Below are 55,010 nucleotides of genomic sequence, written 5' to 3'. Positions count from 1 at the left end.
GGCTCAAGGCCGGCGGTGTTGACCAGGTATTTCTGCATATAGGTCGAGAACACGTAAAAGCTCAGCGACCCGCCGGCGGTCAGCCCGACTACGACCAGCAGCCCACGCCAATGGGCAAGAAGCGCGCCGATCCGTCCGGCCTCCGGGTGCCTTTCCCCGACAGTTTCGTGCATCTGCGCCCGCAGCAGCAGAACGCCCATCGCCGCGATTGCGCCGCCCCCGAACGCAAGTCGCCAGCCGAATTGGCGCATCTCCGCTTCGGTCAGAAGTGATTGCAGCAGCAGGATCACCAGCAATGCGGCGAACTGCCCGCCGATCAGGGTCACATACTGGACGGAGGCGAGCAGCCCACGACGTCCCGGCGTCGTCACCTCGCTCAGATACGTCGCGACCGCGCCATATTCGCCGCCCGTCGAGAAACCTTGCAGCAGGCGTGCGGCGAGCAGCAACACCGGTGCGCCAGCGCCGATGGCCGCGTGGGTGGGGAGAAACGCAATCGCAAGCGAGCCCATCGCCATCATCGTGATCGACTGTGTCATCGCGCGCCGACGCCCATGCGCATCCGCCAGCCAACCGAAATACCAGCCGCCCAGCGGCCGCATCAGGAACCCGACGGCGTAGATGGCGGAAGTCGCCAGCAGCTGGGCAGTGCGATCGCCGGCCGGAAAGAAGGAGGCCGAGAAGTACAGGGCGGTGAAGGCATAGACGTAGAAGTCGTACCACTCGACCAGATTGCCCAGCGCGCCGGCCATGATGGCGCGCGTGCGAACGGCCCCGGTCACAGATAGGCCCACCGCCTCAGCCGGCACAGGCTGGACCGTATGCTGTAAGCGTCGGGCGCGGGAACTGGCAGCGCATATCATGCTTGTGCGGGCCGCGGTTGCGGCACGCAACCCTTCCTCCCGTGGCAATCACGGCTATAGGACTGCGCGATGTCCGCCGCCCAGGAGCTTCGCCGCCGCACCGCCAATTGCCATGAGGCCGTTGATGCGGCCTTTGGCGGTTATGACCTGTCCGACCGGGATCGCTATGGCGCCCTGCTGGCAGCGCACGCCCGCGCATTGTTGCCGGCGGAAGAGGCCTTGTTGCGCTGGCCCGGCCTGCCGCGCTGGCGCAGCCGAGCGCAAGCGTTGCGATCCGACCTGGCATCATTGAATCAGGCCCGGCCCGCCGAACTGGGCTTCACGCTCGCCAGTGAGGAAGCGGCATTTGGCGCGCTGTACGTGCTGGAAGGATCCCGCCTGGGCAATACGATGCTCAGCCGCCAGATCGGGGCGGGACTGCCCGCCGCCTATATGGGCGCGCGACATGAGAGCGGCGAGTGGCGGTCGCTGCTGCTCGCTTTTGACACCGCGGGCGAGCAAGGCGATGCCGAGTGGCTGTCCCGCGCCGTGGACGGGGCGGAGCAGACCTTCGCACTTTATCTGCGGGCGCAGCGGGAGGGCTGACCACCCCGCCCGCTCAGCGTGGCGCGTCCTCGATCGGCGCCGTCAGCACCACCCGCAGACCCGGCTCGTTATCGAGCTGATCGAGCTCGCCGCTCAGCCGGCCGACCATGGCCGTCATCATGCGGCTGCCAAAGCCGACCCGGTTGCCGGTCACGCCCGATCCGCGGTCCGACACCACCAGCCGAATTCGCCGGCCATATTGTTCAAGCTTCACCCCGACCGGCCCGGAGCGCCCGCCATAAGCGTATTTCGTCGCGTTGATGACCAGTTCGGTCAGGATCAGCCCGATGTTGATGGCGCGATCCGTCGGCATCAGCACCGGGGTCAGGTCCAGCGCTATCTGGCCCGCCCAATCCGCGCCGAGCGAGGTCTTCAGGTCGCCGATCAGTTCGTCGAGGTAGCGGGACAGGTCCACCGTCTCGACCTGTTCGTCCCGGTACAGACGGCGATGAACCAGTGCCACCGCGGACAATCGCGCCTGCGCTTCGGTCAGGTGCTCGGTGACTTTGGGATCACCCGACGCCTTTGCCTCGAGCGACAGAAACGCCGACACGAGTTGAAGGCTGTTCTGAACGCGATGGTTCACCTCCTTCATCAGCACGTCCTTTTGCTGAAGAAGGGCGTCCTTGTCGGCCAGCGCGCGCTGTAGTTCGCGGTTGAGCTTGCGGGTCGCGCGGCCCTGGGCGGCTTCTGCGAAGGCGCGACGAAGGCGGTGCCCGGCTTCCACTTCCTCCAGCGACCAGTCGCGCGCGCAGCCGCGCACCTCTGTTGACCAGCTCTCGAACGAGGCGCGCGGCGTCAGCGCAAGCGCGCCGTCCGAGGAACCGGCTACCGCCTTGTGCGGGTTGCCTGCCCAGCGCACTTCCTCGATCCGCTCGGCGCGGAACCACAGCAGCGTGGCCTTGTCCTCCGGCAGGCAGACCGCGAGCACCCCGCTGGCCTCCGCGCGATAAGCCGCAGCCTCGTCCAGGACACTGGACAGTTCCCGCGTCGCGAACACCTCTGCGCCACGCTGGCGGGCAAAGCGCGCTATTTCAATGATCTCGAGGTCGTCGGGCCTTTTGCCATGCCCGGTCACACGGCGGCCGGTGACAACGGCAAAGCCGTCGGCGTCCAGGATGGCCCGCAATTCCGGCATGACCTCCGCGACCAAGTCCCACACAGCGCCATCGCTGTTCAGGCGCGGCACCACCTGGTCCTCCGCGGTGCGCAGCCGCAGCCGCTCACGATAGGCGTGCGCTTCTTCCTTGGCCCGGATCTGGCGGGCAAGGCCGCTGGCCAGCACGTTGGCTGCCTCGCGCTCCTCTCGGGCAAGCAGCCGCTCGCTGTTGTGATGACACGCGACCAGGCCCCACAAAACCCCGTCCTGGACGATGGAGATCGACGCGGATGCCCCCACGCCCATGTTCTTGAGATACTGGAGGTGGATGGGCGATACGCTGCGGATGCCGACATCGGACAGGTCGATCGTGGCGAACTCGGCCGGGCGGATCGGCGCCGGATGGTAGCGGGTTTCGCAGATCGAGCGGGTGCGATTGCGCAGATACAGCGCCCGCGCCTGGCGGGGAATGTCGCTGGCAGGGAAGTGGTGATGGAGGAAGGTGCCGAGGGACGGGTGCCGGTCCTCAGCCACGACCCGGCCCGCGCCATCGTCCAGGAAGCGGTAGATCATCACCCGGTCGAAGCCGGTAAGCTGGCGGAAGATCGACGCTGCCTGAGCGTACAAGGCGGGCAGGTCCGAAGCGCGCTCGAACTGGGTCGCAGCATTGTTGAGCCAGGCAAGCGCTGCCCCGGGACGCGCAACCGATTGCCGTTCGGGCTCCAATTCCGCCAGCAGGTGCTCGCCCGCGCGGTGAATCGATACGGACCAGGTCTTGGTCAGGCCCGTGATCGATGCCGCTGCCAGCGTGCCCCCCGGTCCCACCGTGACATCGGCCAATACCGCCGCGACATCCTGTTGCAGCAATTCACCGAGCGGGCGGCCGAGCCAATCGGGCGCAAGCTCTTCTTCCAGCCGACCCGCGCCTGCGATCACTTCCAGCGTTCGTCGGTGGGCGACCAGCAACAGGCCATGCGGCTGAATGGCGCCGGGGATATGGATCGGTTCGCGGTCACAATCCGTCAGATCAACGGCGGACCCGCTCAACGCACTCGCGCTTTCGTCTTTCACCGCGAGACATTAGGCGAACGATGCCCGAACGTCCATGGGCGCGGATCATGCGCCGATGTGATTGCGTCGGGGGAGCGGGGCTGACATGGTTCGATCCGACCGGAGCGCCCGTCATAGATCAGATCGCCGCCCTTCCTTACCGAATCAGCCGCAATGGCCAGGCAGAGGTCATGCTGATCACGTCGCGTGAGCGCCGGCGCTGGGTGATTCCGAAAGGTAATCCCATGGCGGGACTCGCCGGTCACGAGGCGGCCGCGTGCGAGGCATGGGAAGAGGCAGGGGTGCGCGGATTTGCCTGTCCTGCACCGCTGGGCGCGTTCAACTACATGAAACGGCGCCGTTCGGGCGCGACCAGTGAGCTTACGGTGACGGTGTATCCCCTGGCCGTCACCCGCCAACTTCCCGACTGGCCGGAGCGGCAGGAGCGGCAAACGCGTTGGTTCCCCTTGCCCGAAGCGGCGAGCGCAGTTGAAGAGCCGCAATTGCAGCGACTGATCGCGACGTTTAGGGAGCAGCCGGCCCCGGGGCTCGCCGGCAACATCCTGCCCGCGATCCGGAGCACCACGAGGGAGCGTTTTCCGATGCTGGGCTGGTTCCAGTCGCTGATGCCCAAGCAGGGCAAGTTCTTTGAGCAATTCGATGCTCACGCCGCGACCCTGGTCGCGGGGGCCGACGCTCTTGCTCGCCTGCTTCACCGCGAGGGAGACATCGCCGACGAGATCGCGGAGATCCATCGCCGCGAGCACGAAGCGGACGACATCATCCGCGACGTGCTGCAGGACGTGCGGCGCGTCTTCGTCACCCCGTTCGACCGCAGTGCCATCACCGACCTGATCGGGGTGATGGACGATGCGATCGACCAGATGAACGGCACCGCCACCTCCATTCAGCTGTTCGGGGTGACGGAATTCCCGCCGCAGATGCGTGACATGAGCGGGATCATCGTGGAAGCGGCCCGGATCACGGCGGAAGCGACACCGCTGTTGCGGGACCTTGCCGCCAATTCGGAGCGGCTGCACGAGCTCACCGCGCGCATGATCCGGATAGAGGGGCAGGCGGACGACATTCACGACGAGGGGATCCGCTTGCTGTACAAGCAGGCGTGCGATGCCAACGATCCGATGAAGTTCGTGATCGGACGCGAAATCTACAGCCACCTCGAAAAGGTGGTCGACCGGTTCGAGGATGTCGCCAACGAGATCCAGGGTCTCGTGATCGACCACGCCTGACCGGAGCGGTCCCATGATATCCTTTCCGTTGCTGGTCGCGCTCATCGGCGTGGCGCTCTTGTTCGACTTCCTGAACGGGCTCCACGACGCCGCGAACTCGATCGCCACCGTGGTCTCCACCCGCGTCCTGAAGCCGCATCATGCGGTGATCTGGGCGGCGTTCTTCAACTTCATCGCCTTTGCGGTGTTCGGGCTTCACGTAGCGCAGACCGTGGGCAAGGGTATTGTCGACGCCAACATCATCGACGCGACCGTGATTTTCGGCGCGCTGATGGGCGCGATTATCTGGAACGTCATCACCTGGGTGCTGGGTATTCCCTCCTCGTCCAGCCACGCGCTGATCGGCGGCTTGCTGGGCGCGGGGCTCGCCAAGGCGGGGCCGGGCGCGATCCTGTGGAGCGGCATCCTCAAGACGGTGCTCGGCATCTTCACCTCGCCCGCCGTCGGCATGCTGCTGGCTCTGATGCTGGTGTTGTTTGTGGCATGGACCAGCCTGAAGCTCACCCCGCTCGGCGTCGACAAGCGCTATCGCAAGCTCCAGCTCGTCTCCGCCGCGCTCTACAGCCTCGGCCATGGCGGCAACGACGCGCAGAAGACGATGGGGATCATCGCGGTGCTGCTCTACAGCCAGGGCATGCTCGGCAGCAGCGGCGAATTTCATGTGCCGCTGTGGGTGGTGCTGTCGTGCCAGGCGGCCATGGCGCTCGGCACCGCCTCGGGCGGCTGGCGGATCGTCCACACGATGGGGTCCAAGATCACGCGGCTGACGCCGGCGCAGGGCTTTTGCGCGGAAACCGGGGGTGCGATCACCCTGTTCATGGCGACGCACCTGGGCGTGCCCGTTTCCTCCACCCACACCATTACCGGCGCGATCGTTGGTGTCGGCGCCGCGCGGCGGGTGTCGGCCGTGCGTTGGAACGTGGCGAGCAACATCGTCGTTGCATGGTTCCTGACGCTGCCTGCCGCCGGGGTGATCGCGGCCGCGACTTATTGGCTGACGCTGCTGGTATCGCGCGCCTTCTGACCGCAGCTAGCGCGGCAAGGCTGCGGCAATCTCGCCCGCGATGTCGGCTGGCGCGCGCGGCTGATCATTGATCGTCGTGGCCACCACCTGCCAACGCGACGGTTCCGCGCTGGCCAGGCGGCGATAGTTGGCGCGCACGCGATCCTGCAGCCCGTCGTCTGCCTCATATTCGTCGAACGTCCGGTCGGTGTAGCTGCGCTGGTGCTTCTGGGCGATGAAGCGGCGGGAGACCGCAGCGGGGGTGTCCAGGAACACTGACCGGTCGGGCAGGCGCAGGCCGAAACTGCCCGTTTCCAGCTCGGCGATCCAGTTCATCAGCTCGGGAGCGGTGTCGCTCTCCACCTGAGCGCCCTGATAGGCCATGTTCGACGCGAGGTAGCGATCGAACACCAACACGTCATTCTCGGCCGCCAGCGCCTGCAACCGGTCGCGAGACTCGAACCGGTCGAGCGCGTACAGAACGGCTGCGGCCTGCGGTGTCACGGCCCGCCCCATGCGCCCGGCCAGGAACTCGCCGATCGCGAACCCGCCGACAGTGTCGGCATAGCGCGGGAAAGACACCAGTGCGGCGCGGCGACCACCGGCGACAAGATGCTGCACCAGGGCAGCAGAAGCGGTGCCCTTGCCCGCGCCGTCCGCGCCCTCGATCGCCAGGTAAAATGCCATGGCGCGGCTTAACCCAGGGCGCGCCAGCGTCAACGGCCGCCTACGGCCATCGCCCGGCGGACGCCGCCGATCGCGCCCGACCAGAGCAGCGCGTCCAGCCCCGCATAGCCGAGGCCAAGGTGATCGGGCCGCGCCGCAAGCACGTCCGGCACGGTCAGCGTTCCCGCCCGCAGCCCCGCCCGGCCGATGCGTGCCCAGCGCGCCGCCGTCTCCCAACGGATCAGCCGCAGGTCGTCGGCATTGAGCGAATGGCTGCCGACGAAGTGGCGCTGCAATGCGCCGATGGCGGACCCGAGCCGAATCAGCGTCGCGCGATCGGGCACCGGCTCACCTCCCATCACATGGGTGGAGATGAATTCACTTACTGGCCCCGCCTCATCGCCAAGCACCGATGCGTGTGCCGCCGCGAGCACCCGTGCCGCATTGCTGCGCATGATGGTCGTGAACCGGCGCGACACCCCGCCCGGATGCTGGCGATATGTCACCAACGGCTCGTCAAGCCGCGCCAGCCGTCCCAGTGAAAGGAGCCGGTGGTAGAAGTCAAAATCCTCCGCGTAGACCATTTCTGGGCGCGTAAACGGGGTCAGGGCACGGGCGGCGTCGCCCCGGATCATCGTGCTCGACCAGACCAGCGGGTTCTCGATCGCGGTCAGCCACTCGATTAGCGCGGGGGTGGTCACCGCGGGGTAGCTGGATGGGCTGACAACGCCCTCGCAAAAATAGTCCGCCTGGGTGCCGACCAGCACGACGTCGGAATGCTTCTCGAGGAATGCGACCTGCCGTGCGAAGCGATGGGGGCTGCACAGGTCGTCATGGTCCAGCCCGACGATGTAGCGGCCCCGCGCTTCCGCCACGGCGCGATTGCGGGCGAGCACCGGGCCGCCATTCTGCTCCATGACCATCAGCCGAACCCGACGGTCCGGCCATGCGGACACCAGGTCCCGCGTGCCGTCGGTGGAGCAATCGTCGACGACCAGCACCTCAAAGTCGCTCAGCGTTTGAACCATGACGCTGTTCAGCGTTTCACCGATCAGCGCCGCACCGTTCCAGGTCGGCATAACGACGCTGATGAGCGGCGCGGTCATGCCGCAGCCCGTTCACGCTGGCCGAGCACCTGGTCGACGATCATCAATCCGACATCATTCTGCCACAGCCACAGGCCGTTCGCCTGGCCGACGAAGCTCTTTTCACCTCCAAGCGCCCCCCAGGGGACGAATCCTGCGGCAAGGCCGATGCCGAACAGGCCGGGGACGGCGGCATCGTCGGAACCGACGACGCGGCAATGACGGTCAACCATCGCCCGGCCGGCACCAGCCGCAAGCGGGATCGGTGCACCGTTCTGCGCAAAGACGGGAAGCGCAAAGGGCCGGTAGCCGAGCGCAGCGATGACCAGGTCCGCCTCACGCAGGACCTGGCGCGCCGCCGCGTCGTCGTCGCCCGTGATCCGGTGCAGGGCAACGCGGGGATCGGGCGCAAGGCCGCCGACGCCCAGCATTCGCAACACCAGTTCGCGCGCTTCCAGCCGGAATCCGGCCAGCCGGTACACGAAACCCGACACAGGGCAGATGTCGTCCGGTCCGAAGTCGTGGAAGCCCTCGGCATGGGCCGCTTCGACGGATGGGTAGAAGGGGCGCAGCGGCCGGCGATGGAGCAGGGTGATGCCGCCCGCGCCAAGCGGCAGGGCGGGCCGCCCACGCAGCAGCAGGGCAACCGTGGTGAGCGCACTGGTCGAGCCGCCGATCACCGCAATCCGCGGCGCCCGCCGGGATGAGAGCAGGTCCGCGACCTTGTCGAACCCGCCGACGGTCAGCACGTCGTCCGATTGGAGCAGGCGATCGCCCGCAAGCTGGACCAGCGGCACGCCAGCGACGCTCTGGCCCGAAAGGCGGTCGAGCGGCTGATGTCCTCCGGTCGCGATCACGACGTTGCGCGCTAGTCGATCGATTTCCTGCCCATCGGACAGCCGACGCAGCCGCACCCGCCACAGCCCGCCGCCGGCGGCGGTGGCGTGCAGGGCCTCGTGCCCGGTCAGCACCTCCCCACCATGGGCGCGGGTCAGGTCGGCCAGGCGCTGGCCCGTGACGCGCAGCAACGGCCCGGCCTCGACAAGAGGAACGCCCAGCGCATCCTGGTAAGCGGCGACGGCTCGCCCGACCGGATGATCGACCAGCGCCGCGAGTTCCGGGTGAGCATTGTTCTTGACCGCGGTCAGAAAGGTCTGCGCCGTGGAATCTGAGGTGATCGCATACCGCCCCAGCCGCCCGCCGCCGACCGCCGCATCGCGTTCCACCACGACCAGCCCCTTGGCGAAGCCGGGCAGCAGGTTCCGCTTGGTCGCGGCAGTCAGAAGCGCGGTTCCGGCCGGGCCGCCGCCGATCACGATCGTGGTAGCAATGGATGTTGAGGCGCCGGACGCCGCGATGCGGGGCGTGGACCGGCTCAGCTTCTCTACGACGGCAACCAGCGCGCCCGCCGCGCGGCGGGCGTCGTCGGGGGTCATCGCGTCCGTGACCGGCAGCGAAACCAGGGCGGCGGAGATACGGTCGGCGACCGGGGTCGGCTCGATCAGCGCCGTGGCCTGAAACTCGGGCTGCTGGCCGAGGTGCGGGCTGAAGTAGCACCCGGTCCCGATCCCCTCGACTGCCAGCGCTGCCGCGACGGCCTCGCGCTGCGGCGCCAGTTCCGCGGGCAGCAGCACCGGCATGAACTGGCTCGCGCGGCGCATCCCTAGCGGGCGTTGCACGCCGAACCCCGGAAGCGCATCGCGATAGGCCGCCTCCACCGCCGCACGACGCGCAAGCACGTCGTCGATCTCGGTCAGCTTGGCCCGCGCCATCAGGGCGAGCACCTCCGGCAGCTTGGCGTTGATGCCGGGCAACGACGCGCTGCGACCCTCAACAAAGCCGAAATTGGCCATGGCGCGCAGCCGCGCGATGCAGTCTGCGTCGGCACTGTGGATCAGCCCGCCCTCCGCTACCGCAAAGGTCTTGGTCGCGTGCATGGAGAACACGGTGGCAAACGGGGCGCCCGTGCCAAAACCCCGGCCCCGTTCGTCCAGCGTGCCGAGCGACGCGGCTGCATCGACCACTACGCCGACGCGATAGCGCTGCGCGATCCAGGCATAACGGTCGAGGTCGATCGCGTTGCCGAACGTAGCGTAAGGAACGGCCACGCCGATGCGCTCGCCATGGCGGGCAAGCAGTTGCTCTTCGGCGGCGGCACTGGCCGACCAGTCGTCCGGATCGACGTCGCAAATCAGCGGGGTCAGCCCAGCCCAGCTTGCCGCCTGCGCCGTCGCGGCAAAGGTCAGCGCGGGCATCAGCGCCAGCGTGCCCGGGCGCGGGTGGCCGCCCGCCGCATCCCGGATCGCGATCATCAGTCCCAACGTCGCGTTGGCAACTGCCAGGCATGCGCCGGTGCCGCCGAACAGCCGCTCGGTCACCTCCGCTTCGAACGCGCGGACTTCCGGCCCGTTGTTGCTGAATACGCCGGATGCCTCCACCCGTCGCAGCGCCTCGCCAAGCTCGCTCAGCCGCGGCGGTTGGGGCGCGATCAGGGGAAGGGGGGGCATGGCAGCTCGCGTTAGGTTCGCGGCTGCTATGCCCCCCGCCTCCCTAAGAAGCGGTTGACGTTACTTGCCGTCCAGCCGCGCCTTCACCCCGAAATAGAAGAAACGGCCAAGGGGAGAGATCGGCACGTTGGTGCCGAATGCTGCCGGGTCCGGCTTCTGGTCGGTCAGGTTGGTGACGCCCCCATAGAAGCCAAAACCGCTCTCCGCCTGAAACGCGACCTGCACGTCATGCTGCCACAGTGCGTCGAAGCGCTGATATCGGCCCGCGGCAACGTCCGGGTTGGCGGCCGTGGTGTTCCGGTCATAGGCGCGGGTCGCGTTGAACCAGCGCAGGTTATAGTTCACGGACACCGCGCCCAGCGTCCAGCTTGGCGAAAAGGTGGCGTTCCAGCGCGGGCTGCCGAATTGGTCGAGCCGGTTGGTGACAGGCGCGCCGGGGATGCCGGTGAACTCCAGCTTGTCGAGATAGCCCCCGACCAGGCGCAGGTCGAACGTGCCGACGCTGGTCGTGCGGATCAGGTAATCAATGTTGAAGTCCAGCCCCGCGGTGCGGAAATTCGCGACATTTTGCGGCCCGACGGTGTAGCCGTTAATGCGGCCGGTCCCCTGCGCGCGGGTGAAGGATGCGCAGAACGGGTTGTCGAGCGTTTGCTGGTCGACACACAGATTGGCGAGGTCAGACGGGGTAACCGTGTTGATCGCGCCGTTCAGGCGGATGTTGTACCAGTCGAACGAGGCAGTCAGGCCCGAAAGGAAGCGCGGGCGCAACACCAGCCCTGCCGTCCAGGTGCGCGCGACTTCGGGCCGCAGGTTGCGATTGCCCGACGCGACGCCATCCACAAAGTCGCCCGTCTGCAAACTTTCAGCAACCACCGCGCCCACTGCGGCGAGCGATGCCTGGCAGTTGGCGGCACGGTACTGGGTGCCATTGTTGATCTCCCGCGGCGTGCAGGGATCGGTGAAGAAATTGGAGCTGCTGGTGGTCGGCTGGAACAACTCGCCAATGTTGGGCGCGCGCACCGCCTGGCCGTAGCTGCCGCGGAAGGTGATGTCGCGAACCGGCGCATAGACGCCGTTGAACTGCCAGGTGCGCGCTTCGCCGACCGTGGAATAGTCCGAATACCGGCCTGCGGCACCGACGGAAAGCAGGTCCGCAAACGGCTGGTCCTTCAGGATCGGGACGTTCAGCTCGCCAAATGCTTCCCACACATCGAACGCGCCGCGGCTGGGTGCGACCAGCGCAGGTTCGTCACCGGGGAAGAACACGGCATCGACCAGGCGCTGGCTCGGGTCGAAACGGCTGCTCTCGCGACGATATTCGCCACCGAACGAGAACTGGACCGGGCCGCCCGGCAGGGTGAAGAACTGGCCGAAGTCACCACTGACCGATGCGCTGGCGACATGCTGCTCGATCAGCGAATTGCTGGTGTCGTTGACCTGGAAATAGCTAAGCTGTTCGGCCGTCGCCGGCCCCGCGCCGAACGGGTTCAGCGGCACGCAGCCATTGCCCGGACTGGTCAGGGTGGAGCGGCAGACGATCGCGTTGTTCGCCGGGTTCGTCACCGCGTCGAGCGCGTCCAGATATTGCTGGTTTAACCGATCGCCCAGCCGGGTGATCCGCACGCTGGTACGACCATATTGGTAATAGGCGTCGTAGGTCGCGTGATCGGAAATGCGGCCCGCGACGTCGACCACCCCGCGATAGGTGCGGCGCTTGTCGTGCTCACCCAGCCGGCCAAAATCGATGTTTGCCCGGTTGAAGAACAGGTTCTCCGCCCCCGCCGTCGCCGCAGCCTGACGGATGGTGGTCGGAATGAACGGGTTCTGGAGCGAGATGGGCAGGTAATAGGTTTCAGGATACTGGCCGAACGTCTCCGTCGCGGCCTGCGCATATTTGGCGTCGATCGACAGCTTGAACGCGTCAGAAAAGTCGTAGTGCGCGAGCAGATCGACTGCGTGCCGGTCGATGTCTGGTGACAGGTCGCCCTGATAGAAGCCGGGCACATCCGTGCTGACCCCGCCCGTGAAGTAATAGGCCGCCGGCGTGCCGCGGTCATACGGTCGTCCCAGGCCGTCATAGCTTGGGTTGGCTTCGCCACCCACGAACACCGCGCCGAGCGGCGAAATGTCGGTGTAGTGCAGGTTCCCGACCAGGATGTTGTCAGGCACGTTGGGGTTGTCCGGTCGGTCCGCGTCATTGGGGATGAGGTACGCGCGGTTGCCCTGGCGAAGGAACTTGCGGTTTTCATACGGCAGCCGCTCCTCGGCGCTGTACTCATAGGCCAGCGTGATGTTGCCGCGTCCGTCACCGAAATTGCGACCGGCCAGCACGGACGCGAAGCGGTTGGCGCCGTCGCCATATTGCGAAACGCCCATCTGCGCGCGGGCGCTGAGTCCCTCAAAGTCGCGCTTCAGGACAAAATTGACGACGCCTGTCACGCCATCCGCGCCATACACTGCCGATACGGCGCCAGTCAGCACGTCCGCACGGGCGATCAGGTCGGTCGGGATCGCGTTGATGTCGACCGCAGCCGTGCTAGGCTCGGCCGCGACATGCCGGCGCCCGTCGACCAGCACCAGCGTGCGATTGGTGCCAAGGTTGCGCAGGTTGAGCTGGTTCAACCCCGCCTGGCCGTACTGCCCTGTGGACACCGCGTCGCCACCGCCGCTGCGCGTGCTGTCGCGCGAGCCGACCAGCGCCGGCACCCGCTGCAGGAACGCGGTGACGTTGGTGTTGCCCGATTGCTGGATATTGGCAGCGTTGAACGACACGATCGGGTTGGGGGCCGCGAAGTCGGGACGGGCGATGCGAGAGCCGGTGACCACGACATCGGCCTGCGGATCACCCTCGGCCGGTGCAACTGCCTCCGCGGTTGCATCCTGCCCGGCGATGGCGCTGCCCTGGGCCTGGGTGGCGGTGGGCACGTCGGCAGCGGGGGTAGCCGGCGTCGTTTGCGCGTGGGCGGGCAAGGCAAGCGTGAGCGCGGCGATGCTCGCCAGCAGGGCGGCACGGGTGGTGATGATCGACATCGGGATTCCCTTGTTCTCGCAGGCCAGGGCTTTCCCCGTTTCTGCTATCTTGTTGTAACTCAGATCCCTGCAGCGCGCCTCCCCACGGCGATGATGCATGTTAAAGAATCGAGCGGGAAAATGCCCGGGATCACTGGCGTTGCCGCCCATGCAGTGGCAGCCCAAAGCTGTCGTGGCATTTCCTGCTTCCAGATCCCGTTCCATGTGGACCCGCCGCCGGGTAATGGCCGCTGCTGGCATTGGGACGGCGGCTTGGGCGACCGGGGCCTGCACCCGACGGGCCGACCCTGACGCCCTGTCATTCTGGGCGATGGGTTATGAGGGCGATTATTCGCCTCACTTGACGACCGCCTTCACGAGGATGACGGGCATCCGCGTCGAGACACAAACGCTGTCCTGGACCGAGGCGCATGAAAAGCTGCTGACAGCCTTTGCGGGCAATTCGTTACCAGACGTGTTCATGCTTCCGGCGCATTGGGTTGGCGAGTTCGCGATGGTCGGCGCGCTCGCCCGGATGCCCGACGCCACGTTGCTGGACGACATGCTGCCCGGCGCGCTCAACCTCACGCGGGCGGGGGGCAGCGGTTACGCCGTGCCATGGGTGATCGGTACGCAGGTCCAATATTACCGCCGCGACCTGATCGAGCAGGCGGGCTACCCGGAGCCGCCCGCCGATTGGGCGGAGTGGCGGCAGATGGGGTTGGCGTTGAAGCGGCGATACCCCGATGCGTTCACCATTCTGCTGTACCTGAACTGGCCCGAAGCCTTGCTGACCTTCGCCGCGCAACTGGGCGCCGGGCTGCTGCGCGACCGCAACACGCGCGGGGACTTTGCCAGTCCCGAGTTTCGCGAGGCACTGCGCTTCTACAAGTCGCTGTTCGACGATGGCCTGGCGCCGCGCGTGCTGGCGACGCAGATCCAGGACCCGGTCGGTGCCTTTGCACAGGGGTATTTCGCCATCTACCCCGAAGGCCCATCGCTGCTGCTCGACATGCGTCGCCGGGCCGCCGAGATCCCGCCCGACAAATGGCGCACCGCCACGATGCCCACCCCCCATGGCCCGGCGGCGGCGCCCGGTGCCTGCCACACGCTGGTTGTCGCAAAGACCAGCCGCCGCCCGCGCGAGGCGTGGTCGCTGGTGCGGCACATGACCTCTGTCCCGTCTGGGCTGCGGTTCCAGCGGCTGATCGGCGATCTGCCGGCGCGGGCGAGTGCCTGGCGTGATCCGCAGCTGGCAAACCCGACCCTGAAGCCCTTTGCGGAGCAGATCGCGCACCTTTCCCCGACCCCGGCTCTGGTCGAATTCGAGCAGATCCGCGCCGAGGTTCAGCTTATCGCCGAGCGGGTCGTGCGCGGCCTGGTCGATGTGAACACGGCAACGACCGAGATGAACAGGCGGGTCGACCTGATGCTCGCCAAGCGGCGCGCGCTGGTTGAAGCGGGGCGGATCGCATGACGATCCGAGCACATGCGGGTGCGCGGACGGCATGGGTGTTCGTGCTGCCGGTGCTGGCCGCGATTGTGCTGATGCTGATCCTGCCGACGCTGCTCGCACTCGCCCTCAGCGTCACCGACTATAGCGTGTACGCGCTGGCGGACTGGTCCAATCTGCGCTTCGTCGGGGTGGACAACTTCGTTCAGCTGTTCTCCACGCCGCTGTTCTGGCGCGCGCTGGGCAACACTGCCGTTTTCGCGATCCTGGGCGTGCCCATGGCGATCGGGGCATCCTTGGGCGCCGCCCTGCTGCTCAACAGTGCGTCGGTGCACTGGAAGCCGTTGTGGCGGGTGCTCCTGTTCGCGCCCTACGTCACCAGCGTGGTGGCGACTGCGGTGGTGTGGCGGTTCCTGCTCAACACCCGCTTCGGCCTGCTCAACTACGCCCTGAGCGTGGTCGGCATCGCTCCCGTCGATTGGCTGGGCAACCCGCGCCTGTCCATTCCCGCCATCCTCCTGTTCGTGACCTGGAAGGTATTCGGCTACAACATGGTGGTGTTCACCGCCGCCCTGTCGGCGGTGCCGCAGGATCTGGACGAGGCGGCACGGCTGGACGGGGCAGGGCGCTGGACCCGCTTCCGACACGTCACCCTGCCCGCGATCGGGCCGACCGTCCTGCTCGCCGCGGTGATGAGCGTCGCGGGGTTCCTGCAGATCTTCACGGAACCATATGTGATGACACTGGGCGGCCCGGCGCAGAGCACGACCACCGTGCTCTACTTCATGTTCGACCAGGGCCTGAAATGGTGGAACCTGGGTCAGGCCGGCGCGGTCGCGTTTGTCCTGTTCCTGCTGATCCTGGCGCTGACGTTCGTGCAGGCCCGAATGGGGAGGCGATACGAATGGCTGTGAGGCGAGCCCGAGCGGTCTTGTCGACGCTGGCCGTCGCGGTGCTGACCCTGCTGGTGATCACGCCGTTGCTGTGGATGGTCACCGTGTCCTTCATGCCGCGCGGCGAGTCCGGGCAGTTCCCGCCGCCCTTGTGGCCGAGCCGGTGGAGCTGGGAGAATTACCATGAACTCCTCGCCCGCCGGCTGATCGATGGTGCTTGGTTCGATTACCGCATCGTGCCCGCGATCTGGAACAGCCTAGGGGTCGCGGCGGTATCGACTTTGCTCGGGCTGCTGATGACGGTGCCGGCCGGATATGCCTTTGCGAAGCTGCGCTTTCGCGGGCGTGAGCGGTTACTTCAGATGCTGCTGGCTGCCCTGGTGGTGCCAGGTCAGGTCGCGATGCTGCCCTTGTTCCTGATCTTCAAGGAGTTGGGGCTGGTTAACAGCTATGCGGGCGTGATCCTGCCCAGTCTCGCCGGTATCTTTGCGGTGCTGTTTGTTCGGCAGGCGACGATGTCGATCCCGGACGAGATGCTGGACGCCGCCAGGCTGGACGGGGCGAGCGAGGCGCGAATCTTCGTGTCGATCGTGCTGCCGCTGCTGGCGCCGGTGACGGTGACGCTGGCCTTGTTCATGTTCCTGGGATCGTGGAACGACTTCCTGTGGCCGCTGATCGTCCTCGCCGACCAGCACCTGTTCACCCTGCCGGTCGCGGTCGCTTCCATCGCGCGGGAACACAGCGCGGATGGTGAACTGATGATGGCGGCATCGGTGGTCACGACGCTGCCGGTTCTGCTGCTCTTCCTGGCCCTGCAGCGTTTCTACATCGGCGGGCTGCTGGGCGGCAGCGTCAAGGGATAGGCCGTGCCGTCCGCCGCGAACAGGTGCAGGTCGGACGCAGCGGCGGTGAAGAACAGCGCGTCGCCCAGCGTCACCTGCCGGTCGCCCGGCAACTGCGCCACCAGCGTGTCCGCGCCGCCCCGTTCTCCCAGGTGCGCGAAGGACAGCGGCCCCAGCCGCTCGAACAGCTCCACTCGCCCGCCGAACGGGCCGTTTTCGTCGACCCGCAGATGCTCCGGCCGGATGCCAAGCGTCGCGGTCCGGCCAATTGCGTCAGCCCGCACGCGCGCGGGAACCCGGATTGACCCGTCGCCGGGCACCGACACCGTCGCACCCTGCTCATCCGCCGCCGCGATCGTGACCGGCAACAGGTTCATCGCGGGCGAGCCGATGGCGGCGGCCACCGCGAGGCTCGCGGGCCGGGCATAGAGGTCGAGGGGGGCGCCGACCTGTTCGACCCGGCCGGCGTTCATCACCACGATACGGTTGGCAAGCGTCATCGCTTCCAGCTGGTCGTGGGTGACGTAGATCATGGTCGCCCCGAGCCGCTGGTGAAGCCGGGCGAATTCGTGCCGCATCCGAACCCGCAGCCCGGTGTCGAGATTGGACAAGGGTTCGTCGAGCAGCAGCACTTTGGGGTCGCGCACGATGGCGCGGCCGATCGACACGCGTTGACGCTGCCCACCCGACAGCGCGCGTGGTCGGCGCGCCAGCAACTCCGTAAGGTCGAGCGCGTCGGCAACAGCCGCGACGCGACGGTCGCGCTCGGCCCGCGGCACCCGCGCTACCTTGAGCGGAAAGGCGATGTTCTCCGCGACGGTCAGGTGCGGGTAAAGAGCATAGGATTGGAACACCATGGCGACGCCGCGGTCGGCGGGCGCCGCATCGGTGACATCCCGCCCGCCGATTGAAAGCCGCCCTTGGCTCGGCTGCTCCAGGCCGGAAACGAGCCGCAGCAGCGTCGACTTGCCGCATCCCGACGGGCCGACGATGACCACGAACTCGCCGTCTTCGATGTGGAGATCGGTGGGATGGAGCACGGTGGCCGCGCCAAAGCGCTTGCCCAGTCCGGCGATCTCGACACTTGCCATGCCTGCGACCATGCGAGGCGACCGCGCGGGGAACAAGCCCCGTGGAAGCCGGACGGCAGCGCAGCGATACGTAGGTTGTTTGTGGTGCCCAGGGACGGGATCGAACCGCCGACACTGCGATTTTCAGTCGCATGCTCTACCAACTGAGCTACCTGGGCCCGGAGCCGCTTTCGCGTTCGGAAGCGCGCGTCTAGTCGGGGTTCTCGTCCGTGTCTAGCCCGTCGTGCATCGGTTCGCGTCCGGGCAGGCGATAGCTTTCGGAAAGCCAGGCGAGAAGATCGCGATCCTTGCACCCGCGCGAGCAGAAGGGGCGAAACTCGGCAGCAGTGGGCTTGCCGCAGGTGGGGCAGGTCTGGGCGGTCATGAACGGGTCTCGTCAGGGGTGCGAAAGGCGCTGCCCTGCCAGATGGTGAGCGACGGGTCCGGCTGCCAGCGCACGGGCGCGCCTGCCCTGGCGGACAGGGCTGCGTCGTGTTCCGCACGTGCGGCCGCGGCCACGGCCGCCGCTGCGCGGATCACGAGGGTGCCTGGCGGCGGTTCGCGTTCGGCGCGGCGGTAGAGCGACAGGGTTTCGGCGAGCGCCTGGTCGCCGGCGATCAGTTCCATCAGGGAGGCGCGCGGGCGGTGAACGATGGCCTGCATGAAGCCAAAGCCGTTCACTGCCGTCCGCTCGAACGGCACGCACATGGCGGCATCGAAAGCGTCGGCGGCGGCCTGGCGGGCGGCGCGGTTGTCGGTGGTGGGCAGGTCGATGCCGATCGAACCGCCCAGGCGCAGGCGACCGATCGCTCCCGCCGCAGCACGCGCGCCCGCGACGGCGAGCGGGGCGGGGTCGAGCGTGCCGTCGACGTCGATCACGGTCATGCCCTCCGTCCTCTCGATCAGCAGCGTGCCGCCGGGGAAGGTCACGACGCCGGTACGCGCTTCTTCCATCAGTTCGGACCAGCCCGCGACTTCGAGCAGGTCGGGACCGAAGGCGTGCAGCGGGCGCACGGGCGTGCCGTCGGCGGCAAGTCGATCGTGGAGGCTAGGGCCGGTGCCGAGCGCTTCGTCGTCCCCCACCACGACCGCCTTGGCCTTTTTGCCGCGGCGAGAGCCGGTGATGGCTTCGCGCACGACGCGAACGGTGAAGCGGGCGCCGGGGCCGACCTGGCGGGGAGGCGAATCGACCATGACCTCGGCCCCGTCATCCAGCGTCGCGAGCACGGCACGGCGGCCGGCGAGCGTCGCGGCGAAGCGGGCCGTGGCAACGGTGCCGACGCGCAGCGCGCCGTCTCGCTCCACCTCCGCCCGGATGATGCGGCCGTTTTCCACCAGCGCGGCGCGGGTTTCCCCGATGCCGTGCTCCACCAGCCACTCAGGCAAGCGGCAATCCAGCGGCCCGGAGCAAGGCGCGGGTCTCAAGAAGCGGCAGGCCGACCACGCCCGAATGCGAACCCGCCAGGTGGCGCACCCACGCTTCAGCACGGCCCTGGATCGCGTAGCCGCCAGCTTTTCCCATCCCCTCGCCCGTGTCGACATAGGCGTCGATCTCCGCCGGGGAGAGGGGGCGAAAGGCAATGGTGGTGTCAGACAGGCGGTGGCGGAGCTTGCCGTTCATGCCGACCACGGCGACCGCGGACAGGCAATGGTGGCGGCGGCCGGATAGCAGGCCGAGCATGGCGCGCAGATCGCGCTCGTCGGCAGGCTTGCCGAGGATGCGGCGGCCGACCGCGATGGTGGTGTCGCCGGCCAGGATCACTTCATCTGCCGCGCGATCCACCGCCTGCGCCTTGGCAAGCGCGACGCGCAGCACATAGGTGCGCGGCAGCTCCCCCTTTAGCGGCGTTTCGTCCACGTCAGGCGCGGCAATCCGGGCGGGCTCCAGCCCCAAACGGCCGAGCAGTTCACGCCGGCGGGGCGAGGAGGAGGCGAGAACCAGCTTCATCGCCGACTCCAAGGCAAAGGGGATTATTGCGGGCCGGGGCCGCCGCGGCCGGGCATGAAGCGGTAGGTGATCCGGCCCTTTGTCAGGTCATAGGGGGTCAGCTCGACCAGCACCTCGTCGCCGACAAGGACGCGGATGCGGTTCTTGCGCATCTTGCCGGCGGTATGGCCCAGGATCTCATGGTCGTTCTCCAGCCGGACGCGAAACATCGCGTTGGGCAGGAGCTCGACCACCTGGCCGCGCATTTCGAGCAGTTCTTCCTTGGGCAAACAGGACCTCTATGTCTGAAAATCGCGCCGCCCATACGGGAAAGGGCGCGCAAAGGGAAGGCGTGGGGCTGGATAGCCCGGCGACTTGGTCCGAAGATGGCGAGCAGGGCGGCGTCGTTCAAGGGCCGTTGCCTGAGCGGCGCGATGCGGAGAGGGGCGTGATCGAGAGATCGTGGGGGTGGAGCCGTATCTACGTAGGTCCCGCTCTCCCTCTTAAGCGGGATTATATTTCGCCAGGAACGCGCCCATCGCCTTCAAGAACTCGAGACGATCTTCACTGCGGGTAAAATGATGGTCTCCCAGCGGCTGCTCGACATACTCGTAGGTCTTGCCCGCGTCTTTCAGCGCCTCTGCCATCTGGCGCGATTGCTTAACGGGAACGCGCTTGTCCTCCTTCCCGTGCATCAACAGCACAGGAATGGACACTTTCTGCGCGCCGAATCGCGGCGACACGGACTGCAAGTCGGTCGCACGCTTGGTCCAGTAACGACCAAGCGTCTTTCCGTTCAGGAATTGCGCGTCGTATCGCTTGATCCCGGCAAGGTCTGAAACGCCGGCATAGGAGATCGCACATCGGTACAGCGCTCCGTCGCGCTCCGCGGCGCGCATCGCGGCGTAGCCCCCATAGGAGGCCCCCGCGATGCAGACCCGCCTGGAGTCGGCGATACCTTCTTTCGCAAGATAAGTGATGGCGTCGTTGAGGTCGTCCTGCATCTTCAGACCCCATTCGCCCTCTCCCAGCTTGAGAAAGGCAGTGCCATAGCCCGACGAGCCGCGATAATTCGGCTGGATCACAGCATAGCCCTGCTCGGCCAAGTATTGCACCCACCAGTCCCAGCTTTCGCTGTCGCGGGCAATCGGGCCGCCATGGGGCAGCACTATCAATGGTAGGTTCTTGGCTTCGCGTCGGCGCGGCAGCGTCAAGACCGCTTCGATCGGCGTGCCATCCCGAGCCGTATAGTGGACGGTTTTGACCGGTGAGAGGCTGCGGTTGCGCAGCGCGGCGTTCTGGAAGGCGTAGCGCTGCATTCGGTCGCCGACGATGTCCCAATAAAAGATTGTTCCCGCCTGCGACGGGCCACCAATCTCCACCAGCATGCGCGTCCCATCTATGTTTCGCGAGATGATGCGCGCGCGTCGATCGCCCACCGCCGCGTCGGCCGCGGCTTGAACCTTCTTCATGTCGGGATCGAGCCAGACGACATGGTCGAACTTGTCCGTTACGCTTATCCCCAGGACGTCGCTGCTGGTGCCATTCTCGACAACGCCGTCGATGTCGTAGCCCGGATGATCGTATATCCTCTTGCCGAGCGTGAGATCGGGGAGGGATACTTCGTACAGGGCATCCCTCCCATCATTGTCACTGGTGGCAAGCGCAGTGCCGTCTGCCCGGAAGATGGTGGGGATAATGAAGCTTTTGTCCTTCCTCGAGTCACCGCGCGCGATGGTGCGAAAGGGTTCGTTGTTCGAAGCGCGATAAAGCAGCGCTGATTTGCCGGTGTTATCCGTATAGCGGATACCCATGCGCAGTGTTCCCGCGCCGTCGGCGTACCAGTCCCAAACATCGGTCTGACTGGGGGCGACCCGCTTGACCTTTCCCGTCGACACGTCAGCCTCCCAAACGGAAGGGTGGACATCGACCGTTGTTTCGACGCCTGTTGAGCGTGAGAAGAGAATGCGGGGGCTGCCGTCACGCGCAGACCAGAGCAGATCGTCGGCCCGGATACCGGAATGGGTCCAGTCAATCTGCGTCTGCTTCTTAAGATCGGCGCTGAGCCCGAGCATTCGGGTGATGTAGTATTCGTCGCCTAAGATGGTTGTTTGGCCGCCGACGCCAGCGATCAGCCAGTTATCGCCGACCCAGCGCCACCAATTGATATCGACGTCCGCTCCCACTTTTAATGCGGTTGGCTCGCCCCCGAATAGTGGCGCAACGACGAGGTGCTGGACACCCTTGATCGCCATCTTTGCGGCAATGCGCGTGCCATCTGGGGATAGGCGGGGCTTATCGAGCATCGGGAGTTGCGCGAAGACCTCGACGGGCACCGGTCCCTCGCCATCTGCGACCGCTCCGACGGGTGTCGGCGCAGAAGTCTGGCTTGCGGTCTGTGCACTAGCCAGGCTGGTGGCAAATAGGGTGATGGCGAGCGACAGCGCGCGACGGTGCGACATGTAAAGTAACCCCCTTTGATCCGGCTTTGCCCCCAAAGCCGCAATCGAGAGATTAACAGGACGAGATTGCTCGTCAATTTTGGAAATGACCGCGGACGTGGTCGCGCGATTTGTTGGGCAGCTATCTGCTGTGGGCGAGCTTTGTGCCGAGTAAGGGCGAGGCGACGTCACGGAGCAAGTCCGTGACGTCGAACGGATCGGCGGGGCTTGGTTCCCCGCCGTCCGACGGCCGGTCGCGCTCTTCTGCTCCCTGCGCCTTAGCCGCCTTGGGCGGCCAGGGCCGCCAGCAGCAGGAGCGCGACGATGTTTGTGATCTTGATCATGGGGTTCACTGCCGGGCCCGCGGTGTCCTTGTACGGGTCACCCACCGTGTCGCCAGTGACGGCAGCCTTGTGGGCTTCCGATCCCTTGCCGCCGTAATTGCCGTCCTCGATGAATTTCTTGGCATTGTCCCACGCGCCGCCGCCGCTGGTCATGGACAGCGCCACGAACAGCCCCGAAACGATCACGCCCAGCAGCATCGCGCCAACCGCCGCGAAGCCAGCCGCCCGGTCCGCCACGGCGCTGATCACGAAGAACAGGACAATGGGGGACAGGACGGGAAGGAGCGACGGGATAATCATCTCCTTGATCGCCGCCCTGGTGACGAGGTCAACGGTTCGGCCGTAATTGGGGCGGCTGGTGCCCGCCATGATGCCCGGATTGTCGCGGAACTGGCCGCGCACCTCCTCCACCACCGCGCCCGCCGCGCGGCCGACGGCGGTCATGCCGAACGCGCCGAACAGGTAAGGGAGCAGAGCGCCCAGCAGCAGGCCGACGATGACGTAAGGGTTGGACAGGCTGAACAGCTTGGGATCATCGGCGATGGCGGGGAAATACTCGTGCAAGTCGCTGGTGTACGCGCCGAACAGCACCAGCGCGGCGAGCGCGGCAGAGGCGATGGCATAGCCCTTCGTCACCGCCTTGGTCGTATTGCCGACCGCGTCCAGCGCGTCGGTGCGCTCGCGCACCTCATCGGGCAGGCCTGCCATTTCCGCGATGCCGCCGGCATTGTCGGTGACCGGGCCGTACGCGTCGAGCGCCACCACCATGCCGGCCAGCGCCAGCATCGCCGTCGCGGCAAACGAAATGCCGATAATGCCGGCGATCTTGTAGGTTGCGATCACCGCGACGACGATGACGAGCGTGGGCAGCGCGGTCGCTTCCAGGCTGATCGCCAGGCCCTGGATGACGTTGGTGCCATGGCCCGTCTGCGACGCGTGCGCGATGGAGCGGACCGGGCGGTAGTTGGTGCCGGTGTAGTATTCGGTGATCCAGACGATCAGGCCGGTGACGGCAAGGCCGATCAGCATGCACCAGAACAGCTGGGTACCGGTGACCGTCAGCGACCCTTCGTTGGTGCCGGTGATCTGGGACGGGTTGAGCCCGGCCGCGGACGCACCCTCGAGGAAGCTCGCGGCCCCGATCGGGCGATCCATGCCGCCCAGCGTATAGCTGGTCGCGACCCAGATGGCGGGCACGGCCAGGATCGCTGAAGTCCAGAACCCCTTATAGAGCGCCCCCATGATGGAGCCTTTGCCCAGCCGCACCATATAGGTGCCGATGACGGAGGTGATGATGCAAACGCCCCCAACGATCAGCGGCAGGCTCATCAGGCGCAGCAGGTCGGCAGAGTCCGCCGTGATCAGCAGCGCGATGGAGATCATGGTGACGCCAAGCGTCACGACATAGGTTTCGAACAGGTCGGCGGCCATGCCGGCGCAGTCGCCGACATTGTCGCCGACATTGTCCGCGATCACGGCGGGGTTGCGGGGGTCATCCTCCGGGATGCCGGCCTCCACCTTGCCGACCAGGTCCGCGCCGACATCCGCCGCCTTGGTGAAGATGCCGCCGCCAAGGCGCGCGAAGATGGAGATGAGCGAGGCGCCAAAGGCGAGCGCGGTCAGCGCCTCCACGATCACCCGGTCGCCGGGGGCATGGCCCGCGGGGCCAGTGAGATACCAGAAGAAGCCACTGATCGCGAGCAGGCCGAGCCCCGCGACGAGCATGCCGGTGACCGCGCCCGAGCGAAAAGCGGTGGTGAGTCCCCCTTGCAAGCTGGTGCGAGCGGCCTCCGCGGTGCGGACGTTCGCGCGGACGGAGATGTTCATGCCGATATAGCCGGCCATCCCCGACAGAACGGCGCCGACCACGAACCCGACGGTGGAAACAATGCTGAGGGTGAAAAAGAGGATCACGGCGACAACGACGCCGACGATGGCGATGGTGGTGTACTGGCGACCCAGATAGGCCTTTGCGCCTTCCTGTATGGCGGCGGCAATGTCTTGCATCCGGGCGTCGCCCGCGGGCTGACGTAGCAGCTGTTGACTGGTGAATACGCCGTAGAGAACGGCGACCAGCCCGCAGACGATGGCGATATACACGCTCGTCATTCGGATCCTCCTCCTGTGGCGATCAGCTGCCGATGTTCCCCGGTCTGCCGATCAGGAGGGGAGGCTATGGCGCGGTTCTGGCGAGCGCAAGCAATTCAGTTGCCGGCATGTTCGAAGCCGAGATGGTCGGGAAGGGGTACTGGCTCGCCCGCTTGATAGAGGTAAAGGCCTGCGCCCTGGACGAAGCGGCCGATTGCGGTGGCAGGCACGGGAAGCGGCAGGTCCGCAGTGGCGGCGAAGAGCAGCTCGTAATCGTCGCCCGCAGTGGCGGCGGCGAGGCGGGCGGCCCTGTTATCCCCGCTAAACGCCTGAAGGTCGCGCGAAAGTGGCAGCATCGCGAGGTCCAGGCTGACGGCGAGGCCGGAGGCGGCGGCCATGCGAGCAGCGTCGATCAGCACGCCATCCGACACGTCAGCCATGGCGTGGACGAGCGGCGCGAGCTGACGCCCCTCCGCCAAGCGCGGGGTGGGGCGGCGGTAACGGTTGCAAAGGCCGAGGGGGCCCGCCTCTCCGCGCGCGATGCGGAGGCCGACGCCCGCGTCTCCCACGGTGCCGGTGACGTAGAGGGTATCTCCCGCGCGGGCGCCGCTGCGGGGCGGGGCGGGAGCGTCCGCGCCGAGCGCGGTGAGGGACAGTACGCGGGAAGCGCCGGCGGGAAGCGACACCGTATCGCCGCCGATCAACGGAACGGCATAGGCGCCAAGTACTTCGGCCAGGCCAGACAGGAAGGCGCGGTCCCAGGCGTCATCGGTCAGCGGATGGTTGAGCAGCACGCCTTCCGGCCGGGCGCCCTTGGCGGCGAGGTCCGACAGGCTGACCGCGACCAGCTTCCATGCCACGTCGGCGGGCGGGTCGGTCGAAAGGAAGTGAACGCTCTCCACCAGCGTATCGGTGGTGAGGACCAGCCCGGCAACCACGGCGGCATCGTCCGTCAGGCCCCGCGCGCCGGCGTGGAGCGGCAGTCGGCGCAGCGCCTGGATGAACTCGGCCTCCGTCACAGCAGCTTGCGCAGGGTCAGCGTCAGCGTGCGTCCGACCGGATCGAGATAGGCGGACTGAAAGCGGTTCGGTACGCGGCCATTGCCGTCCGTCACTCGCTGGCGCGCGTCGGTGACGTTGGAGACCTCGAGCTTGATCTGCAGCTTCTTGGTCCAGGCCTGGCGGGGAAGAAAATGGTGCACGCTGGCGAATGCACCGAGGTTGAGCTTGAAGATGGAGGCAAAGCGCAGGTCGGTCGCATCCATCCCGCCCAGCACCCGGTTCGCGCCGTTATACCAGAAGTCGAAGGTCATGCCGTTGCCGAGATAGCTCAACCCACCATAGCCGTATCCCGAAAAGCGCGCCGTGCCCGCGCCGGTGATCGTATCGCCCCCCAGCCGGTCGAGTTCGGCCGTGCCCGGGCGCAGTTGCAGCTTGTCCGAAAAGAGCAGGGTGGGGCCCAGCCCGCCATAAAAGCTGGGCCGCTCAGCCGGTGGGGAGCCCGCGGCTGCCTCCGGCGGCTTCTTGCCGAGCTGGCCGTAGACGTTGAGCGTCATCCCGAGTGACTTCGTATGCTCTCGGGCGATATTGGTCGGGCGGAAGATCAGGGACTGAAGCTGGCCGGTGGCGTCGCGCACCAGCAGGTCGGACAAGATGCCCTCCGTCCGGGGCGTGAAGGCATAAATGGTAGCGGTCTGGTCACGGATCACCGTGTCGGAATAGGTAGCGCTGACCCGCCACTCACGCCCGGCGAACGGTTTAAGGTTGAGCGTCAGCGACGAAACCGAGCGCCGTTCCGGTAACAGGTCGGGGTTGCCGCCCTGCGTCAGCGTGACCAGCGCGGTTCGCCCGGTGCGATAGTCGAATACCGATACATTGGGGACCTGAACCGTTGGCGTCGATTGCTGGGCCAGCGCAGGCGGTGCTTCACTGCGCTTTAGCTGGCCGAGCAGCTGGATGGCGGTGCTGGGCGCCCAGCTGATCCCACCGGTCGCGTCCCACAAGGTGCCAAAGCCGCCGACATGGCGAAGCGTGCCGGCGGCGTTGACCGACAGCTCACCCGCCCAGGGCAGCACGCCTTCGCGCCTGGACGCGAGCGGGACGTCGATCGCCAAGCTCCCTTCCTCTCGCACCCGCCCGAGAGATAGTGCGAAGGGATTGGTCCCGCGGGTGGCCGACACGGCGCCGGTCCGCTCCACCTCCGCCGTCGCGACGACTGACAGGTTGCCGGCGGGCAGGCGGAGCGGCGTGTTGGTCGCCACCACTTTGGCGCCCGCGGTACGGGTGCGCAGGGCGGCGCGGTCGAACAGGCGGCGGGACAGGACGGCCGCGCCGAGCGGCGCGAACGGATCGGCGCCGGCAGCGACCGCGGCGTTGGCGACGGCGCTGTCGATGCCGCGGTCGGTATAGCCCGACGTTCGCTGTTGCTCGACGGAGGTGGTGAGGTCCCAGCGCCAGCCCGCCAGCGAGCCGCGCAAGGTCGTGCCCGCCCGAAGCGTCGTCACCGTCTGGCGGAAACGAAGCGGATCGGCCTCTATCAGGTATCGCTGGAGCAGCACGTCGCGGCTGAAGGGGGAGCGGCCGGCGGGCACGAGCAGGGTTAGGGGCGCAAGCCCGCCGAGATGACGGTCGCGGCTTTGCTCGGCCGACAGGTTGACCGATCCAGCGATCGAGTCACTGATCCGATTGGCCAGCACCATTTCCACCTTGCCCGTATCGTTTTCGGGGCGGAACGTGCGGTACGGGCCGGGGTCGAACAGGCGAGGCTGGTTGGCGCCCGCCGCAAACCCCGCCAGCGTCCGTGCGGCCGGGTCGATCGGCACGGGCGCTGCGGTGACGATCGTGCCCGCAGCGGCGCTGAGCGCCGGATCGATTTCTCCACCCGCTATTCCCGACACGTTTCCGATGGGGTCGAACAGGAGGTCCGGATCGGGCAGCAGGCCGCGTTCGCTCTGGCGAATGGCGTCGGCGTGGCGATAGTCCGCCTCCAACGTGACCCGCGCACCGTCATGGAAGCGGGTGGCGCCGGCATGTATGTTGGCGGTGTCGCCGCCGCCCCGGGTCGACGTGCCGACCGCCTGACGCAGCTCTACCTGGCGAAATCGCCGTTTCGTGATGAAGTTCACCACGCGTCGGGTCGGGGGATAGCCGAAGCGCAGCGCCGTCTGCTCGGGCAGCACCTCCACCTTCTCGATTGCCTCGGGTGGCAGGGTCCCGATCTCCCCGTAGCCCGACACGCGCTGGCCGTTGAGGAGGAAGATCGGTTCCGATCCGTCCGCCGACTGGGTGGCGCCGCGAATGGTGCGCAGCAGTTCGGTGACCGAGCTCGCGCCGGTCGATTCAATCGCAGCGGAATCGAAGGTCGCAAGCGGCTGCACATCCTGGATCACCGAACCACGCAGGCCGAATACCACCACGTCCGCATCGTCCGGCACGGTGGAGGCAAGCGGAGCGGTGGAGACCGGCGAGGCGGGCGGCGTGACCGGCGCCAATGGGATGAGCGGAGCGACGGGGTTGGGCGGTGCGGTCGGCGTTGTCTGCTGGCCGATGGCGGCGGCGGGCGCGCACAGCGCCCCGACGGCGGCGATCAACCGCCGAATACCGTTCATGCCCGTCCCCCTCCCGAACCCGACTCCGTCAGCCTAGCGACGTTCGGGCGGCGGGCAAGGGGCGTTCAGGGTTCGCGGCGGGCGTTGTCCAGAGTGCGGGTCTGGCGGTTCGCTTCTAGTGCGGCTGCCTCACGCTCGGCGCGGGTGCGGCCATGGGCGGCGCGATTGGCCGCCGCAGTCACCTCTGCCGCGTCGCGGGCACGAGCCTTGCGGGCGCGGCGGAGGTTGACGACCTCTGCCATGGTCAGGCGGAGCGGACCTGCTTTGCGATCGCGTCGAGCAGGCCGTTGACGAAGCCGGATTCGCGCTTGTCGTAGAAGGCGTGCGCAACATCGACATATTCGCTGATGGTTGCGCCCACCGGCACGTCCGCCCGGGCAAGCAGTTCATAGGTGCCAGCGCGCAGGATCGCCTTCATCGGCTTGTCCAGCCGGGTGAGCGTCCAGCCGGTCGCAAGCTTTTCCTCGATCGCGCGGTCGATCTCGCCCAGACGCGCGGCAGTGCCGTTCACCAGGTCGTCGAAGAAATCGACATCGGCATCGGCATATTCGACGTCCTCGATCGTGGCGCCGAGGCGGTGGTTGTGGAACTCATGCAGAAGCTGGGGCACCGCGGTGCCCTCCATCTCGTGCTGGTACAGCGCCTGAACGGCGGCGAGGCGAGCGGCGGCACGCGCCTGGGTACGGGGGGAATGACGTGACATGGAGGCGGGCATGTAGGCGCGCGGGGACGCGAAGTCAGCCCCGGTCAGATCCGCAGCGGCCGTCAGTCCGCTTTCGCCAGAAACCGGCGACAAGTCCGGCACCATGCGCCATGACGCGAATGCCGCTTGAGTGCGGATGGGGGAGAGCGCTGCGTGTTGAAGAGATTCGGGTTCTGGTTCCCGGCTGCCTTGTTGATCCAGGTCGCCGTGCCCGCGGCGGCGCAGGAGGTGCTCGACCCGGATCCGAATACGTTGGCACCGTCAAAGGACCCCCGTCGGGTTGCGAACGGCCTGGCCCAGACGCCGCCCATGGGGTGGAACAGCTGGAACAAGTTCGCCTGCAAGGTGGACGACGCGACGATCCGGGCAACCGCCGACGCGATCTCGGCGAACGGAATGAAGGCGGCGGGTTATCGCTATGTCGTTGTGGACGATTGCTGGCACGGCGCCCGCGACGCCAATGGCCTCATCACCGAAGACAAGACCCGGTTCCCAAGCGGGCTCAAGGCGCTGGCCGACTATGTCCACAGCAAGGGGCTGAAATTCGGCATCTATTCGGATGCGGGCACCAAGACTTGTGGCGGGCGCCCGGGCAGCCAGGGGCATGAATATCAGGACGCGCTGCAATATGCGCGCTGGGGCGTGGACTACCTCAAGTACGACTGGTGCTCGACCGGCGTGCGCAATGCGGAAGAAGCCTATGCGCTGATGTCAGACGCGCTGCGGGCGTCGGGCCGCGAGATCCTGTTCTCCATGTGCGAATGGGGCAATTCCAAGCCGTGGTTGTGGGCGTCCAAGATCGGCAACATGTGGCGCACCACCGGCGACATCACCGACAAATGGGCGGGGCACCACGGTTATAGCTGGGGCGTGACGTCGATCGCCGACATGAACGAGCCGCTATGGCCGTACGCGGCGCCGGGCCACTGGAATGACCCCGACATGCTGGAAGTCGGGAATGGCGGCCTGACCGACACCGAATATCGCGCGCATTTCTCGTTGTGGGCGATGATGGCAGCGCCGCTGATCGCGGGAAACGACGTCGCCACCATGACGGCCGCGACGCGCGCCATCCTGCTCAACACGGACGTGATCGCGGTGGATCAGGACCCGCTGGGCGCACAGGGGCATCGCGTGTGGAAGGACGGCGACCGCGAGGTGTGGTCCAAGCCGATGAGCGACGGCGGCCGCACGATATTGTTGTTCAACCGCGGCGAGGCACCGGCCACCATCGGCGCCGACTGGGCGATGCTGGACCTGCCGCGATCGGTTCAGATGCGCGCCCGCGACCTGTGGGCACGCAAGGACATGGGCAAGCGAAAGGGCCGCTACGAAGCCAAGGTTGCTCCCCACGGCGTCGTCATGGTCCGGCTGAGCCACTGATGGAGCGACCGCCGCTACGCCGTCAGGGCAGGCGGATCGCCCGTACTCGGCGGGCCTGCCTCGCGCTGAGTCCCTAAACGGAACTAATTGTAAGTAAGCAACGTCGCCCATCCTTGCCCCGTCTAGAAACGTACAATAGCCTACTAAAAAGACGAGTCGGGGAGGATGGGATGAACGACGATCAACTGCGGCGCATTGAGAGCGAGCGCGAGTTTCACAATGCGCGGTTCACCGAAGAAGTGCGCGACGCCCAAGGCAAATATTACGCCAGCATCAAGCATGGTTCCCTGATGTTCGATCGCAGAGTCGCGGAGCTGGCCAAGGGCGCGGACGTGCTGGAATATGGATGCGGCTCGGCGCTTCAGGGGATTGAGCTGGCCCGTACTGCACGCACCATGACAGGCATCGACATCTCGGACGTGGCGATTGCCGACGCCCGTGCCCTGGCGGAGGCGCAGGGCGTCCACAACACGCACTATCAAACGATGAACGCCGAAGACATGACGTTCGCGCCGAATTCCTTCGACCTCGTGTTCGGGCGCGGCATCATCCACCATCTCGACCTGGAACGCTGCTTTGCGAGCGTGCAGCGGGTGCTGAAGCCGGGCGGGCGGGCCGTCTTTTGGGAGCCATTGGGGCACAATCCGGTGCTGAACCGCTATCGGTCAGCTACTCCCGAAGCACGCACTCCGGACGAACATCCGTTGCTGCGGTCCGACTTTCGTCTGGCGGAGCGTTACTTCGACGTCGATACTCCACGTTTCTATGGCCTGACGACGATCGCGTCCGTTCCGATCAGGGACACGGTGTGGGCGACGCCCTGCTGAAGGTGACGGCCGCGGTCGACAACCTGCTGTTCCTGTCGCCGATGAAATGGCTGGCGTGGTATGTGCGCCTGGAACTCAGGAAGCCTGCAACCCACTAACGCAGGCGCCGTACAGGCTACGCCCGTTACCGATTGAGCCGAAGGCGAAGTGCGACGGAGCGGGCGTGGGCGGGGAGGCCCTCCGCCTCGGCCAGCGCGACGGTCGCGGGTCCTAGTTCGGCCAGGGCGGTTTCGTCGAGCCCCAGGAAGCTGGTGCGTTTCATGAAGTCGAGTACCGACAGGCCGGATGCGAAGCGGGCGCGGCGGCCGGTGGGGAGGACGTGGTTGGGGCCGGCGACGTAATCGCCGATCGCCTCGGGTGTGTGGCGGCCCAGGAACACGCTGCCGGCGTGACGGACCTGGTCGAACAGGTCCTGCGGCTCGTCCACCGCGAGTTGAAGGTGCTCGGGGGCGAGGCGGTCGACCAGCGGCATGGCCTGGGCCAGGCTGGGCACGACAATCACCGCGCCATTGGCGTCCCAGGCGGTGCGCGCGACGGCGCCGGTGGCGAGCGTGCCGAGCTGTTCCTCGACCGCCGACGTGACCGCGTCAGCGAAACCGGCGTCGTCGGTGAACAGGATCGACTGCGTGACCGTGTCGTGCTCGGCTTGGCTCAGCAGGTCTGCGGCGATCCACTGCGGGTCGTTGCGGGCGTCGGCGACGACGACGATCTCCGACGGGCCGGCGACCATGTCGATGCCGACCACACCATACAGCTGGCGCTTGGCCTCTGCGACCCACGCATTGCCGGGGCCAGTGACGACATCGACGGGGGCAATCGGGCCCGCGCCATGGGCGAGCGCGGCGATGGCCTGGGCTCCGCCGACGCGCCAGATCTCCGTGATGCCGGCGACGTGCGCGGCGGCGAGGACGAGGTGGTTGACCTGCCCATCGGGGGTGGGCGTGACCATCGCCAGCCGCTCGACGCCCGCAACGCGCGCGGGGATCGCGTTCATCAGCAGCGACGAGGGGTAGGCGGCGCGGCCGCCGGGGACGTAAAGGCCGGCCGCATCCACGGGACGCCAGCGCGCGCCGAGGCGGACGCCGGCTTCGTCGCGATAATCCGTGTCGGTGGGGCGCTGGCGCTCGTGATAGGCGCGAATGCGAGACGCGGCGAGGTCGAGTGCGGTGCGCAGGCCGGGTTCTAGCGCGTTGTAGGCGGCCTCACAGTCGGCAGGGTCGATCGCCCAACCGGTTTCGACCGGGTCGAAGCGGTCGAGGCGGCGGGTGAGCTCGATCAGCGCTTCCTCCCCCTCGGTCCGGACGCGTCCGATGATGGTGGCGACGCCCTGGGCAACGTCGGTGGCCGATTCACGGCGGGCATCCACCAGGTCGGCGAAGCGGTCGGCGAAGTCGGCGCTGGTCGCGTCGAGGCGGATCATGCTGCGATCCTGTCGGCAACGGCGCGGCGAAAGGCGTCCACCAGGGGCACCACGGCAGGGCGGGTTTTCATGGCGGCGCGGTTCACGACCAGACGGCTGGTGACCTCGGCGATCACCTCCACTTCGACCAGGCCGTTCTCCTTGAGCGTTCGGCCCGAGCTGACCAAATCGACGATGCGGGGGGCGAGGCCGAGCGTGGGGGCAAGCTCCATCGCACCGTTGAGCTTGACGCATTCGGCCTGCACCCCGCGCGCGGCGAAGTGCCGCGCGGTGACATGGGGGTATTTGGTAGCGACGCGAACATGGCTCCAGCCGCGCGGGTCGTCGGCAGCGGCTATGGCGGCGGGCTCCGCGACAGACAGGCGGCAATGGCCGATATGGAGGTCAACGGGCGCGTAGAGCTCGGGATAAGCGAACTCGGCGATCACGTCGGATCCGACGACGCCCAGTTGTGCCGCGCCATGGGCGACGAAGGTAGCGACGTCGAAGGCGCGGACGCGGATCAGCTCCACCCCCGCATCGCTGGTGGCGAAGCGGAGCGCACGGCTGTTTTCGTCGAAGAACGAAGGTTCGGGATACACGCCCGCGGCAGCGAGCAGGGGCTGTACCTCGGACAGGATGCGCCCCTTGGGCACGGCGATGATCAACGGGTCGGCCATGGAAGGCGGCGGCTTACCGATGGCGTGGCGCGCGCGCAAATAAAAGGCGCCCCGGCCGATCGTGGCCGGGGCGCCTGGGAGCGCTGCTTAGTAGAAGAAGCGATTGTAGACCTGCACCGCGCGGCCGTTGCGGGTGTCCACCAACACCACGTCGTTGCCGTAGCGGATGTAGCGCTGGTAGCCGTAGCCCGGACGCGCCAGACGATAGGTCGAATAGTTGCTGATCACGTAACGGCTGCCATAATATTCCGGCGCGAAGCGGTAGCCGGCGGTCACCGGGCGATAGCGATAGCCGCGGGGGCCGGCATAACCGCCGCGACGATAAACGTCGGCGTGGTTACGGCGATAGTCGCGCCAATCCTCACGCCGCTCGCGACGGTCTTCACGCAGTTCCTGCCGTGCTTCGCGGACATCGCCCGGGTCGCCGCGGCGATAGGCGTCGCGCAGGTCGCGGCGGTCTTCGCGAAGCTCGCGGCTGTCGCGGCGGACCTCGCCATAGCTCTGTGCGCTGGCAGCGACGGGAACCAGGGTGGACGCTGCCAGGGCGGCGATGATGATCTTACGCATGAAACTCTCCCTCTAGGCGCCGCGACAATCGCCGCGGTGTGAGGATGGGAGTAACGCCCAAGCGCTGAATGGGTTCGGAACGCCGCGGTCAGCCAGCGTGCAGGGTTGTAACGAGGTGTCGCAGGACAGCTCAGATGCGCCAGCGCCGCATGGCCGCGACCACGGCGTCGGGCGCTTCCCAGGTGACGAAGTGCCCGGCATCGACCCTCTCTACCGTCAGGCGGGGAACAAAGGGCGGCAGCTCGTCCACCAGAAGCGGCAGGAGCGCCTTGTCGCGGGTGCCCCAGATGACCAAAGTGTCCTGCGTTACGGGCGGGAAGGGGGCGTCGAGAAAGGCGGGGCGGGGCGGCTTGTCGCCAGGCGTCGGCACGATCACGCTGGAGGCGCGGTACCAGTTGAGCATGGCGGTCATCGCGCCTGGATGCGCCCAGTCTGAAAGGTACGCGGCCTTTTCCTCGCCAGCGAGGCCGCCGACGATGTGCTGGGCAAAGGTGGACGCGAAGAACCGCTCCAGCCCGGCGCCGACCAGGCCGGAGTCGATCGATGTATCGCGCAGGCGCGTGATGTACTGGCTGGCGAGCCGCTGGCCCGCATCGTCGAACAGCGCGCGCTGGAAGACGAAGGGGTGGGGGGCGTTGATGATGACGAGCCGCTCGACCCGGTTCGGGTGGCCCAGCGCCGCCATCCACGCAACCGCGCCGCCCCAGTCGTGGCCGACCAGCGTGAACCGGTCGATGTTGTAATGGTCGGCGAGTGCCATGACGTCTGCGACGATCTGGCCCGGCGCATAGGACTCGACGCCAGCGGGCTTGGAGGATCCGGCATAACCGCGCTGGTCGGGGGCGAGCACGAAGTGATCGCGGGCGAGGTCCGGGATGATGCCGCGCCAGGTTCGGTGCGATTCAGGAAATCCATGGAGCAGGATCACGGCCGGCGCGCCGCGCTCCCCCGCGACCTGGACGTCGAGGTCGACGCCGGTAGGAAGGGTTACGCGGGTGAGGGGTCGGGCCATGGTGCTCCTGTTCGATCGTTAGTTCACGCGTTCCTCAGCCGGGGGCGGGGTCCGTCGACGAACGCATTGGTCTGTGTCGCGCACTCTTCCAGCGCCTTCCCAACTGGCCCCCAGCCTTCGCCGGGGAGCAGTGTGGTCAGGGATAGCTGACAGTTTTTGGCACCTCGGGGATCGGGATCCATTCCTTGTCATCGCCGGGGATCAGCGGGAACTCGCCCGATTGCCAGGCGCGCTTGGCTTCGTTGATGCGTTCACGACTGGATGACACAAAGTTCCACCAGACGTGGCGAGGGGTCGCAAAGGCGTCGCCGCCGCACAGCATCGCCCGCGCGCCGTCGGTCGAGCGCAGCACCGCCGCGACGCCGGGGCGCAGGACATACAGCGTCATGGGTTCCAGCGGCACGCCTTCCAGCGTCGCATCGCCATGGGCGAGGTAGATCGCGCGCTCCTCGGCCGCGGCGTCGATCGGAACCTGCGTGCCGGGTGTCAGGCTAATATCGGCATAGATGGTGCCGGCATGAGTGGTGGTCGGCGCACGGGCGCCCCACAGCTCGCCCATGATGATGCGGGCGGTGACGCCGGTGTCGCCGATCACCGGCAGCTCGGATGCGGCGACATGCTCGAAAGCGGGGTCGATCTCCTCCTTGCCGTCGGGCAGCGCGAGCCAGGTCTGGATGCCCGACAACACCGGGCCGCCCTCCCGCTCGTCGCCGGGAGAGCGTTCGGAATGGACGATGCCGGTACCCGCGGTCATCAGGTTCACCGCGCCCGGCTCGATCCGCTGGTTGGTGCCAAGCGAGTCGCGATGGCCGATCGCGCCCTGGAACAGGTAGGTGACGGTGGCGAGGTTGATGTGCGGGTGCGGCCGCACGTCGATGCCATCGCCGGCCGGCAGCTGCGCCGGGCCCATCTGGTCAAAAAACAGGAAAGGGCCGACCATGGTCCGCTCCTTGGCAGGCAGGGTGCGGTGGACCTTGAACCCGCCCAGGTCATGCGTGACCGGGCGCAGCGTCACGTCGAACAGATCACTTTGCATGGTACGGCTCCGTCTGTTCCAGAAGGTCGAGGAGATCGGCAGGGTAGATGGTTTCGGGGTGCGCGACCACTTCGTCGCGGGTGAACCAGTGCCAGTGCTGCATCACGCGGCGCTCCAGCTCGGTATGGCCGGCGGGATCGACATTCGCCTGCTCCACATCGACACGGAAATAGCGTTCGTCGGCGGTCACCTCGACCCCCTCGACCGACAGGAAGTCGGCGACGCGGCGCGCAACCTCCGGCCCCGGATCGCGGTCGAGCCCGACTTCCTCCATCAACTCGCGCCGGGCAGCGGCCGGGAAGTCCTCACCCGGATCGAGCGCGCCGCCGGGCGTCACCCAGAACGGATCGCGCCCGGGCACCAGGAACCGGAACAGGAGAACGCGGCCGGCCGCGTCGACCAGCAGGATGCGGGCGGCGGGGCGAGGTCGCCTCATTCGCCGGGCGCGGTGGCGCGGATCGCGAGTGCGTGGATGCCGTCGGGGGCGATCAGGTCGGCAAGTGCCTTGTTAACCAGCCGCTGGCGCGCGACGCGCGAAAGGCCGGCGAAATCAGGGCTTTCGACCGCGACGCGGAAGTGGGTTTCACCGCTGCCATCATCGCCACTGTGGCCGGCATGAAGATGGCTTTCGTTGATGACGTCGAGGTGGGTGGGGGTGAGCGCCGCCGTCAAACGGGCCTCGATCTGTTGCGTCACAGGGGTAGCAGGCGTGGTCATGGCGCCCATATAGCCCTTTTGAACTGGAGCGGGGAGCCGGGTGGCACGCCTGAACGACAAGAAGGACCGGCCGAACGCTCGTTTCCACGGCCGGGTCGAGAATACGGGGCAGCGCTGTGCTGAGCCGGGCTGCGAGGAATCCGGCGAATTTCGCGCGCCGCCGCTGGAAGGGGCGGGGCCGCATGACGGCCCGCGCGCGTTCCGCTGGATGTGCCTGGACCATGTCCGTGCCTTCAACAGCCGCTACAATTTCTTCGAAGGCATGAGCGTGGACGAGATCCATGCCGCCCAGCGGCCGACGGCCGGGTGGGAGCGGGAAACACGCGCCTTTTCGGGCCGCGACCCTGGCCCGCGCTGGTCCGATTTCTCCGACCCGCTCGACGCGATCGCCGCGCGCTATCGTCGTGAGCGTGCGCCCGAGCGACCTGACGGCAAGCCGCTGTCGGGGCAGGACAGGGAATCGCTGAAAACATTGGGGCTTGAGCCGACGGCGGACCGCACGCAGTTGCGCCGGCGTTATTCGGAGCTGGTGCGGCGGTATCACCCGGACCGGAACGGCGGTGACCGCAGCCAGGAAGGCAAGCTGCAAAAGGTGATCGACGCCTATCAACAGTTGAAAGGCGCGCCGGTCTTCGCCTGATTGCAGCTCCCTAATCCCGGTCTGGTGCACCCAGAGGAAAGAAGGGTCGGTAAGGGCGGGCATCCTCGACGCACCGCGCGATGCAGGGACGGGCGAGCAGGCGCGCGCGATAGGCGGTCAGCGTGGCGTGTGCCGGGTCGATCGGGTGGGCCCAATCCGCATAGAACAGTGCGGGGGCCGCTGCGCAGTCCGCATGGGTGAACCGATCGCCCACGGCCCAGGCGTAGATGGCGGACAGCCGTTCGCGCGCACGATCCACGCCATAGCGGTCGCGGTGCTCGGCCGGGCGTAGCGCGTCGGCGACGATGACGTTCATCGGCCGCATCACGAAATCGTCGGCGATGCTGGCGAGCATGCGCGCCTCCACCGCCAGATCGTCCTGGTCGGGAAACAGTGACACCGGGCCCGGATAGTGGCGGTCGAGAGATTCCAGGATCGCGTCTGTCTCGATCACGGTGCGCCTGCCGTCGACCAAGACCGGCATCCGCCGCAACGGCCATAGCCTGGTCCAGTCGGCGTCGTTCGCAGGCTGGTCGGGGCCAAGCCGGCGCAGGTCAAACGGGGTCGCGTTCTCGTGTAGGGCGATCATCACTTTCCAGCAATAGCTGGAGAACGGGTGCGCGAAGAGCTGCAGCGTCATGCGCCCGCGATGCGCCGCGCGACCTCCTCCCACTGCTCGGCGACCTTGCCCCAGCCTTGCTCGAATCCCATCGCGCGATGCTTTTCTGCGGCCTCGGGCGTCCAGTGGCGGGCGCGGCCGGTGTAGCGGGTGCCGCCATCCTCGTCGGCGAACTCCATGATCCCGACCATGAACGGGCCCGCGGGCTGCCAGTCGGCGGTGAAGGCGTCGGTGAACACGACCCGCTCGGCCGGTACGACGTCGAGGTACACGCCATTGTTGGGGAACACCTCCCCGTTCGGGCCGCGCATGGTCATCTCGGCCCGGCCGCCGGGGCGCAGTTCCCGCACATGGATTTCGGCGGTCCAGGGCTTGGGACACCACCAGTCAGCCTGGTGATCGGTAAAGGCTTGCCATACGGCGGCGCGGGGCGCCCGCATCAAGCGGGAGATCGTGAGTTCGTGGGGGGTGTCGGTCATGCGCTCTCTCCGGCGGCGGCGCGCTCAATGGCGGCAATGTCGATCTTTCGCATGGTCAGCATTGCGGTCATTACGCGGGCGGCGGCTGCGCTGTCGGGGTTGGTCATGCCCTTCATCAACGCGCGCGGCGTGATCTGCCAGGCATGACCCCAGCGGTCGAAGCACCAGCCGCATGCGTTCTCCGCGCCGCCGCCGCCGACAATCGCATCCCAGTACCGGTCGGTCTGTTCCTGTGTGTCGGTATAGACCTGGAAGCTGACGGAGCCATTCGGGCGAAAGGCGTCGCCGCCATTAAGGCCGAGAAAGGGCTGGCCGAGCAGCGTGAATTCGACGGTCAACTGGTCCCCCGCCTGGCCGCTCGGATAATCGATGGGTGCATCAAAGCTCTGCTCGACATACGTGTCCGGAAAGACGCTGGCGTAAAACTCCGCAGCGGGACGGGCCTGCCCATGGTCGAACCAGAGGCAGGTACGCATGGCAGGCTCGCTCACTCCGCAGCCCGCGGTCCGACAAGGCCGACCTGATAACCGGCGGGATCGACGATGTTGGCGGAATAGTCGCCGCCCGGGATCTGGTCGGGTCCTTGGATCAGCTTCCCGCCCTGATCGGTCGCAGTGGCGATCGCGGCGTCGATGTCGCGGACATGGGTGTACCAGTTCCACCGTGCGGGCGCGCCGGTGGCCGCGCTGGACATGATGGCGCCGATCGAGGGTTTCCCTTCATGGCCGATGAAGGCGTACTCGCCCATTTCCCCCATCGGCATCGCGCCTTGTTTGCGCCAGTCGAACAGCGCGCCGTAAGAGGCGAAGGCGCCGTCGGGATCGGGGGTTGCGAGTTCGATCCACACCGGGTGGCCGATCGAGCTTCCGTTTCCGCCGCCGGCAAAGACGGACGGGGTGTCCGGATTAAGGCTGCTCATGATGGTGAAGCGGTTGTTCTGCGGGTCGGTGCAGACGGCGAAGCGGCCGACATGGGGGATGTCCATCGGCCCGAACCGCACCGCGCCGCCGAGACGGGCGATCTCCTCCCCCATCGCGTCCACGTCGGGCACGCTGAAATAAACGAGCCAGCCCGAGACGCCACCGCCATCGGGGAAGCTCATCAGGCCGGCAACGGGCCGGTCCTCTGCCGGGCCGCCCATGCGATAGCCGTTATGTTCGGGGACGGTCGAAGCGGTGAAGCGCCAGTCCATCACGGCGGCGTAGAACTCTTGCGCAGCGGCGGGGTCAGGCGTGTTGAGCTCGAACCAGATGGGCGTGCCGGTTGGGTCTGCCATGATCAACTCCTCAGCGACGTTGTTCGAACACGGGCGTGAAGCCGCCATAGATCATGCGGCTGCCGTCAAACGGCATGTCGAGCGCGGCAAAGCGCGGATCCGTCTGCATCGCCGCGCCACAGGCGTCGGCCGCCGCCTTGTCCCGCCACGTTACCCAGCTGAACACGACCACCTCGCCCTCCTGCAGGGCGACAGCGCGGTGGAAGTCGGTCTGCTTTCCGGTGGGAACATCCTCGCCCCAGGCCTCGACCTGCTCGATTGCGCCATATTCCTGGAACAACAGCCAGGACGCTTGCGCGCTGGCAACGAAATCGTCGCGTCGTTCGGGGCGCACGGGCGTCACGAAACCGCTGATATAGGTCATGCCGGCCTCTCCTGTTGCGCGGGTCAAGCCGCGCGTTGTTCGAAGTCTTCCATCTGGGCCGCGAGTGCGCGAGCGAAGGCGGGGCGCGCCTCTCCACGGGCGACATAGGCGGCAAGGGTTGGATGTCGGTTTAGCGCGCCGATGCGTGACACCTGGCGCAGCACGGCGACCATCATCAGATCGCCCGCGGTGAAGCTGTCGCCGTCGAGCCACGGTCCATCACCAAGCGCCGCCGCCAGGTCCGCCAGGCGGGCGTCGAGCTGGGCCAGCGCATGGGGCAGGCGCTCGGCAGACCAGGGCTGGTCGCGTTCGAACAAGGCGGCGAGCTGGACAGAGTAGATCCAGGGCTCAACCGAACTCAGCGCCGCGAACAACCATTCGATCGCGCGTGCCTCGCCCGCCGGGTCGGCCGGCAGCAGGCCCGGGTAACGGCGCGCAAGGTGCAGCACGATGGCGCCCGATTCGAACATCGCTACCTCTCCATCGTCCAGCGTCGGCACCTGGCCAAAGGGCTGGCGCGCCCGGTGCGGCGGCTGCTTGATCTCCGTCAGCTCGAGCAGGTGGGTGCGATAAGGCTGGCCGACTTCTTCAAAGGCCCAGCGCGCGCGCAGGTCCCGGACCAGCCCGCGGGCGCCGGGCGGAACCCAGCGCAGCGCTGTGATAACGGGGGCGGCGCTGGTGGTGGCGCTCATGCCGCGGCCTGTTCGGCCCGCCCTGCCTGGTCCGGCTGTGGGGCGACAAAGGCGGCAACATCCATGCAGAACGGCCCCCAGCCATGGCCGTCCAGATCCTCAAAGGCGCGGCTGTACATGAAGCCCTGATCCTCCGCCTCATGCGCCTCGCGCCCGCCGGCGGCGATCGCCGCCTGGGTGATGGCGTCGACGGCAGTGCGGTCGTCAAAGGACAGGGCGAACAGCGCCTGGGTTTCGGTGTGTGCGTCGATGATCTTCTTGGGCGTGAAGGTCGAGTAGAATGCCCTATCGAGCAGCATGACGTTGATGCTGTCGGACCAGACCATCCCCGAACCGTGCTCGTTGGAGAAGGATGGGTTCTTCTCAAACCCCAGTGCTTCATAGAACGCGGTTGATCGTGCGACGTCGCTAACCGGCAGGTTGATGAAGATAGCCTTTTGCATGGTGCAACTTTCCTCCCCGACTCACTGTTTGCATGGGATGCCTCGCGCAGTTAAGAAAAACAACGATGAAGTTAGAAAAAGTGACCGAGGGTAAATCGCCCGCCCCCAAACGCTGGTACGACGATGCGTGCGGCACCGCGCTTGCATTGGAGTTTCTGGGTGAGCGCTGGTCGCTGCTGATCCTGCGCGAACTGATGTACGGCCCCAGGCGGTTTGGAGAGATCAAGGCGAACCTTCCGGGCATCAGCGCCAACATCCTGACCCAGCGGCTGGACAGCATGGAGGCCGCGGGAATCCTGATGCGGCGCAAGCTGTCCTCCCCCGCCAACGTCCAGGTCTATGAACTGACGCGGTGGGGGCAGGAGGCGGAGCCGATCATCCAGGTGATGGGTCGCTGGGCTGCGCGATCGAAGCGGCACGATCCGCTTGCCTTTATGTCTACCGCTTCGGCCATGCAGTCGCTGCTGACCCTGGTCGATCATTCCGCTCTGAACAAAATTGAAGCGACGGTTGCGTTCCGATTTCCCGACGACAGCTTCATCGTGCGGCTGGAACGTGGCGAAATGAGCGTTGTGCGCGGGGACGTCGACGCGGCCGACGTGACCTTTGCCGGCGACACCATGGCCATGCGGCGCACCATCTATGGCAAGGCGGGGGTGAACGGGGAGGGGCTGTTGTCGGCCACCGGCGATCCCCATGTGGCAGGTCAATTCATTGACCTGTTCCGCCTGCCGGAGAAGATCGCCTGACGCGCGTCTTGAGTTGCGCCCGACCCCTGCTTTAAGGCGTTAGCGTATCCCGAAAGCGAACCATGACCGACCTGTCCAATAGCCAGCCCGACAGCCGCGAGACGACTCTGCTCGCCGCTCCCGACAAGACCGTGTCCGTGCGCGATGTGTTCGGCATCGACATCGACATGGAAGTGCCCGCGTTCAGCGAGGCGGACGAGAGGGTGCCCGACAGCGACCCCGCTTATGTGTTCGACCCGGACACGACGCTGGCGGTACTGGCGGGCTTTGCCCACAACCGCCGCGTGATGGTGCAAGGCTATCACGGCACCGGCAAGTCGACACATATCGAACAGGTCGCGGCGCGGCTGAAATGGCCGTGCATCCGCATCAACCTGGACGCGCATATCAGCCGCATCGACCTGGTCGGGCGCGATGCGATCGTGCTGCGGGACGGGCAGCAGGTGACCGAGTTCCGCGAAGGGCTGCTCCCCTGGGCGCTGCAGACACCGACCGCGCTCGTCTTTGATGAATATGACGCAGGCCGCCCGGACGTCATGTTCGTGATCCAGCGCGTGCTGGAAACGGAGGGCAAGCTGACCCTGCTTGACCAGAATCGCGTGATCCGCCCGAACCCGTATTTCCGGCTGTTCGCGACGGCCAACACGGTCGGCCTGGGCGATACCAGCGGGCTGTATCATGGCACGCAGCAGATCAACCAGGGCCAGATGGACCGCTGGAATATCGTGGTGACACTGAACTACCTGCCTGCCGCGACCGAGGCGCAGATCGTGCTCGCCAAGTCGGGCGAATATGACAAGCCCGACGGCAAGAAGCAGGTGGAAAACATGGTTCGGGTCGCCGACCTGACGCGCAAGGGCTTCATCAACGGCGACATCTCCACCGTCATGAGCCCGCGCACGGTGATCACCTGGGCGCAGAACACGCTGATCTTCGGCGATGTCGGCTTTGCGTTCCGCCTGTCGTTCCTGAACAAGTGCGACGAAGCGGAGCGGCCGCTGGTGGCGGAATATTATCAGCGCGTGTTCGGCAAGGACCTGCCCGAGAGCGTTGCCAGCAAGGCGTAGGCGCGGGCTTGAAGATCGGGGTGGACTAAGCCACTTAGTCCACACGAGGAGGCGAGCGATGGCCGAGGCCGACCCGCAAAAGACGTTCAACGTGCATGAAGCGAAAACTCAGTTTTCGCGCTTGGTCGACCGCGCCCATGCGGGGGAAGAGATCATCGTGGCGAAGGCAGGCGTGCCCTATGCCAAGCTGGTGCCAATCGAGCCCGTGGCCAAGCGCAAGCGAACGCCGGGTGGCCTGACGGTGCTGGGCGAAATACCCGATTCGGTCTGGTTCGATCCCTTACCGGATGACGAGCTCGAGATGTGGGAAGGCAAGCGGCTGGAGAAGCACGGATTGTGACAGGCTATTTGCTCGACACGCACGCAGCGCTCTGGTGGTGGGTGGACAGTCCCAAGCTTGGCGCAGCGGCCCGGCGACTGATCGGGGAAGGAGCCGAGCGCATCTGTGTCAGTGTGGCGAGCATATGGGAGATTGCAATCAAGTCTCACGCTGGCCGCCTTCCGGAACTGCCTGCCTTTCGCGCCGAATATTCCGGCTTGATGGCAGACAACGGGTTCGACCTGATCAACGTGTCCGATCAACACGCCCTGGAAGCGGCGTATCTGGACAGCCCGCATCGTGACCCGTTTGACCGGCTGATCGCTGGCCAGGCGCGGTGCGAGGGTCTGGTCGTGGTGACCCGCGACCCCGAGTTCGCGGGTTTAGGCTGCAAGGTGCTTTGGTAATGGCCACGGAAACTCCCCTCGATCGGTTCAAGGCCGTTCTCGCCGGCACCGCGCGCGCGCTGGCCGACGAGGCGGAGGTGGAATTGGCGTTCACCGCGGATGCGCCAACCCAGTCGGGCAAGCACTTCAAGGTGCCGATGCCCGCGCGCGGGCTGCCGCTGGAACAGGTGGCGGAAGCGCGCGGCTTTGCCGATGGCTTCGCCCTGCGGCTGCGCCATCACGACGCCGGGCTTCATGCACGCGGCGCGCCCGACGAGGCGGTGGCGCGGTCGGTGTTCGATGCGGTGGAGGGCGCGCGGGTCGAGGCACTGGGCAGCCGCGGCTATCAGGGCATTTCCGACAACCTGACCCATGCGCTGGACGTGCGGCTGCGGTCCGACCCGATCACCCGCGCCCGATCGCGTGAGGAAGTGCCGCTGTCGACCGCGCTGGCGCTGTTGGTGCGCGAGGCGCTGACCGGGCAGGAAGCCCCGGCCGCAGCGCAGCCCGCGCTGGCCCTGACGCGTGAATGGATTGCGGGCCGCACCGACCTTGCCAGTCTGGCGCTGGCGCTGGATGACCAGCGCGCGTTCCAGGGGCTGGCGATGAAGATGCTTGCCGACCTGGAACTGGTCGAGGGCGAGATCGAGCCGAGCGACGCGGACGAAGGCGGCGAGGAGGACTCGGCTGAGAACTCCTCGGAAGAAAGCGAGACCGAGGAAGGCGACGAGCAGGGCGGTGAGGGCCAGGGCGAGGTCGAGCAGCGCGGCGAACAACAGCAATCCGACAGCGACGAGGGCGAGGGCGAGGAACAACAGGCCAGCGACGATGGCGTTGACGAGATGGAGGGCGAGCCGGGTGACGACGGCGACGAGGGCGCGCAGCCGGTCCGCCCCAACCGGCCGAGCCACGACCTGGCGCCGCAGTTCGACTACAAGGCATGGACCAACCAGTTTGACGAGGTGATCGCCGCCGACGAGCTGACCGATGCGGATGAGTTGGCGCGACTGCGCGGCTATCTGGACCAGCAGCTGGTGCACCTGCAATCGGCGGTGTCGAAGCTCGCCAACCGATTGCAGCGGCGACTGATGGCGCAACAGAACCGGTCCTGGGACTTTGACCAGGAAGAAGGGCTGCTGGACGCGGCGCGGCTGGCCCGCGTGGTCGTATCTCCGGGTCAGTCGCTGTCGTACAAGGTCGAGCGCGATACCGAGTTCCGCGACACGGTCGTAACGCTGTTGATCGACAATTCGGGCTCCATGCGCGGGCGGCCGATCTCCATCGCCGCGATCAGCGCCGACATCCTCGCGCGCACGCTGGAGCGGTGCGGGGTAAAGACGGAGATCCTGGGCTTCACGACCCGCGCGTGGAAGGGCGGGCAGTCGCGTGAAACGTGGCTTGCCGCGGGGCGGCCGCCCCAGCCGGGGCGCCTCAACGACCTGCGGCACATCGTCTACAAAAAGGCGGACGAGCCGTGGCGGCGGGCGCGCAACGCGCTTGGCCTGATGATGCGCGAAGGGCTGCTGAAGGAGAATATCGACGGCGAGGCGCTGTTGTGGGCGCACAGCCGCCTGATGGCGCGGCCCGAGGAGCGGCGCATACTGATGGTGATCTCCGACGGTGCGCCGGTGGACGATTCGACGCTGAGCGTGAACTCGGGAAGCTATCTGGAGCGGCACTTGCGTCAGGTGATCGGCTGGATCGAAGGGCGATCGCCGGTCGAGCTGGTCGCGATCGGCATCGGGCATGACGTGACCCGCTATTACTCCCGAGCGGTGACGATCATGGATGCCGAGCAACTGGGCGGCACGATCATCGAGCAACTGGCGGCGTTGTTCGACACCGACTGAGGGCGCGCGCTGTGCGTGACGGGCCTGTGACGGAGGGCGATGGCGAACAGCCGTGTGCAGAACCGGCTGTGCCCGCCAGCATGGTCGACAACATTGCCGGCCACCAGTGGGTGCGCAGCGCGGGGAGCGATTTCGGCGGGCCCGTGTGCCGGCTGCACGGCAGGCCGGGCGTCCCTGACCTGTTGATCGCGGGGCGAGGTGGTCGGATGCACTGATGTGGGGCAGGCCGGGATTGCGGCCTGCTGTCAGGACCTGACGATTCTGTGGAACTGCCCGACCGAGGTTGGCGAAAGGCTGCAGGCCAGATTGTCTCAGCAGTACGGAATTGCGGAGCCTGATGGGCGCAAGCCCCACTTCCACCTCATGCTAGACGAAATGTTCTGATCGCGCCCCGAGGCTCGATCAGCCGCGCTTGGCCAGCAGCCGAGCCGCCAGCCAGCGCCGGACAGGTTCGTCGAAGAGCTTGAGGCACGCATAGGCGAGCGCGACAGCGGCAGCGAGGACGACGGCGCCCAAAAGCGCCCCCTGTGCTCCGGGGACTTTGCGGTCCACCACCCAGCCGGTGTAGATATAGATCAGCGGGTAATGGGTGATGTAGAGCGGGTATGACAGGTCGCCGAAGAAGCGGGCGATCCGTACCGACACGCCGTCGGCGCTCTTGTCGCCGGCGCCGATCGCCACGATCAGCGGAAACAGGAAGATCACGGCGGCTGCGTCGTACAGGCCGTTGATCCACAGATGCTCCTTGCCGCCGAAGCGCGGCAGGGCGAGTGCCACGACCAGCAACAGGCTGCTGACCGCAAAGGCGTGACGAACCCGGATCAAGCCGCCAAGGCGCATGAGGAGGATCCCGGCGAAGAATGGGAACATGACGCGGGTAAGGCCGATCTGGATGCCCGCCGCGTCCAGGGCCCAGCCGCCGATCAGGTCGCCACGCGGCCCAGCCACCGCGAGGTACAAGGTGGCGCAGGCAGCGATCGCGACCAGCGCGGCGAGCGCGCGATTGGACAAGCGGCGCAGGCCAAGCGCGTACAGCGCGTTGGCGATGTATTCGTAGAACAACGACCAGGCGGGACCGTTCAGGGGATAGATCTCCGTCCAGCCACGTATGTCGGCGCTCTTGGGCAGCGGGATCATGACGCAGCCGAGCAGCATCACCGCAATCACGGTCCAGAACGATGCCGAACCATGGTTGGGAAAGATCGAGAAGCCCTGAAACGCGAACAGCGCGGCGCCGATCAAACTGCCCATGATCACCATGGGCTGAAGACGCACTAAGCGGCGCGTGAAGAAGCCCCCCAGGGTCATGCGACCCCAGCGATCGTCATAGGCGTAGGCGACGACAAAGCCCGAAAGCAGGAAGAAGAAGTCCACCGCCAGGTAGCCATGATTGATGATCTGCTGCTGCGGATCGTTGTTGGCGTAGGCTTCGAACAGGTGGAACACGACCACCGTCAAGGATGCGACACCTCGCAGCCCGTCCAGGATCACATAATGGCTTTTGCCAGGGGCGGTCGCGTCGGTGGAGGTTGCGGCTTGATCGCTCATGACACGTTTGTGAACGTTCTCACATCCCAAGACAATCACGACTTGCGGGTCTTCGGATGACCAGGGCATCGGGGCGGGATAGGAGGGAGGATGCGCATTGCTCCTCCGGATGGCGGTTTTGTCGGGCCGGTCAAACGATCGGTCACCATTGCCGGGCATCAAACCTCCATCAGCCTTGAGCCGATCTTCTGGTCTGCCCTGGAAGACGCGGCACGGTCGCGCGGGTTGCCGCTGAGCGCCCTGGTCGCAGCGATCGACGCGACGCGCGTGGCACAGATCGATCCCCCCAACCTGGCCAGTGTGCTGCGAAGCTGGACATTCCGCGACCGAAATGAGAACCACTCGCAATAGCGTTGACTCTGCGAACGCATCGCAATAGCGATCCTCCAACCAAGGGGGGTCCAAGTGTCGAACCAAGCTGTCTCGTTTCTGGCGCTAAGCTGCGTTGGCGCGTTCGCGACAGCGCCCGCGCTAGCCGAAGATCGTGTGACTCCGGCCCCCTTGGATGCGAGCGCCGACGACGATCAGCGCGCGGACGTGGTGGTGAGCGGCCAGCGTGCAGCGCCGCACCGGGAGGCAAAGCAGGTCGCGCCGCTGGTCGATACGCCGCGATCGGTGGTGGTGCTGTCGTCGCAGGTCATCGAGCAGACCGGGTCGAACAGTCTGGAGGACGCGCTGCGCACGGTGCCGGGCATCACCTTTGGTGCGGCGGAGGGTGGCAATCCGATCGGCGACCGGCCCTTTATCCGCGGCTTCGACACGCAGGGCGCGATCTATGTCGATGGCGTGCGCGACCTGGGGAGCCAGACGCGGGAGGTGTTCGCGACCGATTCCGTTCAGATCGTGCGCGGGTCGGATTCGACGCTGGGCGGGCGGGGCGCAGCGGGCGGCACCATCAACATCATCTCAAAGCTGCCCCAGCTCGACACTTTTGCGCGGGTGAGCGGCAGCTATGGCGAGGCGGATTACAAACGCGTCACCGCGGACCTAAACGCAAAGCTGGCGGATACCGTCGCCGTCCGGATCGCGGGCGTGTGGCACGACCAGGACTTTGCCAAGCGCGACGCCATCTATGCCAAGCGCTGGGGCTTTGCGCCGTCGGTGACGATTGGGCTCGGTACGCCGACGCGGTTGACGGCCAGCTACTATTACCTCGAAAGCCATCAACTGCCCGACAGCGGCATTCCCTTCCTGTTCACGGTCGGCAATGCGCCGGGCACGGGCCGGATCGTAACGGAGCCGGCGATCGGGCGAGTGACCACGGCGGGCGGGCAGACCGGCTATGTCGACCGATCGACCTTTTACGGCCTCGCCGATCGTGACTTCCGCGATGCGACGACGAACCAGGCGATGCTGCGGGTCGAGCATGACTTCGGCAAGCTGACGCTGCGCAACACGGCGCGTTTCAACCGGACGGACCAGTCGTACATCTTTCTGCTGCCCGACGACAGCCAAGGCAACGTGTTCGGCACGCCAGGTGCGGCGCCGGGCCCGAACCTGGGTGCGGCGGGCGGCTATGTCTGGCGGCGCGGGAACACGCGCTATGGCTTTACCGAGAGCATCATCGACCAGACCGACCTGTTCGGGACGTTCAGGACGGGTTCGGTCGAGCATTCGATTGCGATCGGGACCGAGTTCGCCTGGGAGCAGGCACGGCGCGGGGCCTTTATGTCCGCGAGCGGATCAACGGTCAGCCCGCGGTGCAACGCGGCGACGGTCGCGCGCTTTTACTGCACCAGCCTGTTCAACCCGAACCCATACGACCCCTGGGTCAACTACGCGTCGGATACGTCCACCACGCCGACCCCGATCGTGAAGGGCGCGGCCAACACGGAAACGCAGCAGGATGGCACCACGCAGGCGGTGTACGGGTTCGATTCGATCACGATCACCCCGGCACTGATCCTGAACCTTGGCGCGCGATATGATCGGTTCAAGTCGGTGCTGCGGCCGCCGGTCGCGGCGGGCGCGCAGCAGATCCGCCTGGCCCGCACGGATAAGCTGTTCAACTGGCAGGCAGGGCTGGTGTTCAAGCCAACGGCGCAAACCAGCCTGTATGCAAGCTATGCGACAGCCGCGACGCCACCCAACAGCCTGTTGGGCGAAGGGCAGGAGACCAACGCGCTGCCGACCACGATCACGGATGCGAACCTGCAGATCCTGGACAATCTGCGCCCGACCAAGACCAAGAGCTATGAGGTTGGGGCCAAAGCGTCTTTGGTGGGCGATCGCCTGCAACTTCAGGCCGCGGCGTTCCAGACCGACATCGACAATGCCCGCGTGACGAGCGACGCCGGGACGATCGAGTTCGTTGGTCGCAGTCGTATCCGCGGGGTCGAACTGTCGGCGAGCGGCACGGTGCTGCCCGGCTGGACGGTCTTCGGCGGCTACACCTACCTGGAGCCCAAGATCCTGGACGGCGGCTACACCGTGCTGACCGCAGCGGCGGTCGGCGCGCAGGGGACGAAAACCGTGGCTGTGCCGTCGGTCAACACTGGCAAGCAGATGCCCCAGACGGCCAAGCACAGCTTCACCGCGACCACCAATGTGGAGCTGTTCAAGGGTTTCCAGGTCGGCGGCACGGCGATCTACATGGGCCGGCAATATGGCGGCTATGCCGATAATCGCAGCGCGACGCAGAACGCGGCGGGCGTGGTGACGGTAAACCCGGCGACCAAGGTGCTCTACCGCTCCATCCCCGATTACTGGCGGTTCGACCTGCGCGCGAGCTATGCGATCACCCATGCGGTCGAGGTCAGCGTCAACGCGCAGAACGTGACCAACAAGACCTACTTCAACCAGGTCTATGGCAACCACTATGCCTCGGTCGCGACGGGGCGGACGGTGTTCGGAACGCTGAGCCTGAGGTACTGACCCGAGCATGGAAGCTGCCACGCTGTCGAGGGAGGAGGTTGCCGCCCGCCTGTCCGGTTCACCGGGCGAGCGGGCGGCGTTCCTGCGCGAGCTGGCTGAGGGCGGCAGCGCAGCGGCGCAGGCGGCCTATGGCCAGTTGCTGCTGGACGGAAACGGCGTTCCGAAGGACGAGGCGGGGGCGCTGCGTTGGTTCATGGCGAGCGCCAAGGGCGGCGACCTGATGGCGCTGAACATGGTCGGGCGCTGCCATGACCTGGGCTGGGGCACGGCGGTGGACAAGGGGCGCGCGGCGGAATGCTATCGAGTGGCGGCGGCGCGGGGGATGGCGGAATCGATGTACAATTACGCGACGCTGCTGGCGCTGGGGCAGGGCGTGGCAGAGGACAAGGCCGCGGCGCTTGGCTGGCTGGAGAAGGCGGCGGCGCTCGGTTTTGCCAAGGCGGCGAACTTTATCGGCAGCTTTGCCGAGGATGGCTGGGCGGGGCCGGTCGACATGGCGCGCGCGCGTGACTGTTATGAGCGTGCGGCAGTGGGTGGCGACTTTCGCGGTTGCTTCAACCACGCGCGGATGCTCGCCGCGGGTGGCGACGTGGACGGGGCGGTGCGCTGGATCGGGCGGGCGGCGGAGCTGGGGCATGACCGGTTCCGCGAGCAGATGCGCGGATGGCTGGCGCGAGCGCCTGAGCCGCTGCGCAGCCGGGGGTTGGCCGCATGCTGATCGCTATTCCCGATGTGCTGGACGCGGCGGCACTGGCGCGGGTGCGGGGGATGATCGACGCGGCCGACTGGATCGACGGCAACGCGACATCGGGCGAGCAGTCGGCGCTGGCCAAGCGGAACGAGCAATTGCCCGAAGACTCGGCGGCCGCGCGCGAGGCCGGCGGGGCGGTGCTGGATGCGCTTGCGAGGTCTGCCCTGTTCGTGGCGGCGGCGCTGCCGCTGAAGGTGTTCCCGCCTTTGTTCAACCGATATGCTGGCGGGCAGGCGTTCGGGACGCATGTCGACAACGCGATTCGCATCCGGCGGGGCAGCGACTTCCGTATCCGCGCGGACCTGTCGGCGACGCTCTTCCTGGCGGAGCCCGACAGCTATGACGGTGGCGAGCTGGTGGTGGAGGACGTGTTCGGGGAGCAGCGGGTGAAGCTGCCCGCGGGGCACATGGTGCTTTATCCCGCATCCAGCCTGCATCGTGTAGAGCCAGTGACGCGAGGCACGCGCGTCGCGTCGTTCTTCTGGATACAATCAATGGTGCGCGACGATGGCGCGCGACGGATTTTGTTCGACCTTGATCGCGCGACCCAGGCGGTGGCGACGGACAAGGGGCAGGGTGACCCGACGACGGTGCAGCTGACAGGCGTGTACCACAATCTTTTGCGGCGATGGGCGGACGCATGACGAAACAGCAATGGCGCAAGACCTGGTTCCAGGTTCACCAATGGATCGGGCTGGGGCTGGCGATCCTGATCATTCCCCTGTCGCTATCGGGTGCGGCGCTGGTGTGGGACGAGGGGCTGGATCGATTGATCCACCCGTCGCGCTTCGCGGTGTCGGGGGAGCAGGTGCTGAACCCCGCGGCATATGAAGCGGCGGCGCGCGTATCGCTGGGGCGTGAGGATCGTATCGTGTCGATCGCGAAGCTGGAGGCGGGGCCGGTCCTGGTGGTCGCGTCGCCACCGGCGAAGCCCGGTGCGGCGCCCCGGCGAGGGCCGCCGCAGCGGACCAGCGTCTATCTGGACCCGCCGACCGCGCGGGTGCTGGGTGTGGCGAGCAATGGGTCGGGTCCGATCCGCTTTCTCCATGTCCTGCATGGCAGCCTGTTCGTGCCTGGATGGGGTCGGACCATCGTGGGTCTGATCGGGATAGCGATGATGTTGTCGAGCTTCACCGGGCTGTGGCTGTGGTGGCCGATCGTTGGCAAGGCGGCGCGGGGCCTGCGCTGGAAGCGGCATCGGAACACAGACACCAACCTTCACTACCAGACGGGTTTCTGGATCGCGTTGCCGCTGTTCGTGCTGTCGCTGACGGGCGCGTGGATCAGCTTCCCCACGCTGTTCGGCGGGGGCGCGCCGCGGGGCCGGCCGCCGATGGCGGAGCCGCTGCGGCAGACGGGGCTGGGCGTCGATCGCGCGGCGCAGCGGGCCGGCGGCTGGAACAAGATCACCTGGCCCACGACCAAGAGCGCCGATTGGTCGGTGGAGCTCCCCGGCAAGCGCAGCGTCAAGGTCGCGGACGATACCGGCGCGCTGGCCGTGGTCGCGCAGACCGAGCAGCGACGCGGCATCACCGGACTGATGCGGCGCATCCATGACGGCACGGGCATGGGCTGGCTGTGGCAGGTCATCATCTTCGTCGGCGGGCTATTGCCGGCGCTGCTGGCGGTGACGGGCGTGATCATGTGGGTGCGGGCGCGGACCTGGCGCGCGGACCTGGCACGCAGGCAGGCGACACAGGCTTGAGGTAGCGCTAGCGTCCCTCCTAAATGGTTGGAGGGACGAGGATGTTGGGCAGGCTGATCGCGGCGGCGGTGGCACTGATGGCGGCCGATCCCGCCTGGGCCTGTACGGCGCCGGTGAGCGCGTGCGAGCGGGCGAGCGCGGGAGCGCTGGCCCTGATCGCGCCGGGGCAGGCCATTACGCTGGTGGTCGCGGACGGGGAGACCCCCGCCGTGCGGCGCGCAGCCGCTGATGTGCGCGGCGACCTGGCCACGGTAGGCGGGCAGGCGGTGACGCTGGCCAATGCCCTTCCTGCGAGGGCGCCGGTCGCGGTAATCGCGGGCACGGTCGGCACACCGATGATCGATGCGCTGGCGAAGAGCGGCAAGATCGACCTGACTGGCCTTGCGGGGCAGTGGGAGGGCTATGTCGAGCAGGTGGTCGACAACCCTGCGCCCGGAATCGCGCGGGCGTTGGTGATTGCGGGGTCGGACCGGCGCGGCACGGTATTCGGGCTGTATGACCTGTCGACCAAGATCGGGGTCAGCCCCTGGGGCTATTGGGCCGATGTGCCGCCGCACAAGCACGCCCGATTGTGGCTGACCGCCGGGCGCGTCGCGGACCATCCGGCCGTGAAGTATCGCGGCATCTTCCTCAACGACGAGGAACCGGCGCTGGGCACCTGGGCGCGGACGCGCTTTGGCGGGGTGAACCGGGCGTTCTACGAAAAGGTGTTTACGCTGCTGCTGCGGCAAAAGGCGAACTTCCTGTGGCCGGCCATGTGGGGCAAGTCGATCTGGGAAGATGACCCGACCGCCGCGCCGCTGGCTGATGAAATGGGCGTGGTCCTGGGCACGTCGCACCACGAGCCGATGGGCCGCGCGCAATCGGACTGGAAGCGGCACGGAACGGGGCCGTGGGATTACACCAGGAACGCAGAGGCGCTGCGGCGTTTCTGGCGAGACGGCATGAAGCGGCGCGGTAATGCCGAGACGCTGGTGACGATCGGGATGCGCGGCGACGGCGATGAACCGATGACGGAGGGTACGGCAACGCAATTGCTGGAGCGGATCGTCGCGGACCAGCGCAGGATGATCGGCGAGACGACGGGCAAGCCACCGGAAGCGACTCCGCAGGTCTGGGCGCTCTACAAGGAGGTTCAGGATTACTACGACAAGGGCATGCGGGTGCCCAATGATGTCACCCTGCTGTTTTCAGACGATAACTGGGGCAACCTGCGCCGCCTGCCCGACCCGGCCGCCGCGCGGCGCGCGGGCGGGTACGGGATCTATTATCACTTCGATTATGTCGGGGGTCCCCGCAACTACAAGTGGCTCGATACCAACAACATCGCCCGCGTCTGGCAGCAGATGGACCTGGCGCGGGAAGCAAGGGCTGACCGGCTGTGGGTGGTCAATGTCGGCGACCTGAAGCCGATGGAGATGCCGATCGGTTTCTTTCTGGCGATGGCCTGGAACCCTGCGGCGATGACGCAGGGCGCGATGGAGCGCTTTCCGGCGGAATGGGCGGCGCAGCAGTTCGGGCCACGGCAGGGCGCGGCCATCGGGGACCTGCTGACCCGCTATGGCCGGTTGGCGGCGTTTCGGAAGCCTGAGCTGATCGACGCGACGAGCTTCACGGCGCCGGAATGGGCCGACCGGGTCGGCCGCTGGGATGCGCTGGAGCGCGACGCGCAGCGGATTGGCGCTGCTGTGCCGGCGGAGCGACGCGATGCCTATTACGAGATCGTGCTCCATCGAGTCGAGGCGATGGCGAACCTGTACCGGCTGCACGCTGCGGTTGCACGCACGCGGTCGAGCACGGGCGCCGAGAAGGCGCGCTGGGGTGCGGAGGCAAGGCGATTGTTCGCCAATGACGGTGAAATCCGGCGGCGATACGAAGTGGACACCGCGGGCGGCAAATGGACGGGCATGATGGCGCAGACGCACATCAGCTACACCGGCTGGCAGCAGCCCGAGATGGATGTGCTGCCGGCGCTCGATGGACCGGTCGCGGCGCCCGCGGAGCCCGCGCCCCAGATGCGGACGGATCGTCCGACGCGCATGGTCGCGGGACGTGGGATCGCGTGGCGAGTGGTGCCGGGGCTGGGGCGCGACGGGCCGGGACTGGTGGCGGCGCCTGCGCTGGCGGCGGCGGTCGAGAAGCCCGGCGGGGACAGCCCGCGGCTGGAATACCGGTTCACGGCAGCGAAGGACGGCGCGGTCACTATCCGGGTCGAGACGGCACCCGGCCTCGACGTGCGGGGGCGTGGGCAGCACCGTTATGCGGTGTCGGTCGATGGCGGGCCAGTGACGACGGTAGACCTGCTGGCGGGCGAAACCGAGGAAAGCTGGGGCAAGGCGGTTGCGGACAACCAGCGTGTGGGCACGACGCCGATGACGGTATCGCGCGGGGTACATACGCTGTCGATCTGGCTGGTCGATTCGCCAGTGGTGTTCACGACGGTATCAGTGACGCCGAACGAAAAATAATGCTGTCCTACAGGCGAACCAATATGGTTCATGCTCCTTGGCAACGAGGGTGCGGACATGGACATCGATTCGCTGATCAACGACGTAATCGACCGCGAGGGCGGGTATAGCAATCAAGCGGCCGATGCGGGCGGGGCGACGCGGTGGGGCATCACCGAAGCGGTTGCCCGTGCGGAAGGATATGGCGGCGACATGCGGCGGCTGTCGCGGGCGCAGGCGGCCGCGATCTATCGCCGGCGATACTGGGCGGCGCCGGGGCTGGATGGGGTCGCGGCGGTGGCGCCTGCGCTGGCGGCCGAACTGTTCGACACGGGGGTGAACATGGGTCCGGTCGCGGCCGCGAGCTTTCTGCAACGGGCGCTGAATGCGCTCAATCGCGGGGCCCGGGACTATCCCGACCTGCTGGTCGACGGACGGCTGGGACTGCGCACGGCGGCGGCGCTGTCGGCATTCCTCGCGCTGCGCGGGAGGAGCGGCGAAGGCGTGCTGTTGAAGGCGGTGGAGGCGTTGCAGGGCGAGAAGTATCTTGCGCTGGCCGAGGCGCGGCCGGCCAATGAAGCCTTCCTATACGGCTGGCTAGCGAACCGGATCGGTTAAGGAGATGGCCACTGCATCAGCAACCCCGACCGCGCCCCTGCTTGATCGGCTGACGGCCGACCCGGCGGCGCGCGACG

The 55,010-nt window shown here is 66.9% G+C and carries 55 protein-coding genes, 1 tRNA gene and 1 pseudogene (2 of these 57 cut by a window edge); 24 read left to right on the top strand and 33 right to left on the bottom strand.

Going from position 1 to position 55,010, the window contains the following annotated elements:
- Window positions 1-752, bottom strand: the 5' portion of a protein-coding gene (locus tag FHS94_RS09135; RefSeq protein WP_246348504.1) for an MFS transporter. Its footprint begins 478 nt before the window's first position; only the first 752 of its 1,230 coding nucleotides appear in the window; it begins with the start codon at window positions 750-752; the stop codon falls past the left edge of the window.
- A gap of 180 nt (window positions 753-932) precedes the next feature.
- Between FHS94_RS09135 and FHS94_RS09130 the strand changes: the two genes are divergently transcribed.
- On the top strand, window positions 933-1,448 hold the full coding sequence (locus FHS94_RS09130) for a biliverdin-producing heme oxygenase (protein WP_184057001.1): 516 nt from the start codon (window positions 933-935) through the stop codon (window positions 1,446-1,448).
- A gap of 13 nt (window positions 1,449-1,461) precedes the next feature.
- Here the strand turns inward: FHS94_RS09130 and FHS94_RS09125 are convergent, their stop codons facing one another.
- Window positions 1,462-3,618 (bottom strand): histidine kinase dimerization/phosphoacceptor domain -containing protein, encoded by a 2,157-nt coding sequence (locus tag FHS94_RS09125; protein WP_184056999.1) that lies wholly within the window; start codon window positions 3,616-3,618, stop codon window positions 1,462-1,464.
- Window positions 3,619-3,731: 113 nt separating this feature from the next.
- On the opposite strand from FHS94_RS09125, the gene FHS94_RS09120 reads away from it, so the two are divergent.
- Window positions 3,732-4,847, top strand: coding sequence for a DUF47 family protein (locus FHS94_RS09120; protein WP_184057306.1), 1,116 nt, complete (start codon window positions 3,732-3,734; stop codon window positions 4,845-4,847).
- Between the two features lie 13 nt (window positions 4,848-4,860).
- Window positions 4,861-5,871: an inorganic phosphate transporter gene (locus FHS94_RS09115; protein WP_184056997.1), complete on the top strand. Its 1,011-nt coding sequence runs from the start codon at window positions 4,861-4,863 to the stop codon at window positions 5,869-5,871.
- A gap of 6 nt (window positions 5,872-5,877) precedes the next feature.
- On the opposite strand, the gene FHS94_RS09110 is transcribed toward FHS94_RS09115, so the two are convergent.
- Genes FHS94_RS09110 through FHS94_RS09095 form a run of 4 tightly spaced genes read right to left on the bottom strand, consistent with a single transcriptional unit; the run spans window position 5,878 to window position 13,138 of the window.
- Window positions 5,878-6,537 (bottom strand): nucleoside/nucleotide kinase family protein, encoded by a 660-nt coding sequence (locus FHS94_RS09110; protein ID WP_184056995.1) that lies wholly within the window; start codon window positions 6,535-6,537, stop codon window positions 5,878-5,880.
- 29 nt (window positions 6,538-6,566) lie between these two features.
- Window positions 6,567-7,622, bottom strand: coding sequence for a glycosyltransferase family 2 protein (locus tag FHS94_RS09105; RefSeq protein WP_184056993.1), 1,056 nt, complete (start codon window positions 7,620-7,622; stop codon window positions 6,567-6,569).
- A complete protein-coding gene (locus tag FHS94_RS09100; RefSeq protein ID WP_184056991.1) occupies window positions 7,619-10,108 on the bottom strand; it encodes a DegT/DnrJ/EryC1/StrS family aminotransferase in 2,490 nt (829 codons plus the stop codon). Before FHS94_RS09100 ends, FHS94_RS09105 begins: the two co-directional genes overlap by 4 nt.
- Before the next feature lie 60 nt (window positions 10,109-10,168).
- Window positions 10,169-13,138 (bottom strand): TonB-dependent receptor plug domain-containing protein, encoded by a 2,970-nt coding sequence (locus FHS94_RS09095; protein ID WP_221234667.1) that lies wholly within the window; start codon window positions 13,136-13,138, stop codon window positions 10,169-10,171.
- 223 nt (window positions 13,139-13,361) lie between these two features.
- Here FHS94_RS09095 and FHS94_RS09090 point away from each other — a divergent pair, with 223 nt between their 5' ends.
- The 3 genes from FHS94_RS09090 to FHS94_RS09080 are packed head-to-tail and all read left to right on the top strand — an operon-like array spanning window position 13,362 to window position 16,326.
- Window positions 13,362-14,594 (top strand): extracellular solute-binding protein, encoded by a 1,233-nt coding sequence (locus tag FHS94_RS09090; RefSeq protein WP_221234666.1) that lies wholly within the window; start codon window positions 13,362-13,364, stop codon window positions 14,592-14,594.
- Entirely contained in the window at window positions 14,591-15,484 is an 894-nt protein-coding gene (locus tag FHS94_RS09085) for a carbohydrate ABC transporter permease (protein ID WP_184056986.1), read from the top strand. Before FHS94_RS09090 ends, FHS94_RS09085 begins: the two co-directional genes overlap by 4 nt.
- Window positions 15,475-16,326: a carbohydrate ABC transporter permease gene (locus tag FHS94_RS09080; RefSeq protein WP_246348470.1), complete on the top strand. Its 852-nt coding sequence runs from the start codon at window positions 15,475-15,477 to the stop codon at window positions 16,324-16,326. Before FHS94_RS09085 ends, FHS94_RS09080 begins: the two co-directional genes overlap by 10 nt.
- Here FHS94_RS09080 and FHS94_RS09075 read toward each other — a convergent pair.
- The 12 genes from FHS94_RS09075 to nusB form a co-directional block, all read right to left on the bottom strand.
- Window positions 16,287-17,396, bottom strand: a complete 1,110-nt coding sequence (locus FHS94_RS09075; RefSeq protein ID WP_184056984.1) for an ABC transporter ATP-binding protein — start codon at window positions 17,394-17,396, stop codon at window positions 16,287-16,289. The two genes, FHS94_RS09080 and FHS94_RS09075, sit on opposite strands and share 40 nt — an antisense overlap.
- An 82-nt stretch (window positions 17,397-17,478) precedes the next feature.
- A tRNA-Phe gene (locus tag FHS94_RS09070) sits at window positions 17,479-17,554 on the bottom strand.
- A gap of 32 nt (window positions 17,555-17,586) precedes the next feature.
- Window positions 17,587-17,760, bottom strand: a complete 174-nt coding sequence (locus tag FHS94_RS09065) for a DNA gyrase inhibitor YacG (RefSeq protein WP_184056982.1) — start codon at window positions 17,758-17,760, stop codon at window positions 17,587-17,589.
- On the bottom strand, window positions 17,757-18,761 hold the full coding sequence (locus FHS94_RS09060; RefSeq protein ID WP_184056980.1) for an Rne/Rng family ribonuclease: 1,005 nt from the start codon (window positions 18,759-18,761) through the stop codon (window positions 17,757-17,759). Before FHS94_RS09060 ends, FHS94_RS09065 begins: the two co-directional genes overlap by 4 nt.
- Window positions 18,754-19,323 carry a Maf family protein gene (locus FHS94_RS09055; RefSeq protein WP_184056978.1) on the bottom strand — a complete coding sequence of 190 codons (570 nt, stop codon included), beginning with the start codon at window positions 19,321-19,323 and terminating at the stop codon, window positions 18,754-18,756. Before FHS94_RS09055 ends, FHS94_RS09060 begins: the two co-directional genes overlap by 8 nt.
- Before the next feature lie 23 nt (window positions 19,324-19,346).
- Window positions 19,347-19,592: a translation initiation factor IF-1 gene (gene infA, locus FHS94_RS09050; RefSeq protein WP_184056976.1), complete on the bottom strand. Its 246-nt coding sequence runs from the start codon at window positions 19,590-19,592 to the stop codon at window positions 19,347-19,349.
- Window positions 19,593-19,805: 213 nt separating this feature from the next.
- The gene (locus FHS94_RS09045) at window positions 19,806-21,764 is read right to left on the bottom strand and encodes an alpha/beta hydrolase family protein (RefSeq protein ID WP_184056974.1); all 1,959 of its coding nucleotides are present in this window, start codon (window positions 21,762-21,764) and stop codon (window positions 19,806-19,808) included.
- Between the two features lie 257 nt (window positions 21,765-22,021).
- A complete protein-coding gene (locus FHS94_RS09040; protein ID WP_184056972.1) occupies window positions 22,022-24,196 on the bottom strand; it encodes a sodium-translocating pyrophosphatase in 2,175 nt (724 codons plus the stop codon).
- A 95-nt stretch (window positions 24,197-24,291) separates the two neighbouring features.
- A complete protein-coding gene (gene thiL, locus FHS94_RS09035) occupies window positions 24,292-25,194 on the bottom strand; it encodes a thiamine-phosphate kinase (RefSeq protein WP_184056970.1) in 903 nt (300 codons plus the stop codon).
- Window positions 25,191-27,782, bottom strand: coding sequence for a hypothetical protein (locus tag FHS94_RS19400; protein WP_184056968.1), 2,592 nt, complete (start codon window positions 27,780-27,782; stop codon window positions 25,191-25,193). Before FHS94_RS19400 ends, thiL begins: the two co-directional genes overlap by 4 nt.
- A gap of 65 nt (window positions 27,783-27,847) precedes the next feature.
- The gene (locus FHS94_RS09025) at window positions 27,848-28,024 is read right to left on the bottom strand and encodes a DUF4169 family protein (RefSeq protein WP_184056966.1); all 177 of its coding nucleotides are present in this window, start codon (window positions 28,022-28,024) and stop codon (window positions 27,848-27,850) included.
- 2 nt (window positions 28,025-28,026) lie between these two features.
- Window positions 28,027-28,485, bottom strand: a complete 459-nt coding sequence (gene nusB / locus FHS94_RS09020; protein ID WP_184057300.1) for a transcription antitermination factor NusB — start codon at window positions 28,483-28,485, stop codon at window positions 28,027-28,029.
- Between the two features lie 153 nt (window positions 28,486-28,638).
- Here nusB and FHS94_RS09015 point away from each other — a divergent pair, with 153 nt between their 5' ends.
- Window positions 28,639-29,868 carry a glycoside hydrolase family 27 protein gene (locus FHS94_RS09015; RefSeq protein ID WP_343055221.1) on the top strand — a complete coding sequence of 410 codons (1,230 nt, stop codon included), beginning with the start codon at window positions 28,639-28,641 and terminating at the stop codon, window positions 29,866-29,868.
- A 170-nt stretch (window positions 29,869-30,038) separates the two neighbouring features.
- Entirely contained in the window at window positions 30,039-30,695 is a 657-nt protein-coding gene (locus tag FHS94_RS09010) for a class I SAM-dependent methyltransferase (protein WP_184056963.1), read from the top strand.
- 124 nt (window positions 30,696-30,819) lie between these two features.
- On the opposite strand, the gene hisD is transcribed toward FHS94_RS09010, so the two are convergent.
- The 7 genes from hisD to FHS94_RS08975 all read right to left on the bottom strand — a co-directional run bounded on the left by hisD (window position 30,820) and on the right by FHS94_RS08975 (window position 36,106).
- The gene (gene hisD / locus FHS94_RS09005) at window positions 30,820-32,115 is read right to left on the bottom strand and encodes a histidinol dehydrogenase (protein WP_184056961.1); all 1,296 of its coding nucleotides are present in this window, start codon (window positions 32,113-32,115) and stop codon (window positions 30,820-30,822) included.
- Window positions 32,112-32,774 (bottom strand): ATP phosphoribosyltransferase, encoded by a 663-nt coding sequence (gene hisG, locus FHS94_RS09000; protein ID WP_184056959.1) that lies wholly within the window; start codon window positions 32,772-32,774, stop codon window positions 32,112-32,114. Before hisG ends, hisD begins: the two co-directional genes overlap by 4 nt.
- 87 nt (window positions 32,775-32,861) lie before the next feature.
- Entirely contained in the window at window positions 32,862-33,341 is a 480-nt protein-coding gene (locus FHS94_RS08995; RefSeq protein ID WP_184056957.1) for an RcnB family protein, read from the bottom strand.
- A 130-nt stretch (window positions 33,342-33,471) separates the two neighbouring features.
- A complete protein-coding gene (locus FHS94_RS08990; protein ID WP_184056954.1) occupies window positions 33,472-34,353 on the bottom strand; it encodes an alpha/beta fold hydrolase in 882 nt (293 codons plus the stop codon).
- A 136-nt stretch (window positions 34,354-34,489) separates the two neighbouring features.
- Window positions 34,490-35,389, bottom strand: a complete 900-nt coding sequence (locus tag FHS94_RS08985; protein ID WP_184056952.1) for a pirin family protein — start codon at window positions 35,387-35,389, stop codon at window positions 34,490-34,492.
- The gene (locus FHS94_RS08980; protein WP_184056950.1) at window positions 35,379-35,825 is read right to left on the bottom strand and encodes an NUDIX hydrolase; all 447 of its coding nucleotides are present in this window, start codon (window positions 35,823-35,825) and stop codon (window positions 35,379-35,381) included. Before FHS94_RS08980 ends, FHS94_RS08985 begins: the two co-directional genes overlap by 11 nt.
- On the bottom strand, window positions 35,822-36,106 hold the full coding sequence (locus tag FHS94_RS08975; protein WP_184056948.1) for a BolA family protein: 285 nt from the start codon (window positions 36,104-36,106) through the stop codon (window positions 35,822-35,824). Before FHS94_RS08975 ends, FHS94_RS08980 begins: the two co-directional genes overlap by 4 nt.
- A gap of 40 nt (window positions 36,107-36,146) precedes the next feature.
- Here FHS94_RS08975 and FHS94_RS08970 point away from each other — a divergent pair, with 40 nt between their 5' ends.
- On the top strand, window positions 36,147-36,746 hold the full coding sequence (locus tag FHS94_RS08970) for a DnaJ domain-containing protein (RefSeq protein ID WP_184056946.1): 600 nt from the start codon (window positions 36,147-36,149) through the stop codon (window positions 36,744-36,746).
- A 10-nt stretch (window positions 36,747-36,756) separates the two neighbouring features.
- Here the strand turns inward: FHS94_RS08970 and FHS94_RS08965 are convergent, their stop codons facing one another.
- Genes FHS94_RS08965 through FHS94_RS08935 form a run of 7 tightly spaced genes read right to left on the bottom strand, consistent with a single transcriptional unit; the run spans window position 36,757 to window position 40,619 of the window.
- Entirely contained in the window at window positions 36,757-37,386 is a 630-nt protein-coding gene (locus FHS94_RS08965; protein WP_184056945.1) for a glutathione S-transferase family protein, read from the bottom strand.
- Complete coding sequence (locus tag FHS94_RS08960; RefSeq protein ID WP_184056943.1) at window positions 37,383-37,844, bottom strand: SRPBCC family protein; 462 nt, start codon at window positions 37,842-37,844, stop codon at window positions 37,383-37,385. Before FHS94_RS08960 ends, FHS94_RS08965 begins: the two co-directional genes overlap by 4 nt.
- A complete protein-coding gene (locus FHS94_RS08955) occupies window positions 37,841-38,320 on the bottom strand; it encodes a VOC family protein (RefSeq protein ID WP_184056941.1) in 480 nt (159 codons plus the stop codon). Before FHS94_RS08955 ends, FHS94_RS08960 begins: the two co-directional genes overlap by 4 nt.
- A gap of 11 nt (window positions 38,321-38,331) precedes the next feature.
- A complete protein-coding gene (locus tag FHS94_RS08950) occupies window positions 38,332-39,120 on the bottom strand; it encodes a VOC family protein (protein ID WP_184056939.1) in 789 nt (262 codons plus the stop codon).
- 10 nt (window positions 39,121-39,130) lie between these two features.
- Entirely contained in the window at window positions 39,131-39,484 is a 354-nt protein-coding gene (locus FHS94_RS08945; protein ID WP_184056937.1) for a DUF1428 domain-containing protein, read from the bottom strand.
- Between the two features lie 23 nt (window positions 39,485-39,507).
- Entirely contained in the window at window positions 39,508-40,176 is a 669-nt protein-coding gene (locus tag FHS94_RS08940) for a glutathione S-transferase family protein (protein ID WP_184056936.1), read from the bottom strand.
- The gene (locus tag FHS94_RS08935; protein WP_184056934.1) at window positions 40,173-40,619 is read right to left on the bottom strand and encodes a VOC family protein; all 447 of its coding nucleotides are present in this window, start codon (window positions 40,617-40,619) and stop codon (window positions 40,173-40,175) included. Before FHS94_RS08935 ends, FHS94_RS08940 begins: the two co-directional genes overlap by 4 nt.
- A gap of 65 nt (window positions 40,620-40,684) precedes the next feature.
- Here FHS94_RS08935 and FHS94_RS08930 point away from each other — a divergent pair, with 65 nt between their 5' ends.
- The 7 genes and pseudogenes from FHS94_RS08930 to FHS94_RS19915 form a co-directional block, all read left to right on the top strand.
- Window positions 40,685-41,368: a winged helix-turn-helix transcriptional regulator gene (locus tag FHS94_RS08930; protein WP_184056932.1), complete on the top strand. Its 684-nt coding sequence runs from the start codon at window positions 40,685-40,687 to the stop codon at window positions 41,366-41,368.
- 62 nt (window positions 41,369-41,430) lie between these two features.
- Window positions 41,431-42,435, top strand: a complete 1,005-nt coding sequence (gene cobS / locus FHS94_RS08925) for a cobaltochelatase subunit CobS (RefSeq protein WP_184056930.1) — start codon at window positions 41,431-41,433, stop codon at window positions 42,433-42,435.
- Window positions 42,436-42,493: 58 nt separating this feature from the next.
- Complete coding sequence (locus tag FHS94_RS08920) at window positions 42,494-42,775, top strand: type II toxin-antitoxin system Phd/YefM family antitoxin (protein ID WP_184056928.1); 282 nt, start codon at window positions 42,494-42,496, stop codon at window positions 42,773-42,775.
- Complete coding sequence (locus FHS94_RS08915) at window positions 42,772-43,161, top strand: PIN domain-containing protein (protein ID WP_184056926.1); 390 nt, start codon at window positions 42,772-42,774, stop codon at window positions 43,159-43,161. Before FHS94_RS08920 ends, FHS94_RS08915 begins: the two co-directional genes overlap by 4 nt.
- Window positions 43,161-44,990 carry a cobaltochelatase subunit CobT gene (cobT, locus tag FHS94_RS08910; RefSeq protein ID WP_184056924.1) on the top strand — a complete coding sequence of 610 codons (1,830 nt, stop codon included), beginning with the start codon at window positions 43,161-43,163 and terminating at the stop codon, window positions 44,988-44,990. Before FHS94_RS08915 ends, cobT begins: the two co-directional genes overlap by 1 nt.
- 11 nt (window positions 44,991-45,001) lie before the next feature.
- Window positions 45,002-45,205 carry a hypothetical protein gene (locus FHS94_RS08905; RefSeq protein WP_184056922.1) on the top strand — a complete coding sequence of 68 codons (204 nt, stop codon included), beginning with the start codon at window positions 45,002-45,004 and terminating at the stop codon, window positions 45,203-45,205.
- Window positions 45,183-45,374, top strand: a pseudogene (locus tag FHS94_RS19915) (APH(3') family aminoglycoside O-phosphotransferase); the annotation flags it as partial. The gene FHS94_RS08905 and the pseudogene FHS94_RS19915, both read left to right, overlap by 23 nt.
- An 18-nt stretch (window positions 45,375-45,392) precedes the next feature.
- On the opposite strand, the gene FHS94_RS08900 reads toward FHS94_RS19915, so the two are convergent.
- A complete protein-coding gene (locus FHS94_RS08900) occupies window positions 45,393-46,538 on the bottom strand; it encodes an acyltransferase family protein (RefSeq protein ID WP_184056920.1) in 1,146 nt (381 codons plus the stop codon).
- Between the two features lie 90 nt (window positions 46,539-46,628).
- Here FHS94_RS08900 and FHS94_RS08895 point away from each other — a divergent pair, with 90 nt between their 5' ends.
- The 8 genes in view from FHS94_RS08895 to FHS94_RS08860 are tightly spaced (at most 57 nt apart) and all read left to right on the top strand, a layout consistent with a single transcriptional unit that may run on beyond the window.
- Entirely contained in the window at window positions 46,629-46,889 is a 261-nt protein-coding gene (locus tag FHS94_RS08895; RefSeq protein WP_184056918.1) for a ribbon-helix-helix domain-containing protein, read from the top strand.
- A gap of 54 nt (window positions 46,890-46,943) precedes the next feature.
- The gene (locus FHS94_RS08890) at window positions 46,944-49,412 is read left to right on the top strand and encodes a TonB-dependent receptor domain-containing protein (protein WP_184056916.1); all 2,469 of its coding nucleotides are present in this window, start codon (window positions 46,944-46,946) and stop codon (window positions 49,410-49,412) included.
- A 7-nt stretch (window positions 49,413-49,419) separates the two neighbouring features.
- Window positions 49,420-50,130, top strand: a complete 711-nt coding sequence (locus tag FHS94_RS08885; protein ID WP_184056914.1) for a tetratricopeptide repeat protein — start codon at window positions 49,420-49,422, stop codon at window positions 50,128-50,130.
- Window positions 50,124-50,807, top strand: coding sequence for a Fe2+-dependent dioxygenase (locus FHS94_RS08880; RefSeq protein WP_184056912.1), 684 nt, complete (start codon window positions 50,124-50,126; stop codon window positions 50,805-50,807). Before FHS94_RS08885 ends, FHS94_RS08880 begins: the two co-directional genes overlap by 7 nt.
- Window positions 50,804-51,868: a PepSY-associated TM helix domain-containing protein gene (locus FHS94_RS08875; protein WP_184056910.1), complete on the top strand. Its 1,065-nt coding sequence runs from the start codon at window positions 50,804-50,806 to the stop codon at window positions 51,866-51,868. Before FHS94_RS08880 ends, FHS94_RS08875 begins: the two co-directional genes overlap by 4 nt.
- Before the next feature lie 41 nt (window positions 51,869-51,909).
- Window positions 51,910-54,336 (top strand): glycosyl hydrolase 115 family protein, encoded by a 2,427-nt coding sequence (locus tag FHS94_RS08870; RefSeq protein ID WP_184056908.1) that lies wholly within the window; start codon window positions 51,910-51,912, stop codon window positions 54,334-54,336.
- A gap of 57 nt (window positions 54,337-54,393) precedes the next feature.
- Window positions 54,394-54,933, top strand: a complete 540-nt coding sequence (locus tag FHS94_RS08865) for a glycoside hydrolase family 108 protein (RefSeq protein ID WP_184056906.1) — start codon at window positions 54,394-54,396, stop codon at window positions 54,931-54,933.
- A 4-nt stretch (window positions 54,934-54,937) separates the two neighbouring features.
- On the top strand, window positions 54,938-55,010 hold the 5' end (the start) of the coding sequence (locus FHS94_RS08860; protein ID WP_184056904.1) for a 3TM-type holin. Its footprint extends 332 nt past the window's final position; only the first 73 of its 405 coding nucleotides appear in the window; the start codon lies at window positions 54,938-54,940; the stop codon falls past the right edge of the window.

The organism is Sphingomonas aerophila, assembly GCF_014199305.1.
Classification (GTDB): Bacteria; Pseudomonadota; Alphaproteobacteria; order Sphingomonadales; family Sphingomonadaceae; genus Sphingomonas; species Sphingomonas aerophila.
The sequence above is the reverse complement of the archived record's forward strand: the minus strand, read 5'-3'. Positions and strand labels throughout refer to the sequence as shown.

What these genes read in the sequence shown, in the direction of transcription:
- FHS94_RS08930 (WP_184056932.1), top strand. Translation starts at nt 40,685, where the DNA reads ATGAAGTTAGAAAAAGTGACCGAGGGTAAATCGCCCGCCCCCAAACGC.
- FHS94_RS09080 (WP_246348470.1), top strand. Translation starts at nt 15,475, where the DNA reads ATGGCTGTGAGGCGAGCCCGAGCGGTCTTGTCGACGCTGGCCGTCGCG.
- hisD (WP_184056961.1), bottom strand. Translation starts at nt 32,115, where the DNA reads ATGATCCGCCTCGACGCGACCAGCGCCGACTTCGCCGACCGCTTCGCC.
- FHS94_RS08875 (WP_184056910.1), top strand. Translation starts at nt 50,804, where the DNA reads ATGACGAAACAGCAATGGCGCAAGACCTGGTTCCAGGTTCACCAATGG.
- FHS94_RS08980 (WP_184056950.1), bottom strand. Translation starts at nt 35,825, where the DNA reads ATGAGGCGACCTCGCCCCGCCGCCCGCATCCTGCTGGTCGACGCGGCC.
- FHS94_RS08975 (WP_184056948.1), bottom strand. Translation starts at nt 36,106, where the DNA reads ATGACCACGCCTGCTACCCCTGTGACGCAACAGATCGAGGCCCGTTTG.
- FHS94_RS19400 (WP_184056968.1), bottom strand. Translation starts at nt 27,782, where the DNA reads ATGAACGGTATTCGGCGGTTGATCGCCGCCGTCGGGGCGCTGTGCGCG.
- FHS94_RS08950 (WP_184056939.1), bottom strand. Translation starts at nt 39,120, where the DNA reads ATGGCAGACCCAACCGGCACGCCCATCTGGTTCGAGCTCAACACGCCT.
- hisG (WP_184056959.1), bottom strand. Translation starts at nt 32,774, where the DNA reads ATGGCCGACCCGTTGATCATCGCCGTGCCCAAGGGGCGCATCCTGTCC.
- FHS94_RS09075 (WP_184056984.1), bottom strand. Translation starts at nt 17,396, where the DNA reads ATGGCAAGTGTCGAGATCGCCGGACTGGGCAAGCGCTTTGGCGCGGCC.
- FHS94_RS08865 (WP_184056906.1), top strand. Translation starts at nt 54,394, where the DNA reads ATGGACATCGATTCGCTGATCAACGACGTAATCGACCGCGAGGGCGGG.
- cobS (WP_184056930.1), top strand. Translation starts at nt 41,431, where the DNA reads ATGACCGACCTGTCCAATAGCCAGCCCGACAGCCGCGAGACGACTCTG.
- FHS94_RS08940 (WP_184056936.1), bottom strand. Translation starts at nt 40,176, where the DNA reads ATGAGCGCCACCACCAGCGCCGCCCCCGTTATCACAGCGCTGCGCTGG.
- FHS94_RS09045 (WP_184056974.1), bottom strand. Translation starts at nt 21,764, where the DNA reads ATGTCGCACCGTCGCGCGCTGTCGCTCGCCATCACCCTATTTGCCACC.
- FHS94_RS09130 (WP_184057001.1), top strand. Translation starts at nt 933, where the DNA reads ATGTCCGCCGCCCAGGAGCTTCGCCGCCGCACCGCCAATTGCCATGAG.
- FHS94_RS09010 (WP_184056963.1), top strand. Translation starts at nt 30,039, where the DNA reads ATGAACGACGATCAACTGCGGCGCATTGAGAGCGAGCGCGAGTTTCAC.
- FHS94_RS08955 (WP_184056941.1), bottom strand. Translation starts at nt 38,320, where the DNA reads ATGCGTACCTGCCTCTGGTTCGACCATGGGCAGGCCCGTCCCGCTGCG.
- FHS94_RS09110 (WP_184056995.1), bottom strand. Translation starts at nt 6,537, where the DNA reads ATGGCATTTTACCTGGCGATCGAGGGCGCGGACGGCGCGGGCAAGGGC.
- nusB (WP_184057300.1), bottom strand. Translation starts at nt 28,485, where the DNA reads ATGTCACGTCATTCCCCCCGTACCCAGGCGCGTGCCGCCGCTCGCCTC.
- FHS94_RS08900 (WP_184056920.1), bottom strand. Translation starts at nt 46,538, where the DNA reads ATGAGCGATCAAGCCGCAACCTCCACCGACGCGACCGCCCCTGGCAAA.
- FHS94_RS08885 (WP_184056914.1), top strand. Translation starts at nt 49,420, where the DNA reads ATGGAAGCTGCCACGCTGTCGAGGGAGGAGGTTGCCGCCCGCCTGTCC.
- FHS94_RS08945 (WP_184056937.1), bottom strand. Translation starts at nt 39,484, where the DNA reads ATGACCTATATCAGCGGTTTCGTGACGCCCGTGCGCCCCGAACGACGC.
- FHS94_RS08985 (WP_184056952.1), bottom strand. Translation starts at nt 35,389, where the DNA reads ATGCAAAGTGATCTGTTCGACGTGACGCTGCGCCCGGTCACGCATGAC.
- FHS94_RS09025 (WP_184056966.1), bottom strand. Translation starts at nt 28,024, where the DNA reads ATGGCAGAGGTCGTCAACCTCCGCCGCGCCCGCAAGGCTCGTGCCCGC.
- FHS94_RS09055 (WP_184056978.1), bottom strand. Translation starts at nt 19,323, where the DNA reads ATGAAGCTGGTTCTCGCCTCCTCCTCGCCCCGCCGGCGTGAACTGCTC.
- FHS94_RS09040 (WP_184056972.1), bottom strand. Translation starts at nt 24,196, where the DNA reads ATGACGAGCGTGTATATCGCCATCGTCTGCGGGCTGGTCGCCGTTCTC.
- FHS94_RS08960 (WP_184056943.1), bottom strand. Translation starts at nt 37,844, where the DNA reads ATGACCGACACCCCCCACGAACTCACGATCTCCCGCTTGATGCGGGCG.
- FHS94_RS08990 (WP_184056954.1), bottom strand. Translation starts at nt 34,353, where the DNA reads ATGGCCCGACCCCTCACCCGCGTAACCCTTCCTACCGGCGTCGACCTC.
- FHS94_RS09090 (WP_221234666.1), top strand. Translation starts at nt 13,362, where the DNA reads ATGGCCGCTGCTGGCATTGGGACGGCGGCTTGGGCGACCGGGGCCTGC.
- FHS94_RS09095 (WP_221234667.1), bottom strand. Translation starts at nt 13,138, where the DNA reads ATGTCGATCATCACCACCCGTGCCGCCCTGCTGGCGAGCATCGCCGCG.
- FHS94_RS09085 (WP_184056986.1), top strand. Translation starts at nt 14,591, where the DNA reads ATGACGATCCGAGCACATGCGGGTGCGCGGACGGCATGGGTGTTCGTG.
- FHS94_RS08895 (WP_184056918.1), top strand. Translation starts at nt 46,629, where the DNA reads ATGCGCATTGCTCCTCCGGATGGCGGTTTTGTCGGGCCGGTCAAACGA.
- FHS94_RS08995 (WP_184056957.1), bottom strand. Translation starts at nt 33,341, where the DNA reads ATGCGTAAGATCATCATCGCCGCCCTGGCAGCGTCCACCCTGGTTCCC.
- FHS94_RS09100 (WP_184056991.1), bottom strand. Translation starts at nt 10,108, where the DNA reads ATGCCCCCCCTTCCCCTGATCGCGCCCCAACCGCCGCGGCTGAGCGAG.
- FHS94_RS08920 (WP_184056928.1), top strand. Translation starts at nt 42,494, where the DNA reads ATGGCCGAGGCCGACCCGCAAAAGACGTTCAACGTGCATGAAGCGAAA.
- FHS94_RS08965 (WP_184056945.1), bottom strand. Translation starts at nt 37,386, where the DNA reads ATGACGCTGCAGCTCTTCGCGCACCCGTTCTCCAGCTATTGCTGGAAA.
- FHS94_RS08935 (WP_184056934.1), bottom strand. Translation starts at nt 40,619, where the DNA reads ATGCAAAAGGCTATCTTCATCAACCTGCCGGTTAGCGACGTCGCACGA.
- FHS94_RS09105 (WP_184056993.1), bottom strand. Translation starts at nt 7,622, where the DNA reads ATGACCGCGCCGCTCATCAGCGTCGTTATGCCGACCTGGAACGGTGCG.
- FHS94_RS08870 (WP_184056908.1), top strand. Translation starts at nt 51,910, where the DNA reads ATGTTGGGCAGGCTGATCGCGGCGGCGGTGGCACTGATGGCGGCCGAT.
- FHS94_RS09065 (WP_184056982.1), bottom strand. Translation starts at nt 17,760, where the DNA reads ATGACCGCCCAGACCTGCCCCACCTGCGGCAAGCCCACTGCTGCCGAG.
- FHS94_RS09115 (WP_184056997.1), top strand. Translation starts at nt 4,861, where the DNA reads ATGATATCCTTTCCGTTGCTGGTCGCGCTCATCGGCGTGGCGCTCTTG.
- cobT (WP_184056924.1), top strand. Translation starts at nt 43,161, where the DNA reads ATGGCCACGGAAACTCCCCTCGATCGGTTCAAGGCCGTTCTCGCCGGC.
- FHS94_RS08880 (WP_184056912.1), top strand. Translation starts at nt 50,124, where the DNA reads ATGCTGATCGCTATTCCCGATGTGCTGGACGCGGCGGCACTGGCGCGG.